This is a genomic window from Legionella quinlivanii (assembly GCF_900461555.1).
Lineage (GTDB): Bacteria > Pseudomonadota > Gammaproteobacteria > Legionellales > Legionellaceae > Legionella_C > Legionella_C quinlivanii.
Genome location: NZ_UGOX01000001.1, coordinates 1 through 57,671, shown reverse-complemented (window position 1 = coordinate 57,671; position 57,671 = coordinate 1). Strand labels below are relative to the sequence as shown.

Genomic DNA, 57,671 nt, shown 5'->3' with positions numbered 1-57,671 from the left:
GATGTATAGTGTAGCCATTACCAATACAACGCAAAGCTTTTTATTAAACCAAATGGGAGTTACTCCACCGCCACGCTCACTGATAGCGCTGGTGCTCGTCCTGGCGTTGATGGCCATCGTTCGCTTTGGTCAGCAAATGATCGTACGCTCGATGAGTCTATTGGTTTATCCTTTCGTCACCGTTCTCATTCTTTTGTCTCTTTATCTTATTCCGCACTGGAATAGTGCTATTTTTGCAGAGAGCAGCAGCTTAAGCGAGGTTGCCGCCAGCAGCAGCTTCTGGAAAACACTGTGGCTGGTGATTCCTGTGATGGTATTTTCTTTTAATCACACGCCGATCATCTCTTCATTCGCCGTTGCTCAGAAACAGCGCTACTCTACTGAAGCTGACCAAAAAAGCTCGTCCATTTTAAAATACAGTCATCTAATGATGGTGGCCACTGTCATGTTTTTTGTATTCAGCTGTGTACTTAGCCTTTCACCCCAGGATCTGATTCTCGCCAAACAACAAAATATTTCCATTTTGTCCTATTTAGCCAATCATTTTAAAACCCCAGTGATTGCCTACATCGCTCCTTTTATTGCCTTTATTGCGATTTCAAAATCCTTTCTCGGGCATTACCTTGGCGCCAGCGAAGGCTTGCAGGGATTAATTGTCAAGGGATTACAAAAACGAAACAGGGATATTGCCCATAATAAAATACAACTGGCCATTGAAGTGTTTATGATTATCACTTGCTGGCTGGTGGCGACCGTCAATCCCAGTATTCTGGGCATGATAGAAACCTTGGGAGGTCCAGTCATTGCAATCATACTATTCTTAATGCCTATGTATGCCATTGCCAAAATTCCTGTCTTGAAAAAGTATAAGCAACCTTTTATCAATACCTTTGTGATAACGATGGGGCTAATCGCTATTTCAGCCATTCTTTATAGTCTGATCTAAATAACTCCGCCTGTTGTGCCCTGCTCTTCAGGCGTCTTTTTTAACCCTTGAGCGAAACATCCATGCTTAGTTTTGATTTAATCACACTTGAACATGCTATTCTGAAGACAAAAAATCCCCTGGAATACCCGAATGCAGTGTCCCTGGATACATTATTATCTCATAGCGACTATCAATCGAATCTGCCAGAAGGTCAGCATTATGCGCTTCGCCTGGCCATCCGTGAGCAGGCCTATAAGGCAGTCGATAGTCTGCTTAGTCTCCCAAATATGAGCCAAAGCATTACCCCTTCCTTCAATCTGATCATTAGGGAAGCACTGGATTCAACTGACGACATGGTCTATTTACTTGCCCGGCAACCTGCCATCCAGGCAAATATAAATAGGTCAACAGATCAGTGGATAGGTCTTATAGAAAAGAAAGATATTACTGAAATACGCAGCCTCTTTAATCAAGTACTATCTCCGTCTAATGACAGCCTCATTAACCATACTGGCAAGCACAGATTTTTCCCGCAGGCTTCAAGCAAACCACAGACATTGGCAGAGACAGTATATGAAATGTTCACTTCCTGTATGCCTTCATTCAATGGCTTAAATGGTTTCAATGACTAGCAGCAAAAAAGCTCATAGAAATAATTATCACAAGTTAGCTGCTTGTTTTCCTCTGAGAGCTATTGATGTCTATCAGGCTAAAGAGCCTGCTTGAGAAACGAACTGGGTTGGTGATTTTGTTCAAATTATGCTAAGTTTAGGAAAAAACAGCAAGGAATTCAGGATGAAAACGTTTCTCGAGCAGGCTTATTTGTATCGCAAATACCATCAGGAAAAAACCACGCTTTACACTCATCTGGCGGGCGTTCCATTAATTATATTCAGCCTGATGATTTTTTTTGGCTACTTTCATGTAATTGTACCTGGAGTTTTTGATATCACGCTGGCAGAAATTTTGACCGTTGCCGTATTAATTTATTACTTCAAATTAAACTGGCGCCTGACCTTGCTTCTATTACCTGTGCTGGCGATTTTATTGTGGATTAGCGCGGTTCTAAGTGCTCCAGGGCCTACCGGACTCAACTTATGGATTTTCATACTCTGCTTTGTTATTGGCTGGATCCTGCAATTGGCAGGCCATTTCATGGAAGGCAGCAAACCTGCTTTCATGACCAATGTGCAGCAGGCTCTGGTGGCTCCTCTGTTCTTGGTTGCAGAGCTTTGTTTTATGGCAGGCTATCTGCCTAAATTGCGCGATGAACTGCATGGCACCGAACCTGTAGTAGTTGCAGAGCCGGCCCCAACCTCTGTTCACACTCAGGAAGAAGTCATTATAAAAGATACAAAAAATCCGCCGGAGATTTAACATCCAACTTCTACGTCTTCCGTTCATCCAACTTCTACGTCCTCCGCTTCATCCAACTTCTACGTCCTCCGCCTCATGCGGAGGATCCGGAAATCCCGATAGATCGACTCGATCCCTCATGAACAAGAAGCAGGCTGACAATAACTTCCAAAACACACGCCCTAGTATTTATAACCATAATCCTGCTCTTGCTCTGGCTCCGGATCGTCTTTCATCTCCGATAACCTTAACTTATAGTGACCAGAGCTATAGCCAGTTTCGGCAACATTTTCCTGAGCAATTAATTCTTTATTCTGCAAGACTTGCGCCTCTTCACTCAAATTACTGAGCTGCTCCCATAATCCATCCAGAGAGTCGGATATCTCCTGGCTGGTAATAGAGCCCTCCTGTAATGCAAGCCCGTTCTCATAAATGTAATTTTGCAGTTCAGCAAGCCTGGGTGATAAAGCTTCCTGCACATCGCTATCCAAAGCTTCAAATTGCTTTTGCATCATTTGCACATGATTATTCAGGAACATCAACTGATACGTGGCTTGCATCTCAGGTGAAGTCATCTCCAAAGCTTCTTCATGGACTTTCTGCAAATCAACAACCGGGCTGGCATGGAAATAATGCGTATCCCCTTCCTGTCGATACCCCTTCCATTGCATTTGGGTGGGAGGAATCAGAAACTCACGCTCATTGGGATACGCGGATAAAGGTGCAATGCATTTTCCCTTGACGTCAGTATAAGTGATTGCAATTTTATCGACGAATCGTTCTGCAGGCATTTCAGCGGAACTGATAAAATTGCGCTCAATACTGACTCCGCCTGTCTCCGCGAGTTCAATACGCTGCTTCAGTGCATCCTCGCTATACACACTTTCGTAACGAAAGGTTCCCGGAATAGTAACTTCCTGCGCTTTAGACAGGCCGCTGGCGCTCATTACCGCATGCAGGATAACATCTCGTATCCATTCGGGTCTGTCTTCAAACTCATAGGTACCGCGAGTCAGCGCATTGATATTTTTATAATAATCCTGAGAGGTATAAAGATTGAGGGCCATCATTTCGGCATAATTGAGTTCGCGAAGCGCGCCGGTTTTATCATTGGCTCGAAACAGTTCTTCACTTGGGAAAACATTCTCTATATCCGGTTTATATTGCGAATGATTATAAATATATTCTTCATATTTTTTAAAATCGGGCGGCTTGAATTCCAAATGCTCAAAATTGGCATGCGTCAGGATTTTGGTCAGTTCAAGCTGCGTCCCATCATCAAAAATAATCTGGAACTCCCCGTCACTATTTTTTATATAAAAATCTTCCAATGCCAGCAATTTCTGCGAGAGCAACTCGAGTTGATAGGTATAAGTATTTTTTGGCAATGGGCCCGCGACAGGTAGATAGTCTTCGGTCTGGTTACAAAGACTCTTGAGCGCGTCAACAACATCAGTCACTTTCGCTGCTTCAAAAGCAGGTTTAACAGCAGAGGGCGGGCTGTCCTTCGGATTTGCAGCCATTATCATTACTCAAACAGCTTGGTAATAACTATAGTGTAGTCAAAATCTGCAAATCATGCCTAATTTTTGCCCTCTGATCGTTGTGATTTACTCGCTTCGATGACTAATCATAAAGCACTGATGAATCCGCTTGTTACGCTTGAAATCCAGATCAATGGTTTCCGCGCTGATATCCTTCACCAGATAGCGCTCGCTAATCTCTGGAGCCAGTTTAAACTGGCGCAGATTAGTTGAGAAGTAAAGCACGCCTTGCTTATTTAGAAGGCGCATGGCTTCTTCCACTAAAAGGATTTGATCCCTTTGTATATCCAGTGTCGTTTTCATACGTTTGGAGTTGGAGAAACTGGGAGGATCGAGAAAAATCACATCATATTTATCTTTGGCTATTTTCAACCACTCCAGGCAATCAAAATGCACAAACTGATGGCGGGATAAGTCAATATGATTCAAGCGAAAGTTTTCTTCAGCCCAATTCAGATAGGTGTTCGACAAATCGACATTAGTGGTAAAGGCTCCTGCCAAAGCGGCATGAACGCTGGCACTGGCGGTATAACAGAAACAATTTAAGAACCGGGTTCCTGAAGGCAGTGCGGCAAAACGCAGACGCAAGGGACGATGATCAAGAAATAAACCGGTATCCAGATAATCATACAAATTCACTTTAAGACTGGCCCGGCCTTCCTCCACAATCATAGTATGCTGCGTTTGCTTCACTTTCTGGTACTGATCGCTTCCTTTTTGCTGCTTTCTGGTTTTGACAACCAGCTTATCCGGATCAATATGCAAGGCTATGGGCACAACCTGCATGACTTCCAGGCTTCGCTTTTCCGCTTTATGAGCAGCAATTGATGCGGGAGCAGCATATTCCTGAAGTACCGCGTAATCCTTATACACATCAATTGCATAGGCATATTCCGGTAAATCGGCGTCGTAAACCCGATAGCAGCTGATGTTGTTTTTCTTCACCCATTTCTGTAGATGCTGTGCATTCTTTTGCAGACGGTTTGCCAGCATTTGTGCCCCGGAAGAAAGCGACTCTCTATCATTATTCTTCAACTGATTGCAAGCACTTATGGTCAGACAGTAGAGCTTGCATTCCAGAGGACCATTGAACAGGGTATATTGCTTACTGGAACGAAGGCCTACCGCTTTGGCCAGCAAGGGGTTGGTAGTTAGAAAAGCAGCTTCCCAGCCCTGGAAGTATTTATGGCAGATCGCTCCCAATTGCTGATACAGTGGAATCAGTTGGGTAGCCTCTCCCATTCTCTCACCATAGGGCGGATTACACAGCAGCAAACCTTTTGCCGCCACCGGACGTGCATCCTGTAGAGCTTGCTGCTCAAACTCCACCAGGCGAGCCACACCGGCCTTTTCTGCATTGGCGAGGGCCATTCGAATCAGTTTGCCATTACTATCACTGCCTTTAATCCGGCAATGCGAGGGCCTGACCTGTTGCAGTGCCAGAGTTCGCAACTTTTCCCAGAGCGATTCATGATGCTGAACCCAATGAATAAGCGATTGATCATTGCGCAATAATCCAGGAGCAATATTGGCAGACATCATAGCCGCTTCGATCACCAAAGTACCTGAACCACAGAAAGGATCCTGGAAACTATATCCCTTCTCTGCCAGTTCCGGCCATTTGGCTCGAAGGAGCATGGCAGCTGCCAGAGTTTCTTTGAGGGGCGCATCACCCGCTTGCTGGCGGTAGCCTCGCTGATGCAGGCTGTAGCCGGTCATATCCAGACTTACAGTCACCACATCAAGTTTCAAATGCGCATGCAATCTTATCTGCGGTTTTTCGCGATCAATGGACGGCCTCTGTCCATGCAACTTCCTGAAATGGTCGACAATACCATCCTTAACCACCTGGGCGCCATACATAGAGTTACGAATATGGCTTGAAGAGCCATGAAACTCAATCGCCAGTGTTTTATCGGCTTTGAATACCGTTTGCCAGGGAAACTGATTACAAAGCTGATACAGGCTTTGTTCATTATGAGCCTGGCCGCTGAACAATATCAATTGAACCCGATTGGCCAGACGCGACCAGATGCAAATCTGGTAAATAACCTGTAAACCGGCCTCGCCATAAACACCTTGCGGGCTTACGCGTGTTACATGCAATCCCAAGACTTTAAGCTCAGCCTCGAGTAAATACTCCAATCCCTTGGCACAACTGACAAACAGGGAATAATTCATGCCTTCTCTTCAATATAAATAGTTAGCCCGTATTCTAGGCGAGCAATTATTTTTTGTCCAAAGTTACTGTTCCTCAACCGCCTCGCGGATCATGCGGAAAAGCGCCTTGTAGGCACCTAAGGATCGATTGGCTTTACGTTCATCAATTGCCTTTTTGATTAATTGACGTAATTGCTGCACATCTTGCGGCTGATAATCATTGATAAATTCAGTAAGCGCTTCATTTCCTTCACTCATTAATCGCTCCCGCCAGTCTTCCACCTCATGAAAACTGGCTGTTTGCGCGCTTTTTTCAGCCTGCAATAATTCATAGGCCTCCAGGATGGCCTCATGATCAGCGCCTCGCATTAACTTTCCAATCAACTGCGCCTGACGCCGGGTTGCACCATGGCTTTTGATCGTTTTCGCTGCATCAATCGCCTGGCGCAAGGTTTCAGTCAGGGGGAGCTCATCCAGAGTAGCAGCGGGTAGCTCGACCAATTTAACCCCTAATTTCTTTAAAGCGTCTGCATCACGCTTTTTTTGTGATTTGCTTATCTCTTCCATTACTAACCTTTTTGAGAGATTGATTCTGGCCAGCCTGGCTCAAGACCGGCTTCCTCAATCAGTTTACTAACTTGCTCCGCAATTAAGCGGTGCACAACCGTGGTGGGATGCACGTGATCCCAGAATAAATAACTTTCGCAGGAAAGCGGCTCTTCTTTGGCAGCCTCTGGTAATCGCGAATAAACATAGGCTGTTTCGGCAGCCTCATGCAATACCGGATTGGATTCAATAATGGACCATTGCGCATCAGTCATTGAGTGATTCTGTTGTTTTAAAAAATCATGCAAAGCAGCCCGCGAAGGGAGAAGTGCCGTAAGCCAGCCGCTGTAACTGCCCATATAGCAGGGATCTTCAATATTCGTTATATTATAATCCGCCGGATGAGTGCTCGACTCATTAAAAAAAGTATAGGCATCAAAATATAAAAACAGGACATCGGGATATTGGTTACGCAAAGTTTCAACCCGCTGCTGTAACTTTTGATTGTGGGCCAGAGTCAGGCGCGTCAATAGCGCGGGATCACTCATCTTTTTCGATTGCGGCAGTTTAGCCAAGTCAGGTAAATTAATGATCAGAAATTTATTGCCGCCCCGGCCAATCAGGCGTTCTGTCACATTCCCTATCGCATCGACAACGCCGTCAGTCAGAGGCTCCACGTTGGTAGGGCCATTGATATAATTATTAGCACCAATCCATATGGAATACAGGCTGGTTTCTTTGTGGCCGTAGGTATTCCAGTAAAGATAATCATCCAGCTCCACAGTTAAAGTAAAGGGCAGGTTTTCTTTATAGGATAATACCGCCCCGGCTCCCCCTACCGCGTAATTCTGAAAACCGATGGTATAATCAGAAGGAAAATAATTCTGATACACATATTCAGCCCATAAAGGCCCATTGGAAAAATGCCCTTCGTGATAGGGAGGGGAAACCGGTAGAAAATGGAGAAAATAACGATATAGATTACCATTGTCTGATAAACTGTCGCCAAAAATCACCATCGTGTCGAACACTGGGCTAAACCCATACGAAACAGCAGAGATCAGCAGCCCGCAAAATATTATTTGCAACTTCTTGATTAAATTCATAAATCCATCCTTGTGAAAATCAGACATCCAAGAGTATAAAAAACTTAATCACTAACAACCAGCCCGGAAAACCCAATGTTCTGACGGGGTGAGCGGCGAACTTTAAGATAGGTTCTGCTTATAGCATACAAATTGTAAATAATGATTAACAGAAGCAGTGTGTGCAGCCAGGTCACGGTCAAATGCGCAAACAGGGGCAAGGTGATTAAAACGCCCAGACAGCCGGAAAGGCTTAAGATCATGGTTTTCTTTAAGGGTATTTTATCCTGTTGCAAAAAAACCAGTGTGGTGAGCGGTTGTTGCATTGCTCCAGCGGTGGTCATGATAGGAAAGGCGACAATCGGTGAAACATTCATCAGAAACAGAACACCCTGGATCATTACAAACAATCCAATGCCTGCTGAAGTCAGAGCACCGCAGATAACCATTGCCAGAAAACCAATCACCAGTTTGGCTCCCTGCAGCTCAACCACATCACCGCCCACCGGCATTAATCGGAACTGATGGGCAAGCAGCAGGAGAATAATCCCCGCAAAACAACAGATCATCGTTAAACGGATTGCCTGCTTGCTCAGCCTGCTAACGATAGCTCCGCCAATCAAACCACCGACACAGGTTCCAATAACCAGCGTCAGCATGGTGGTTAAATCTACATCAACCAGCTGCATGAAAAAAAGCGACTCGATAGTTCCCGGAATCACCTGGGCGCCGTTATTGACCGCCGGCAATTCATCATCTGGGAAAGTACCCAGAAGCTTGGCCAGCGCGACATTAACGGCAAAACTGCCGACACCTAAAGTATCCGCAATAAAGGCAATTATACCGCTGATGCCCAGCTTTAAATAATCAGCAATCGCCAGGCGCGTTTTTTGCTGATGGTTCATTTGATAGAACATGGCGATCACACAGACCGTACTCAACATCAGGATGACATATATAATCAGGGTAATCGCCATAAACTCACCGAAAAGAAGCTGCAAATGCGACAAGCAAAAGGGAAATTATACAGCAATTAATTTGCACAGCAAATAACAATTGGGGCAATCAGGAATCTTTATGACTTATTTTTATGCATGCTGCTATAATAACGGTACAGAAAATAAAAATGACACAAGGATGTTCGATGACAATTACCATCAAAACCCCCTCTTCTCCCACTGAAGAAGAACGAAAGATCCTGGCTGCACTTTTCGCACAAACCAGTAATGCCGAAGGATGGATGCCGCGCTATGGATGGCGGACTGCAAAATCCTATGATGTCAGGCTTCGCAATCTCTATTACGACAACGTGTATTATAAAGACCAGATTGAAACAGTTGTACTGGGGGAGAAAATTATACGTTATAAAAGTAAAAAAACACCCGCCCACATCAAGCAGGACCGACTTGAGGATAACCGTTATGGGGTATTAGCCGAAAAACCTTTGGGTAAAGGATCCTTCGGTCAGGCAATTCCTGTAAAAGTCACTTATCGGCTCACTGATGGCAATACGGATTTAAGCTTCAAGGAAAAAAAACCGGGCGAACGACGCCTTGCCAAGCAAGTTGAGCACGATCCCTATACACCCCGCTCAAATTACGAGGGGTACCCCGGCTTAAAACGAGAATATACTATTGCAAGTAAAACACCCCATACCCATCCTAAACAACCAGTAATGTATGACGGAAAGGTCTATATGGTTGAGCGTCTGATGGAGGGGCGCTGTTTGGGCGATATTATTGATGATGACCGTGCCCTTGACTGGAGTAAAGCAGTTAAACCCCTGACCATGCATGAACGCTTCACTATCAGTATTAACTTACTGGAAGCCTGGAAGGAGCAGGTATTTAATCCTCAGATTATTCACCGTGATTTGAAACCTGAAAATGTTATCATCGATGATGATTTAAACGTGAAAACCATCGATTTTGGTTTAGCGAGATTTTTTGGCGAAAAAATGTCGGACGACGTGGGTTCTCCGATGTATGTCAGTCCTGAAGCCGTGCAAAATAAAACAGTCGATTATCGCGCCGATCTTTACTCTCTTGGCCGTCTGGTCGCCCTGGTTTGGAGAAACTCTGCTTTTTTATATAATGAAGCAGCTGCAGGTAGAGTGTTGCCCGTGGCAAGAGCCAACGATTACAGCCATATGTTTTATGGGCTTGATGTGAAACCTGAAGTAAAAGACCTTATTGTTACTACTCTAAAGGCAATGACATTTATAGACCCCAAGGACAGGATCTCTGTTGACGAGGCCATTAATAATTTTAAAAGGGCGAGGGATCTGCAGCTACCTCCGAAATTGGTCCCACAAAAACAAGATTCGCTGACATCAGCGGAGACCGATCTGGCAGCGCCAAACTCACCCCCTCATGAGAAAAAAGGCATTTTACGCAAAGCGGCTATGTTTTTTGGTATAAAGAGAGAAAAGAGCAAAAGACTCAGTATCAACAAAGGGGGAAAAGATGAATTGGCAGATAAAAGAGACAGCCATGATTCGTCTATTAACGGTTGATTAGTTCGCAGTCTGGACCCGTCATTGACTTATTTAGAACCGTGTCATTACCGCGCAGGCGGTAATCTATTTCATCACTGCTACTGTGGCAGCTCATTAATGGATTTCTGCTTGCACGGAAAGGCGTTGTTGCGCAAATGAAAATATTCATGCAAAAATTCGTCTTTGCGAGCGTCAGCGAAGCAATCCAGACCATAGGCCTGCTCAAAGATTGATCTGGATTGCTTCACTTCACTCGCAAAGACGACAGCCTGGTTTGCCTGCTTCTATCCACGCAACGAAGCTGCACGGAAATGACAGGCGCAGTATGTGCTGAAAATAGACATCCTCTAAATTCATGGCGATATGAAGAGCTCTAGTAGCAACCGGTTAACCGAACATACGCTTGGCAATTGATGCGACGTGCTTACCCTGGAAACGGGCAATCTGCCGCTCAATTTCTGAAGGCGTCCGCTTTCCGTCCGAGCCAGCAATAGTTCCAGCACCATAGGGAGAACTGCCGCGCATTTCGCTAAGATCGGTTAAACCTTTTTCGGAATAAGGCACTCCGACGATAATCATTCCGTGATGAATAAGGGTATTCCAGAATGAAATGATAGTGGATTCATTACCGCCTCCAGTTCCAGTTGATACAAACACGGAAGCGATTTTACCGACGAGACCGCCGTTTACCCACAGACCGCCGGTCTGATCAAGAAAATTACGCATTTGGGCCGCCATATTGCCGAAACGCGTTGGCGTACCAAAGATAATGGCGTCATAATTGGCAAGTTCCTGCGGACTGGCAACCGGCGCCTCCTGATTAAGTTTGACGCCTGCTTTTTTGGCAATGTCTTCCGGCATGGTTTCGGGAACCCGTTTGAGGGTAACTTCAACGCCGTCTACTTCCTTTGCTCCCTTACTAACCTCCTCGGCCATCGTTTCCACATGCCCATAACTTGAATAATACAACACTAAAACCTTCGCCATTTCCTTCTCCTTTAATTTATGGCCCCACAGTACTGATTAAAACTGGTTATTTCTGAAATCTTCAACTGCCTGAAATATTTCCTCTTGTGTATTCATGACAAAAGGCCCGAGACGAGCGATGGGTTCATTGAGTTTGCGCGCTGCAATCAAAATGCAATGACAGGCCTCTGTGCTCGTTTCCAAGTGTACTTCATCCCCGGAAGAAAGGATTGCCATTTCTTTACTGGCTATTCGCTGCGAATCAATAAGCAACTCTCCTTTCAAGACAAATACTAAACATTGATGGCTTTCCGCTACCTTCTGCAGAAACTCGCTTTCCGGGGGTAATTTTATATCAAAAAACAAGGGATCAGTCGCGATACCCTTCACTGGAGATGAGGCAGCCTCTCGTTCACCGGCAATTAGTTTAAGCTCACCCCCATTTGGCAACGCTTCATAAGCTAATTGCTCTGCAGTAAACTCCTGATAAGCGGGCTGAATCATTTTTTTGTCCGCAGGTAAATTTAGCCATAGTTGTAGACCTGTCAGTCGTGAAGACTCTTTAGGCATTTCTGAGTGAATAATCCCTCGGCCTGCGGTCATCCATTGCACATCACCAGGACCAATCACGCCTTTGTGACCATGGTTGTCCTGATGTTCTATCCGTCCCTCCAGCAGGTAAGTGATGGTTTCAAAACCGCGATGCGGATGGGAGGGAAATCCGGCGATGTAATCCAGCGGATTGCCGCTATCAAAAAAATCGAACAAGAGCATTGGCTCATAGGGATTATCGCGTTCCATCCCAATATAACGCTGAAGCTTGACGCCGCCGCCTTCGCGAACTAAATGACCGGTCAATAACTTTGCCACTTTACGTTGACTCATAAGAAGCTCCTGCTGCGTGACTGCCCCGTTGGTTAATTATACCTGAACATTGTTCTGTTTTTGTCAGCCTATGATAAACTAGCGGCTGTTTCAACCTCGAGGAGGACATTGTGACTGTTGCAAAATTGATTATAGCATTGCTATTCACTTCTGTTTTTTCCCTGGCTCAGGCGACTGTTCTCACTGATACGGAAGGCAAACAAATTGATCTGAGCAGCCTGAGAGGCAAATGGGTGTTAATTAATTACTGGGCAAGCTGGTGCCAGCCCTGTCTGAATGAGATCCATGAACTCAACAGTTTTTATAAGAATAATAAAGAAAAAATAGCTCTTTTTGCCGTCAATTATGATGAGCTGCCATTGCGTGAGCAACGGAGACTGATTAAACAACACGGAATCACTTACCCCTGCCTGGCAGTTGATCCGGGTCATTCATTGAATTTTGAGCAGCCTCGCGCGGTGCCTGCCACCTTCGTTCTTAATCCTCAGGGTAAACTGGTTAAGATACTTTACGGTGAGCAAACACGGGATTCTTTGAACGAGGCAATTGGTTAAGCCTGCCAAGTCTGAAAGACAGCTTCGATTTCTGTCATTTCCGCGCAGGCGGAAAACCATCGATGATTTGGCACAGTGCCTATGATGAAATAGATTCCCGCCTGCGCGGGAATGGCACGACTTGCGCATAATTTGAATGAAAAGTTTATGGGAATACCTCATTACCCTCACTTGACAGCTTCTCACAGATCCCTAAAAATGGCATATTAATCAATATTAAAGCCGATCTTCATTGGTTTTCAGGTTGAGATATGACCTCCAGCACTGACAAACCGCAGCATCCCTTACCAGAACACCATTATCTGTTTGCTCATCTCCTCAGAGGATTGGCCTCTGCCATCGTTTTTTTAGGAGCGCATCTGCTGGGTCATTTCTGGTTAAATCACCTGGCAGTCTGCCAGTTATTGGGTCTTCGAGTCTGTGAAGCGGCACCCTACCCGCCAGAACTGGTGTCTATTATCAATGATACGGGCTGGTTCAGGTACAGCCATTTTGGCGTCTCTTTGTTTTTTCTAATCAGCGGTTTTGTCATACCCTTTTCACTGGCCAAATATTCAAAGACCCAGTTTTTGATAACGCGTTTCTTTAGAATTTATCCCACTTATTGGGCCGCTTTCTTTTTCGCATTAGTAGCCCTTCTATTATTTCACCGTGGAAAACTATGGATAGGAACATTTGATATTCTGGCCCAGCTCAGCCTTACCCGGGATTTGTTTTGGGTTCCAAGTCTCGATGCAATCAGCTGGACATTACAAATTGAAATTAAATTCTATCTTCTTTGCGCGCTTTTCTCAGGGTTGCTGACCTCGGGAAAAAAAATGGACCTTATCGCTTTGGTAGTCTGCACAGGCCTTATCGGCTTAATTCTTTCTGAAACGCAGTTAGGCATGGATAATCGGGTTAATCAGTGGACGCTTAGCATTTCCTGGTATGGATTAGCTCATGCCTGCGGAAACTCGGCGGTCTACATTGTGTATATGCTAATAGGCACCTGTTTTAACTGGCATTGCCGCAATTTCCTGTCGACCCGGCAAATGACGACACTAGTCATTGCCTTTTTCCTGCTGTTCATGTTGCTTTGGTCGCGAAGCGATTATCAGTCACAATGGTATCCTGGGACTTTTAATTATGGCCTGGCATTGATTATTTTCGCAGTCGCGTATCGCTTCAGAGAACAGATTTCAGCCGCACCCCTGTTTATCTGGCTTGGCAACATAAGCTATCCTCTTTACGTGGTTCATTTATTGCCTAGTTATGTGTTGATTTACTGGCTGACTTATGTAAAAAAATTTCCGGCCATACTCGCCATTCTGCTAGCTGGAATTATCGCTATTTCACTGGCGTTGCTCCTGCATCGCTGGGTTGAATTGCCAACTAACGGCTTTGGCAAACGACTGGCAAAGCGAATGGAGCGCTGACTGTGGATAAATCCCCATTTTCTGACGCATTATGGTACACTTGATAAATCATTTTAAATATTAACCTTCCCTGCGTCATTGCAAATTCAGAGTGAATAATGATTAAACGGTGGCTGCTTTTCGGGCTGGGCGGCGGGCTTACAACCAGCTTTACTTATCTCATATATCTTAGCCTGAATCATCTTATCGACTATCAGTGGGCTTATTTCATCGGCTATTTTTTAGGCGTATTGCTGGCCTACTGGTTTAATACGGTAATTGTTTTTAAAGCGGAGTTGCACTGGAAAGGTTTATTTACCTATCCTTTGATTTACGTTCTGCAATATCTGATCTCGGCGGCCCTGCTAGGAACTTTAGTTGAACATTTTAACATTTCTCAGCAGCTCGCCCCATTGCTGGTGATCGCAGCGATGGTTCCTCTAACCTATTATCTGAACAAGCTGGTTATTGGCTTGCCTAATAAGCGAAAACCGGCTCAAAAGTAAGCTCCTCTAGGTTCGTTGGCAATTGCCTGAGACATCCTCATAAAAATTAGGCAGCTGTGTCATTTCCGCGCAGGCGGAAATCCATCCATGATTTGGCTAAGTGCCGGTGATGAGATGGATTCCTGCCTGAGCAGGAATGACACAATTTGTAAGGAAATGAGATGAAATATATACAGACCTTAATCTGGCAGAAATTATGGGTTAAGAGTTGTATTCTCCTTGAGAAGAAGGGAAAATACCCCGGTTGGGTTAATCCCCGAATTTTTGGATTTAACAGGATTAAGTATGAAAATTCTCGTAACTGGAGGTGCAGGATTTATTGGCTCAGCACTGGTTCGTCATTTGATAACCCATACCGATCACCAGGTGATTAATGTCGACTGCCTGACTTATGCAGGGAATCTCGAATCCCTCAGAAGCATCAGCGAAAGTCCCAATTATCTCTTCGAGCAGGTCGATATTTGTTCTGCGCAAAAAATCAGAGAACTTTTTAAAACCCATCGTCCTGAAGCCGTTATGCACCTGGCCGCTGAAACGCATGTCGATCGCTCAATTCAAGGCCCTGCCAGCTTTATTTATACCAATATTGTAGGTACTTTTAATTTACTTCAGGGAGCGCTTGAGTATTGGCAGCAATTACCCGCATCCCGGCAAAAAAGCTTTCGTTTTCATCATGTATCAACAGACGAAGTATATGGGGAGCTTGAGCATAATGACGAGCTTTTCACAGAAACCACCAGTTATGCGCCCAATTCACCTTATTCTGCCAGTAAAGCAAGCTCCGATCATCTGGTTCGCGCCTGGCATCGCACCTATGGTTTGCCCGTACTAATCAGTAATTGCTCTAATAATTACGGCCCCTTTCAATTTCCTGAAAAACTGATTCCCTTAATGATTTCAAACGCCCTGGCTGGCAAGCCTCTGCCAATTTATGGAGATGGCAAACAGGTCCGCGACTGGCTTTATGTTGATGATCATGTGCGCGCACTTTATCGCGTACTGACGGCCGGTATTGCCGGAGAAACCTATAACATAGGCGGACATAATGAAAAAAGAAATATTGAGGTGGTATTAACTCTCTGCGCACAACTTGAAGATATAGCGCCAGTGAAGCCCAGAGGAATCAACAATTATTCCGATCTCATTACCTATGTGACAGATAGACCGGGGCATGATCAACGTTATGCTATTGATGCGAGTAAAATGCAAAAAGAACTAGGCTGGACTCCGCAGGAAAACTTTGAGACGGGACTGCGCAAGACCATTCAGTGGTATGTTGAAAACCGCTCCTGGAGCAGTAAGCTTTTATCAAAACTACAGGTATTCAATCATCGTGAACATGGGGATGCATTAGTATGAGCCGTCAAGTGAACCCGTTTATCTTCAAACCCCAGCCCACCAATACAAAAGGCATCATTCTTTCAGGTGGGGCTGGCACCAGGCTCCATCCCATCACCAAAGGCGTTTCAAAGCAATTACTTCCTATTTACGATAAGCCGATGATTTACTATCCCTTATCGGTTCTCATGCTGGCAGGTATTCGCGACATTCTGATCATCACCACCCCCGAAGAGCAGGCTTCTTTTAAATATTTGCTGGGTAATGGCGAGCAGTTTGGCATCAAACTAAGCTACGAGGTCCAGCCAAAACCTGAAGGCTTAGCGCAGGCCTTTATTATAGGCGAAGAATTCATCGGCAAAGAAAAAGTCTGTTTGATTCTTGGAGATAACATTTATTACGGCCAGGGTCTTACTCCAAAACTACAAGAGGCATTGTCACGTGCATCAGGTGCAACTATTTTTGCTTACCGTGTAAAAGATCCCCACCGTTTCGGTGTGGTTGAATTTGATGAGCACCTGCGCGCGCTTTCTATTGAAGAAAAACCAATAAATCCTAAATCCAATTATGCTGTAACCGGGCTTTATTTTTATGATAATGAGGTGGTCGAAATAGCCAAACAGACTAAACCCTCCAAACGAGGTGAACTCGAGATTACAAGGGTCAACCAAGCCTATCTTGAGCGAAATAATCTGCATGTTGAATTGTTGGGCCGCGGCTTTGCATGGCTAGATGCTGGCACGCATGAAAGCCTTCTTGAGGCAGGTATGTTTGTACAGGCAATTGAAAATCGGCAAGGTCTTAAAATCGCTTGTCTGGAAGAAATTGCCTATCATAATGGCTGGTTAAGCACTGAAGAACTCTCTGCACTTGTTCATAGTATGAATAAAAACAGTTATGGCGCCTATTTGCAGTCATTACTTTATGAAGAACAAAAAAGCGCAGACAGCCTTGAACTAAACACCATATAAAGGTGATCTACATGATTCTATTTAATAAACCGCCCTACACCACTTCCGAAGATCATCATGTTTTAGCAGCTATGCGTAGTACTAAACTTTGTGGCGATGGACATTACACGCAGTTATGTCAGCAGTGGTTTGAGCAACAATTCCATTGTAAAAAAGCCTTATTGACCCCCTCCTGCACCGCAGCGCTTGAAATGGCAGCAATACTCCTTGATATTCAGCCTGGCGATGAAGTGATTATGCCGAGCTATACGTTCGTAAGTACTGCCAATGCCTTCGTGTTGAGAGGAGCGACTATCGTTTTTGTCGATATCCGTCCTGATACTATGAATATTGACGAAACAAAGATAGAAGCCGCGATTACAGATAAAACCAAAGCGATCGTCCCCGTTCATTATGCAGGGGTTGCCTGTGAAATGAATGTGATCATGGCACTTGCAGAAAAATATCAGCTCTATGTTGTGGAGGATGCGGCGCAAGCAGTCATGGCTTTCTATGAAGGACGCCCCTTGGGAACTATTGGGCATTTCGGCTGTTACAGCTTTCACGAAACCAAAAACTATACCTCGGGGGGTGAAGGCGGAGCACTGCTAATCAATGACGAACGCTTTATTGAAAGGGCAGAAGTAATCCGCCAGAAAGGAACCAACCGTACCCAATTCTTAAAAGGTCAGGTAGATAAATATACCTGGCGTGACCTGGGTTCAAGTTTTTTGCCAGGTGAACTTCAGGCCGCCTACCTGTATTCGCAACTGCTGGAAGCCAAGGCTATCAATGAGCAACGGCTAGGTATCTGGAATATTTATCATGACGCGTTGGCAGCATACGAGTTGAACGAATTAATTACCCGTCCCTTTATTCCTGAAAAATGCCAGCATAATGCACATATGTATTATCTTAAGCTGCCCAGCTTTGAAACAAGGTGCGATTTTATTGAGCTCATGAAAAGACGGGGGGTACAGACGGCTTTCCATTACGTTCCCCTACACTCAAGCCCGGCTGGTTTAAAATTTGGACACTTTCATGGAGAAGACGATTTTACAACTAATGAAAGCGAAAAACTGGTTCGATTGCCACTATGGTATAATTTAGAACCGTCTGAGGCTAATTTTATTATTGAGCAGGTAATTGACTATTTCAAACCTGGAAACTGTTAAAGTCCACCAACTATCTGCCAGGATTTACCGCAAAATTTGCGAATTGATGTGTCCCTACAGCTCTTCACAGACAGCCATACCAAATCCTGTTCTACCATAACCATTACCATTATAAAGCATATAATAATTATTTTTATGCTTAAATACAAAAGGATAGCAAATCATTTCACTGTCCCAGCCTGAATCAGAGACGTCTATACCAGAATCACTTTCATCCCTCAGCCAATGCTCTCCATCACAGCTGGAAGCATATCCAATCCTGTAAGGGCTACCGCTGCCTGAACGAAAGCTATACCACATATGATAGCCTCGATCATTTTTTATTACTGTTGGACGCGAAAAAGCCTGGGCTTTCCCAAGCTCATATGGAATGGCAAGACCTTTTTTTTCCCAGTGGCTACCGTCCAGCGAAGTGGCATATTTAATCACATGCAACATCTCTTTATTCCCAGCCTCCCAACATATAGTAGAGCCATACCACATTTTATAAAGCCGTTCTTCTTTGATAACCCAGGGATAGGAGAGACTAACAGGATCTTCTATGTCGCTAGACATCAAGGGGGTTACGGAGTTGATAGACAATTTGCTGTCTTTACTTAATTCTAATCGCCCTATGTCTCCGCGCCAGTGCTGGTTTGGGTTGTTTTGCCAACCCATAAATAATATATAACATCTTGACTCAACGGAAAAATAATTGCCTATGCTCACTCCGTGAGAGTAAAAAGAGTCCTCAGAACCATGTAAGAAGGCTGGTTCGGGGTGAATATAAACAACAGAACGTTTTTCTAAATCGATATCAACAAAGCCCACAGACGATCGATTTGCCTCGTCTCTGGCACTGAAAAATACTCTGTATAAATCCCCCCCTAGCGGCACAGCAAGAGGATTGGCAGCATGAGTTATCAACTTGGGATGGGTGGAGCTGGGAAGGTATATTTGCCCTAACTTACACCATTTCATATTTAGCTCCAAATATTATATTAACCTTGTCCCTTGCGATACAACCGCTTCTCTTCGGGCTGATAATACTCATCCAGACAGGTTACCACTCGGGTATAATAGCCTAATAATTGCTGAACACGAGGCTGTTGTTCAATTACCAGGTTTTCACCCAACACTCTCACATAGTCCAACTGTTGTTTGAAGTATGATCGAGTATACTGATGGTTTATTCCATACCAGTTTTTACCTGAGTAATTTGCCCCCCCGCAGTGCCAGAGCGTTGAGTCAAAAAATAGGACGGAACCTGCCTTGGCACTAATTGACATCTGATTTCTTTTGCAGAAATCATTATCAAATTTTTGCGCCTGTTGGTGTGTGCCAGGAACTACATAGAAAATCTCATCCTCAGAGTGAATGTCTGTCAAGGTAATTAACGCATTCAGGCTGGCAACGTAACCATTTAAATAGCGAGGAAAATCAGGATGGAACGTATATTGAAAATTCTCAAAGACATTGTCTCGTTCCTGGGAAGGAAAAATAAACCCGTTTTGCAGATGCAAAATAGAGGTGTCAGAAAGCATGGCATCAACTAAAGCCTGAATAAATTTGTTTTCGAGAAGCCGCATAAAATAGGGCGAATATTTCATTGGGGCTCTTAAAATCCCAACCTCTCCTGCTGCCTCTAGTCTTTCCAGACCGATTTCTTGTGTAATCAAAGGGTAAATTTTGTCCAGAGCTTGAGTACCTGCCTGACAATCTGCAAGGCTAAGAATATTCTCCACAATACAAAACCCTACTGTATCAAGCAGCTTTTTACAGTCGCTCAGCCAATGTGTATCACTTAATTGTTTGGTATACATAATAAATCCATATGTGTTTAAATTAATCCTGTGTTTGGCTTCCACCAGAAATGGTATCAATAATAAAAAGCGGCCTTTGTTTTATCTGTTCAAAAATTCTGCCAATATACAGCCCTATAACCCCAAGGCTTGTCAGGATGGTCCCGGTACTTAATAAAATCAAAACGACTAAAGTCGTCCAGCCATGCAGACTTCCATACAAAAGGTATTGCCATATGTAGTAAGCTGCCAGGATAACGCCAGAAAAAGCAAATAACAAACCCGTTTTGATTATCCATTTGAGCAACACAGTAGCCTGAAAAAACAAACCATCCAAAGCATGGCGGATTAGAAGTTTTAAAGGGTAACTGCTTTTACCCGCATAGCGGTCCGCATGCTCATAATTTATACTACTTGTCTTGTAGCCCAACCAGCGCAGAATAAAAAGATAATGCCTTTCTCTTTCCCCAAATCGCAAAAAACTCTCGACAACCTTACGTGATACGATGGAAAAAGAGCCGTCAGCACCATCGACATTCTTTTCCGTAAGCCGGTTTAACAGCTTGAAATAGTACTTGGATGCCCATTGGCGGAACCAGGAATGGGTTCGAGAGATACGCTTTGCAAAGACAATATCGTAGCCTTTCATGGCCTCATCAATTAATTGAGGAATGACTTCTGGAGGATCTTGTAAATCGCAGTCCATCACAATCACATAGTCACCCTTTGATTGGGCAAATCCGGCAGTAATTGCCAAGTGCTGGCCGAAATTACGGCTCAATTTAATTGCTTTGATATTTGGATAGCAGTTACAAAGCTCCATCAGAATTTCCCAGGAACGTTCGGTACTTCGATCATCCACAAGAATCATTTCATAGCTCTGATTGCGTTGTTTCAAGACCCGGTCAACTCTATCACAGAGCACGGCAATGCAGGCTTCGCAGCCATAAACTGGAACTACGATACTTAGTAAGCGCAGAGGTTCCAGGTTCGTTTCGCTCATGTACCTTCCCTTAGTGTGCAAATTGAAATATTTTAAAACGGATGACTACCTGATTACAACGAAGCCAATGCCTTGTACCAGAAGATGAATCATATCAAGCGATTGAGCTATTTGACAAATTGTTTAAAAAACTGGTTGTTGAGTTCTCAACGATAATTCAAAAGGGCAGGTTATTATCTGGCACACACCCCAGGATAGTTCGCAACAACACTATCCAACTATTCAATAGATTGACAATAGGCCACTAAAAATCTATCTTAGGGACGAAATACCCCCTCAAGTATTATCGGATGAATCAAAAAAAAATCGCTATTCTACAATCTAACTACATCCCCTGGAAGGGATACTTTGACCTCATAAGTAGTGTTGATGAGTTTATATTATATGATGATATGCAATACACCCGCCGAGATTGGCGCAATCGTAACCGGATTAAAACAGCAAATGGCATCCTTTGGTTGTCAATTCCTGTTCAGGTAAAAGGAAAATATTTTCAATCTATTCGGGACACAAAAGTCTCCACCTCCGACTGGAATAAAAAGCACTGGCAAACAATTGTCCACTCCTACTCTAAAGCCCCGTATTTCGCTGATTATAAAGAGTTTTTTGAAAATTTATATTTAAGTACAACTGAAGAGTATTTAAGTGAAATTAATACAAAATTTATTATAGCTATTAATAAGTTATTAAATATAAAAACGCCCATCCGCTCTTCCAGTGAGTTTGATTTGGCTGAAGGTAAAAGTGAGCGTCTGCTTGAACTTTGCAAAAAACTGAATGCTACTACTTATTTAAGCGGCCCAGCAGCCAGGGATTATTTGGATCAGGCATTGTTTGCTAATGAAAAAATTGATATTGAATGGATGGATTACAGCGGCTATTCCGAATATAAGCAATTATTCCCTCCTTTTGATCATGCTGTAAGTATTATTGATTTGCTTTTCAATTGCGGCCCACATGCTCCTGGCTTTATGAAACAGGCCATTCAAAATGAACCATCCCTTTTAGGCTAAACAATGGACACGACACCTATTTTGACCAACATAGCTGATTATTACTCCCTAAAACTGTCTGAACATGGCGCCACTCCCTTAGGAGTAGACTGGAATGGGGCAGATAGTCAAACTTTACGATTTAAACAGCTAAGCAAAATTATTACCACCAGGGATAAATTCTCACTGATAGATCTGGGCTGCGGTTACGGTGCGCTGTTTGATTTCTTAAAAAGTAATTATAATGAATTTACCTATACCGGTATTGATATTTCTGAATCCATGATCAAAACGGCCAAAGAACGCTTTAATTATGATCAGCAAGCAAACTTTGTCGTGTCTTTTGAGCCATCCGAAGCCGACTATATACTCGCCAGTGGAATTTTTAACGTTCGCCTGGGATATGATGATCATAGCTGGCGTCAGTACTTGTTATCCACATTAGACGCAATAAATTCCAAAAGCAAACTAGGCTTTGCATTTAACTGCCTCACCTCTTATTCTGACAATGAAAAAATGCGCGATTATTTATATTACGCAAATCCTTGCGACGTATTTGATATATGCAAACGGCATTATTCAAGACATGTTGCTTTGTTACATGATTATGGTCTATATGAATTTACTATTTTAGTAAGGAAACAATAATGAAAAAAGAGCTGGTTATTTTTGGAACGGGTGATATAGCCCAATTAGCACATTATTATTTTACCCATGATTCTAACTACACAGTGGCGGCATTCACTGTCGATTCAACTTTTATCACCGAGACCGAGTTTTGTGCTCTTCCAGTTATTCCTTTCCAAGAGATAGGCACCCTTTATCCGCCAAATCAATATGACATGTTTATCGCATTGAGTTATTCCAAGTTGAATGCCGTACGTAAAGAAAAATATCTGGCAGCGAAGGCATTAAACTATAGATTAGCAAGTTACATCAGTTCAAAAGCTACTTTGTTAAACGAACAAAATATAGGAGAAAATTGTTTTATACTGGAAGATAATACTATTCAACCCTATGTCCAGATTGGTAATAATGTGACTTTATGGAGTGGAAACCATATCGGCCATCACTCAATAATTCATGATCATTCATTTATTGCTTCGCATGTTGTAATTTCCGGTGGAGTAGAAATTTTTGAGTCATGCTTCATAGGAGTTAATGCCACACTGCGCGATCACATCAGTGTGGGAGAAAAATGTGTAATAGGAGCAGGTACATTATTATTATCTGATGCAGAGCCCGAAAGTGTGTACATTGGGCATGCAACGGAAAAGGCCAGGGTTTCAAGTACTCGATTACGAGCTATTTAGCTTTACCAATTATTGCTGCAGATTGATGCAGCAATACCCCCTGGAGGATGAGGCTGGCTGTAGACAGGATCAAAGGATATTAATATATTTATGGACTAATCTATAAAAACAAAATACTTCAAGGCAAAAAATAAAAAAATAGCTACCAATATAATTGCGCAGGCTTGTACCCACTGGTGAGGGAAAGCCAGTTGCTCAACAAAAATAGTAATAATAGCCATATTTATAAAATAACCTAGCAGGTAAGATAACAAATACCTGCCACCAAAGCGCCAGCTCAATTTATTTTTTGAAAAAGTAAAGCTGCGATGGCCTAAAAAATTGATTATCACCCCTATACAATACAATATCGATGCCGTAACTTTAGGGGTTAATCCCAAATAGGTTAGCAATAAATATAAAATAAACCCCACAAAATTACTCGCCATACCAATTAAGAAATAACGCGCAAATTGGATTATAGTGATCGATGAAATGGGCTTTTTTTGATTGGGTCTAATTTTCTCATAAACCATTAGAGGATTACATCACCCCCCTTGGATAGTGGCTTGCATTCGAGATAAGCAACCAGAGCATCGGGATGATTAGAAAATTTTTTTTGCAACCAATGAAAGGGAAACAGCACTTTTTCATTTAATATCAGTTTGAAGACTTTAGGGTAGGATGTTTTATATGGCACTTGTCTATTCCCGGAAAGTTTTGTTTTAATATCCATCGATAAACTCAATTTATTCTTTTCTGCTTTGCGTACAAGATATTCTGAAACAGGAAACAAAATATTTGAAAAGGGGTAAGTTAAACTGGAGTAATGTGAAACTTCCCAGCCTAATTTGTCCATCAATGCAGAGAGCGTTTCTTTTGAATAACGTTTGTAATGCCCTGCAATTTCGTCCTCTATACCCCAGTACTTCATGGATGAAGGAACCAGTAAAATACAGATGCCCGACTGAGCCAAAGCACTTTCACAACGCTTGAAATAAAGTGTCTCCTCACTCTCATTTAAATGCTCTATTACCATCGAGGAAACAATAAGATCAGCCTTCAAGTTATCCTGATTATAAAGCCAGTTTTGCTGCCTCACCTCGTATTGTCCACTGTCCACATAACATTTCATTGACTGGCTGGCTTTTTCTGCTGTGTCTTCATTAATTTCAAAGCCAATCCCCTTCCAGCCGAGCTGGCAGAGCAAACTGGATAAAGAGCCATCCCCAATCCCAATTTCAACAAAAAAGCCAGGCTTTAATAATGCTAACCTCTCCTTTAGATACATTCTCTGTAAAATTGTTCCTGGCGCCAGCAGCATAAAAATCCCCTATCCATCTTGTCAGCCAAGATTGTAGTGAACTATTACTATATTTTCTACAACAACTTGCTGTTTATTCATCATAAAGGTAACGTCAGAAAATGACTATCACCGCTCTGGTTTTGACGCGCCAGACTAGTGGTGGATAATAGGGGCTTCATCAATTTTATAATACGATCTGATCTTTCTTTGTTTGCTCCACAATTCAAGTGATATCCACATAGGAATATGAAAAGATTTCCTCATTACCCGCAACCTTGTCATAGTAGGCGAGGACCTCGCTGGGCGCTTTGACTCCCATTGTCTTTTTTTGAGCTTATTGAGCAAAAATTTGGAAAATCAGTCATTCACCTGGACTTCATGACTCACTGCCCTTGGATGCAATATGGATTAGCATTACGAAATATAAGATGAAAAACATCTATATTAGGGGAAGCTTGCAGCTTATTATCCGAGTTGCAAGAAACACACTGGTGCAGCATAGAGTTATACGATAATATCGCGGATGTTATTCTGGACATATAGGCATTTGTCTTTTGATTTTTGCTAAATTTATGTTTTCTTATTGAAATTTGATACGCGCATTGATAGAAATCATAGTTATAAGGAGTTTACATGCTTCAAGTTTATACTAACCTTAGCGATTATGTCATTCCATTCCTCGGATTAATTGCCGCTTCCTCGCTAATTTTCTATAAAGCTAATTTTGCTCCTGTATTTGGTAAAATATACCAGTTTGTTCAGAATAGAGGCTTGGCAGAAAATCAAAATTTAAACTCCGAGCTTGTAAAAATTAATTTACTACGTATTTTGCTGGGTCTGATTCTTTTCCATAGAACATTTTATATTGCCTATTATCAATTCTACCTTGATGCTACCTCATCCAGTTTTTATCTGTCTCTAACAGTATTACTATGTGCAGGTTGTGTAATTATAGGGTTTCTGACCCCCGTGGCAACGACTTTTCTCCTTCTTTTTAATATCCCTATTGATAATATGATGAAGACAGTCACGCTCGGAACTGATGTTTTGCAAATGATGATTATGGTCTTTTGTCTGCTCCCGGCAGGAACCCATTTGTCACTGGACTCACGCCTGCGGAAGAGGGCATATATAGGACCGGTAATAAGGTCGCTCTATCAATGTTTTGGCGTACCTACCCTGGAGAAGATAGCCATACTTAAACTGCTGCTTATCCTCACTTATGGCAGCTTGTGCATATATTCAGTTACAATGCATTTTGACGACATTGCCTGGCTCTCTGGGAATGCAAATCTATTGGTTGTTACCAGCAGCTATCTAGGCAAGCATTATCCTTTTTTCCGCGAATGGTCTCAGGCTTCTCCCGAAATCGCGGTTATCGCATCGAAGTTCTCAATTTACGGTATGATGGTTTGGGAGTTATTTTTAATCCCCTTACTCCTATGGAATAGGATTACTCGTAATGTTGCCATTTTCTGGGGCCTCGTGTTTTTTGTGGTATCGACCTTTATCTTGCAATTGGGTTGGCTGTCATATTATGAGTTTGTATTGTGGGGTCTATTATTCTGGCAATGTCATGGGCTAAACCCGAAAGCAAATACCTGCTTTAAACTTATATATGATGATAAATGCAATCTCTGTGACAAGACCTTGTATTTCATTCAAAAGGTGGATTTATTTGGAGTGATTAAAGAAACCCCTCTTTCAGTTAATCAAGAGATATTGTCCAAATATGGTATTTCCAGAGAAAACGCTTATCAGGATTTGTATGGAATAGATCCTCAGGGAAGAATATTCAAGGGCTACTCCTTGTATCTTGAATTAACAAAGCGAGTATTGCTCTTACATCCTTTATTTCCCATATTGTATCTAGGAAAATTCTACATTGGCCCCTTCCTTTACCGACTAATTGCAAACAATCGAATCAGAGTCTTTGGATCTTGTAGTGTTCCCTCAGTCAAAAGCACCTCCAACAACGAAGGAGATGGCTTAAGGGCAAAAGCAGAGATAAGAGATAATCAGTGGCTACTCAAGGCTTTCCTTCCGGTATTTCTTATCTGTATTCTTTCATATTTTGTTCGTATGCCTATTGTACAACAGCTAATCGGGTATAAGCCTGCAAATTACTCTGCACCCATCAGAAAAGCCATGAATGAATTTGGCATGAATGTGATAAATGTGTTTAATTATCATGATCTGCATTTAAATAATAGCTTTTTTACTGTTAGCCGCTACGATGGAAGCCACTGGAGTCTCTTACCTTTTACCGGAAAAGAAGGTGAACGTTTAAAATGGCACCAATCGGATCGTATGTACTTTGCCAACTCCTTACTATGGCGCCGTTCTAATTTGGATGGGCATAATTACTGTGATTTAACTGAACTTGATACTAACTCATTAAGTGAATTGATTAAGCTGGATACAAACTTAAACCATCTCGACAAGCAGAAGTTAAAGTACAGAGTAGACTATTATTACCAACCGTTACCCACTATCCACACTCAAAAAAATTACAGTGTAGAATTTCACAAAATTAACCATCACTGCACGATCTATGTTGAGCCTCAACGCCTGGCCGTTTTGAAGAAAACAGTGCACGCGTAAAACCTGTGCAACAAGGGTCTCCCAGGTTTCAATACGGGAGACTCTTGTTCATAAGACTTCGTTCAAAAATAGTAGTCCAATCTTTGCAAGATAATATAAAACATGCTCGTAAACTTGATGGGATTTGACATCAGACTTGTAATTTACCCAAGCATTTTATATTTACAGCGAACAACTCAACCCGATCTTCCCTCATTCGATTTTTCATTTTTTTTATGGTTATATCTACAATGCAGTATCCAGTGGTGATAAACTCCGGGGAAGACGGATTTTTTTTCCTCAAAGTAGTTATTGATTTAAATGAATCTTTATGAGGAAATCGAGTCATTCAATCTATTTAAATTGAGAACGGATATATGTTTAGTCAAAAAGTATTGATGATCACTGGAGGAACTGGCTCGTTTGGTAATGCGGTCCTTAAGCGGATGCTTAATACCAATCTGCGGGAAATACGTATTTTCAGCCGTGATGAAAAAAAGCAGGACGACATGCGTAAAGCCTACAATGATCCCCGGCTTAAATTCTACCTCGGTGATGTGCGTAACAAGCAAAGCGTTGCTGCGGCCATACGTGGAAGTGACTTCATTTTCCATGCGGCAGCCCTGAAACAGGTACCATCCTGTGAATTTCACCCGATGGAAGCATTTCGAACTAACGTTCTGGGCACGGAAAACGTTCTAACTGCAGCTATCGAAGCGAAGGTTCGTCGGGTTGTCTGCCTGAGCACGGACAAAGCAGTCTATCCCATCAATGCAATGGGTATTAGCAAAGCCATGATGGAAAAAGTGATGGTTGCCGCAAGCCGCAACCTTGATGCTGCACAAACGATAATCTGTGGCACACGCTATGGAAATGTAATGGGCTCACGCGGTTCGGTAATTCCCCTATTTACAGACCAGGTTCTCAATGGCAATAAAATTACTATTACCGATCCTCAAATGACGCGGTTCATGATGACACTGGCAGATTCGGTTGATCTTGTGCTATTCGCCTTTGAACACGGCAGGAATGGAGATATATTTGTACAGAAAGCCCCTGCTGCGACAGTAGAAACGCTCACTAAAGCCATTCTTGAATTAATGCACAAGGAAGATCATCCTGTATCGATCATTGGCTCACGTCATGGCGAAAAGCTTTATGAGTCCCTGCTCAGCAGAGAGGAGCGTGCATACGCAGAAGATCTTGGAGATTATTTCCGGGTTCCCCCTGATATCCGTGACCTCAACTATGGCAAATTTGTAGATAAAGGGGAACAAAGAATCACGCAGGCTCTCCATGAAGAAGAATACAATTCACACAACACCAGAAGACTAGATGTCGAGGGAATGAAAAAACTGTTGATGAAGCTTGAGTACATGCAGAAAATCGTAAGACGCGAAAGTACCATCACGGAGCTAATCTAGTGAAAGTATTAATCACAGGATCACAAGGATTTATTGCAAAAAATCTGAGGCAGCAGCTTTGCGAACGTAAAGATGTAGAGATAGTATGCTTCGACAGGACAAATGATATTAACGAGTTAAAGTCTAAACTCAAGGCCGTTGATCTGGTATTTCATCTCGCAGGCGTCAATCGCCCAGAGGATACGGAAGAATTCATCACCGGCAATCGAAATCTCACCGAAGCCTTATGCGATGCCGTCGGCTCTGTAAGCGCCGCTGAAAATCGCCCTGTCTCACTGGTATTTGCATCATCCATTCAGGCCGAGAGAGACAATGACTACGGCCGCAGCAAACTTGCCGCGGAGGATGCGGTTTTTACTGTTGCAAATGACAAAAATGTCTCGGCCTATGTTTTCAGACTGCCCAATGTGTTCGGTAAATGGTGTCGTCCGAACTACAATTCGGCGATCGCAACTTTCTGCCACAATATTGCCCGTGGGCTGCCTGTTCAGGTGCATGATAATTCCGCCCCATTGTCGCTGGTGTATGTCGATGATGTGGTTGACTGCTTCATAAGTATTATGGATGGAACAAAACCAGCCATTAACAGCAATGGCTTTGCAAGCGTAGCTCCCCAGTATTCAACCACCGTTGGAGAGGTCGTCGATCTGATTCACCGTTTCAGAGAGAGCCGGCAGTCCCTGACGACCGAACGCGTTGGCACTGGTTTAATGCGAGCCTTATATTCAACTTATGTCAGCTATCTGCCTGTCGAGTCATTTCACTACTCATTACAGCAGCACTGCGATGCAAGAGGCTCATTTGTTGAAATGCTTAAGACCCAGGATAGCGGTCAATTTTCCTATTTTACCGCTCATCCGGGAGTAACCCGTGGCGGACACTATCATCATAGCAAAACAGAGAAGTTTCTTGTGATTAAAGGCAAGGCACGGTTTAAGTTTCGTCACATACAAACAGGCGAGACCCATGAAATTGTCACTGACGGTAAATCAGCCGAGATTGTGGAAACAGTTCCAGGATGGACGCATGATATTACCAATATCGGCGATGATGAAATGATCGTGATGCTATGGGCCAATGAAATTTTTGATCGTTTGCGCCCCGATACCTATGCCTGCCCGGTTTGAGAGTAAAAATGAAAAAATTGAAAGTAATGACCGTCATTGGTACGCGTCCCGAAATTATCAGACTGTCACGCGTATTGTCAGCACTGGATGAACACTGTGATCACATACTGGTACATACAGGCCAGAATTATGATTATGAATTGAATCAGATCTTCTTTGATGATCTGGGCATTCGCAAACCCGATGTTTTTCTTGATAGTGCTTCGGGCAGTACAGGTGCAGCACATACGATTGGAAATTTGATCATCGCAGTTGATCGCGTTCTGGCAGAGTACAGGCCTGAAGCAGTGCTGGTTCTGGGTGATACAAACAGTTGTCTGTCGGTCATACCTGCAAAACGTCGTCAGATTCCCATTTTTCATATGGAAGCGGGCAATCGTTGTTTTGATCAGCGGGTACCCGAAGAAACCAACCGCCGCATAGTTGACCACACAGCGGACATCAATCTGACCTACAGCACGATTGCAAGAGACTATTTACTCAGAGAGGGGCTACCCCCGGACCAGGTTATCAAAACAGGCAGCCCGATGTATGAGGTTCTTCATCACTATTTACCGAAAATCCAGGCTTCCGAGGTGCTGGAAAGATTGGGATTATACAAAGAGCAATACTTTGTGGTAAGTGCCCACCGTGAAGAAAATATCGAATCAGACAAATCGTTTCACAAGCTGGTCTCGGCTCTAAACGCTGTAGCCGAGAAGTATGAGTTACCTGTTATTTTGTCAACCCATCCGCGTACGCAGAAGCGACTGGATACGACTGGAGTACGCCTGCACGAGTTAATACGACCGCTGAAGCCGCTTGGCTTTCTTGATTATGTGAAGCTGCAAATGTCAGCAAAGGCTGTCTTGTCTGACAGCGGGACAATCAATGAGGAATCCTCTATTCTCAACTTTCCTGCGCTTAATCTGCGCGAGGCGCATGAGAGACCAGAAGGCATGGAGGAAACTAGTGCAATGATGGTTGGCCTTGAAGCTGAGCGAATTCTTCAGGGACTCGACATTCTCGAATCCCAATCACGTGGTGAGAAACGGCAGCTGCGCCTTGTAAGCGACTACAGCATGCCCAATGTCTCCGACAAAGTATTACGGATAATCCACAGCTATGTGGACTATGTGAATCGTGTAGTATGGAAAAAATATTAATATTAAACCATAGGGCATCTGGGATCAGTATACTTTCCATATTTTGATTCCTCTTGCTGAAAGCTGCCTTTCTGAGTAGTGTTTCAGGAAGGTTTCTTTAATGACTTGGGTATTAGTTTACGGATAATCCAGTTACGCTATTGCCTGCAATCTAGGATGATCAAAGCCATGACTTTATACAATCTAATAAAAAAAGTTACACCTCCAAAGGCTAAACGATATATTAAAGCCGCTCTTTACGATAATAAATATATTAATTTTGCAAGAGTAACACTCGGCATCAGGCGTAATCGTTCGGAAAGTTTAATCAGGCTTTGGCAGTTTGCGGAGCAGAACCGTAGCGGCAAAGCCGAAAAGATTTATCAAAGACTATCCAGACTGGAACGAACCAACCTCACGAATTACACTCTATCAGCTTTAGCCACATTGCGGCTAAAAAATGCCGAAGGTGCTTGCGAAATATTTGAGCAGGGCATGCGGATTTATCCTGAAGATAATTGGTTAAGAATATACTATCTCCAGACTTGTGCTCATCATAATTACGTCCAACGTTATTTCAGGTTTATGCAGCTAATTTCAGGCGCAGAACTTACTAATACTTCGGCAGCGGATTTCTATAAAGAGGTGATTAATGCGGGCATACCATTAAGCTTCTTGATTAATTATCATACAATTAAACAAGCTTGTACCCCTGATGAATTCAAATCACTGCAACAATACTTTATTTCACATATTTCAAAAAACCACTTCGATTTCCAAACTGCAAAAAGCGCCATTTACCTGGGAAAACACCTGGATATTGAAACTGAATTTTTCCAGAATATGTATGAAACTGCATGCAAATCATTTCATTCAAAAAAGGATTCCCAAAAAATACTCCATAATTTAAAAGTGATTGCCTCATTGTCTCTGCCCTTTATCCCCTCTGAAGAAGCAATCACGGAATTTATCGAATCATGTAAACAATTGGCCTCCGAATCAATAACCCTTAATTCGCCATCCAAAGATTTGTTATTCGAATGGGGTTCCTGGCAATGCATATTCACATCTCCTGATGCCGGCGCCAGGCAATACCATCATGCAATGCGCGCACTGGAACGATTTTCGTTTTCTACATGGCCGGAACTTAATTATACAGCGTCACATGTCGTGGGGCAGCCGCCGACTTCGCGTAATCCCGCCAAAAAGATTAGAATTGGGTTTATCGTTTACGATTTCATGCCCATGATGTCTGGCTTGTTGCGCCGCCTGGATAAGAACTTATTTGAAACCGTTTACCTGCGTCCAGGTAACGAGAGCAACTCTAACATTGCGAAAGGCTGGCTGGCCAGTACTGATAACATAGTTGAATTCCCTGCTGATGATACCAAACCCGCCATTAAAATTATTGCAGCTCAAAAGCTCGACATCATCGTTTCGGGGCCCAGCACCCTTTCAATGTTTTTCCCACTGATGGCCAGGCTTGCTCACCTCCAAATGATTTTACTTGAACCAAACTGGACCAATGGGTTGACCAACTCAGATTATTATATTTCATGGCGGCCAGCAGAACCGGTTAAGCCAGATGAATTCTATCAGACTGCCGTGTCATATCTCGAGCACCCGCCTTATTGGATCGAAAGACCTGCACATACGGCCAGTACAACCCTCTCGGAAACGGAGCGAGACGAAATCCGCAAAAGACTGTTGAATTGCGGCCCTGAGCAGCATATTTATTTGTGCGCTAACACCCCTCCCAAGGTTCATCCACTAATGGATGAAATGTTCCATGACTTATTGAAGGCTGATCCTGATGCAAGAATTGCTATCCTCCGAAGCGATATCCCCTCCGGTACAATTCTTAAAGCAAGGCTTACGAAGAAGCTGGGGCAGGATATTAATCGATGCATTTTCCTGACTACCTTAACCAAACAGGATGCTCATTCTCTGTTAATGAGCGTTGATTGTTGTTTAGACTCGTTTCCTCTTTGCGGCATGTCTTCCAGTTTTGATGCGATGATGCTGGGCGTACCTGTAGTTACACTTCCCTTTGACATCCCTTTTGGTAAGTGGACAGCCTCAATATATAACTATATCGGTGTTTCCGGGCTTGTTGCCAGTAATCAAAGAGAATATATTGAGTTGGCGATGCGTGTGGCCGCAGATAAGCTATGGCGAGAGCAAAAAATTCAGGAAATCAAGGAAAAATCTTCCCTGTATGTAGAAAGCGTAACGGCGTTTGAAGAGTTACAAAACTTCCTCATCAAGGCCTGGGAAAGGAAGCTGGCAGGTTTGCCACACGCCAACTGGATAAACGGGGAGTGGCAGGGCCAATAAGTCATAGGCGCTTTGTGTTATGCAGCATTAGTAATCTTACTGCTAGCTGCTGCAGGTGAAACAAAGCGTCCGGCTTAAACATTAACTATCAACTTTTGATAATTGCTGCAGATTAATGCAGCAATAACCGTTTTTCTCAGAGCGAGGCAATTCTCCCAATTGCGGAGGCAAATAAGAACATCGGATAATAAGCCCTGGACTATCTATTTTAGATAAAAAGGGCTTGAGCCGACCGTTAGTCAAATCCTGACCGTACACGGATTCTGAAACATAAAGAACATGAATAGGATTCGGTACATTCTTAAATGCGAAATATGTCATGTGATCCACAACAAGATTTTTCACATTCTCAGAAGGCAGTTTACATTCCTTAGCGAGCTCGTTTAAGGTTTTGATGTGTTGGCTGGCACCAAATACAGGAATAGATAAATATTGTCCGGATATGTCTGCTGTCGTTGATTTGGAATTGAGGATCAAAACCGGTAAATAATTGCTGACGAGAATAGCCATTGAAAGCGATGCAAAAAGTATTAGTATTATTGAAACTGAATTGAAACGAGATACAAATCGCTTCTGAAGAGCAGCTAGCGGCAAGCTTAAAATGAGCATCAACGATAGGGGTAGCAGTTGACTTGCCCCATAGAAGTTCCAAATCCTGGTAAAAAACCAACTTCCAAGCGAGCCTAAAGCCAGCACTCCTCCTAACAAGATTGGCATGGTCACGAGACGTTTCAGCAAACAATAAATGAATAGGCCCAGCGCCCCTAAATGACTGCCGATAATAAGCAGATAAAGTAAGGTTTTGATGCCCAAATTAAGCCCTTGCGCTGCAACTCCTGACACTTCTGCACTGGGAAGCCAGGACGATTGGTAGTAGGGTTGAAAGACCAGATGATTAACTATTTTGGAAGGCACATCCTTCAAATTTAACAAACCCTCCTGAAAAAACGCGAGAGGAGACTCCCAAAGCAATGCTGGGGAGAGGGTATTAGACCCTAATATAGAATTCAACAAAGGAGTTTCTTCGCAATTTGCCATCAGATTAGCGATTTGGAAAGTTTTATACGCTAAAACCACAGGAATCAACACTAGAAGTACTTGCAGCGCGCGCGGCCCTTTGTCGCTGATATAATAGGCAACAGTCATCATAAACGGTAAGAAGAATATCGATTTAGGATGAATATAGAAAAAGCATGATGCGAGCACGACAAAAATAAGACCTGCCAGACATTGCATTCTTGCTGAGAAACTGTTTTTCCAGAAAAGGCAATATAGAAAACAAAGTAGAATTATAAATATCAGCGGTTGCTCAGATCGGGCCATTATGAAGTTGTAAGGCATAACACCCAGAGCCAGGCTCGCAGCAATCAGGGCGGCCAGGAAATAAGCTGCATTCAGTCGTGGTTTAATGGATTTAAAACACCAGTAGGCTATTCCCGACAACCACAAAAAGCCGATGACAAGACCACTGATGCGCAGACCCAAAGGTAGCAATTGTTTATACATTATTGAATAAACCAGTGCTGCGGGATAAAACACCCAGGATATTGCTACACCTGTCGACTTCTGACATTGAGAGAAAAGTGAAAGCGTTTTTCCTGATTCCTCAAAAAAGCGAGCTGTCGTCCATTTAGTAACCACTTCATCAGGGTATAATGGCAAAAAAATACCGGAGATGAGGACCAAGCAAAACAAACCAAGAAAGAAATAGGGTAATTTTGCTAGAATGGTTTTATAAAAATGCGATAAATAAAGCGGTTGAAATCGATTGTTATTAATTATTTGGGACAATTTTCAGCCTTTTGAGGTTAGAGCCGAAGCACTAAAAAATGCGTTTTATCTTACAGAATAAGATTTGATATTACAACTTGAGGGTTTATAAACTATCCACCGGGATTGCAAGATATCGCCGGTGGAAGGTTTTTGAAAATTAACAGTAATTTTGTCAGTCCACTAATTCCACCAAAATTTCTGTCAGAGCAGATTCCTGCTCTGTTGATGACTTAGGTAATTGCTGTCCAGAAGAAATGTGCTCCAAAACTTTAATATGTTCATTAACCACATGAGTCCAGTTCCGGTGTCGTAATTGCTCAAAGGTTTTTGACTGGATTTCGAGTAGTTGTTGACGGTGTTGTATTGCCCATTCCATTTTATTGGCCATATCTTCCCAGCTATAGGGATCAAAAAAACTGAACTTTTGTAATAGGGGATCAGTTAACACTTCCTCAGCAACTGAAATTCTTGACATCACGACAGGCGTTCCTACCGATAAGGCTTCTGTAAATGTAAATGGACACCCCCCCTCGCTCAAGCTTGGATTGACAATCAAATCAGCAGATTTGTAAAAAGCAGCCAACTCCTCTACAGATAAGCCATGAAGGCAAAACACTTCTTTTTGCAGGGAGTGTTTAATAATAAACTCCTGTACGCCTTTGAACGCTTTAGTATCACCGGTGAGAATCAGCTTATGAGGCCTTAGATTCTTCCTGAGAAGATGCACATAAGCCCTTAGCAGGGTAATTATATTTTTATTCGGTCTGAATTGGCTGGCGTAAAACAAAAACTTGAACTCGACATTCCTGAAATTTCTAATGTAGCTGTTTTTACTTCGCGATAATGCTTGCCCTATTAAATTATGACAATAGGCCCTGGATAAACTATCTGCTCTTTTTCCCTGCTCATGCATGGGTAACACGAAGGATTCCAGTGTGGAGGGTGCATGCTCAATAACGGCAATATTATCTGGGTCGATTCCATAGCGATCAACCAAAACCTTCCACTTGATAGTCTCACTATATACAGCGAAATATTTTCCAGCGTAAATAGCAGATTCCAACGCTTTAAAATTGTCCAGGAACCGATTGCCGCCAATATCACAAAACCCAATAGGAAACTCTGATAATACAACATCTGGAACACACATCAGCTTTGGACCCTGTATTCGATTGAAAGAGGGCCAGAATGCGGTGGGCGCATACCATGCACGAACCTGGGGTTGCTGGTCAATTAACTGATGCAGCTGCTGTATTTCAATTTCCTCCATTAATTTGAAAAGTCTTACAAGCACCCGGCTATCTTTTGGAGTATCCAGCCTTGAAACCGCCTGCTCTGTACGTCTTTCAAACGATTTGAACAGAGCGAGCTTCTTAAATTTCTTACCATCAAATGTCTTGTAGAGGTACACACCCAGAGCACATACAAAGGCGATGGCCACCAACACAGGAAAGCACAATCCTAAAAGGATCAACACTAAAACACCTGGATCGAAAAGCAATTGCAGCAAAGAGGAAAAGGTACGTGCCTGAACTAATTTTTTTGTACTGCGGCGAACAATCTTTAGGAACCTGGGCTTGATTTCATTTTTAAAAAAACGGCTCAGCCGCCCCTTTTTCTGCTTTCTTTTTCTTAAAGAGGAATAAAACTCATAACAGCGTAAAATGTAGGGTATTGAAGCGGGCGATATAATTTTAAAATTGTTTTCTGGTACATTTTCACTTTTAAACAATTCTATAAGCGACTGCCGCGACCAGCTCGGGCAGGCGAGGATAAAACAGACGTCCTGACGATCGGCTGCACCCTTTAAAAAAGATGCCAGATAACGGCCCAGACCCTCGTGCTTTAGATTAACAGTGGGAGGATAAGCTAAATATATTCCATAATATTTTACAGACATTCGCGTACCACCCTCCAATACTCATTAGCTAGTTTCTCAACCTGCCGCTCAGCTAATTTCGCGTCTGCTGGCAACAATTTCTTCATTGGCTGATAATTGTTCTCCATTTCCTTCAACCGGGCAGCCATTAATCCAGGATTATCAGGATTCATCCAGGTCAAATTTAAACCGAAAGTCTCATTCATTTCACGCATTGCCGGATAATCACTGCTTAGCGAGGGAACGTTTAAACTGGCGGCTTCCACAACACTTCCTGTTCCATTGTCAATCCTGCATGGATGCCAAAGGAATTTAGCGCCTGCCAATTTTTTCTGATACTCAAGTTCAGATAACTCACCCCAGAATATAATTTTTTCCTGTAAATTTGTAAGCGCTGAAATATTTTGACGAGTTTGAGTAGAAACTGTTTCTAAAATATCCTGGGCGTTTACCCCGGTTACATGACAGGCAAATTTTCCATCCAGGCGGGTGTAATAGATATATAATGCTGTGAGCGCATTCTCAAGGTTCTTGTGAAGCGCCTTATTGGTTGTCCACAGAAAATAAGGTTCTTCCGGGATAGGCCAGGATTCCTCTTTCTTGAATAGGTCCATCAGCATAGGAACCTGTTTCACTTTTTCAGGCTCTATTCCAAAATACTGGTGGGCATCCTCTTTCGTAAATTGAGTGGTTACCAGCACCCCATTTGCCTGGCGTACCGCCTCTATGCAACCAATGTCATCAGAAGGCAGGATGGCAGGAATATAGCGCTGAATACAGTCATAAATAATGTACAGATTGGGTCGTATCGGCAGGAGAGGCAAGTTCATTCTGTCAGAAACTACAATCCAAAGATCACAGTCGAGCGAGTCATTGATCCCATCATCCGGCACACAATAGCTTCGGCTGGTAGGTTCCCAGTCGTCATAACCGGCATAGCGCATAGCACGTCTGGCTTCAGGGGACGATAGTATTTTCCACTGATAGCTGCGCCGCTGCACGCCGGGAAATAATGTATCCCAGTCTTCTTCAGAATAGATACCTGGCTCATCAAGATGGAAAAAAACAACCTCAGCCGGCTCCTGCCACTCCCTGCTGCCCTGATATAATGCTTGTGTAATCAATTTGGCTGCTTTAAGAGTTCCGCCTCGGTACCCGATAGGAAGTATGACTGCAATTTTTTTGCGAGGAGCCAGTGTAAAAGCGGGTCTTTGCTGTTGCGGCTTACTTAACTCTTTTAAAACCTGGGTAAATGAATTGCGCCAGGCGGATTCACAATGTTTCCAACTAACCTGTTCGAGAATACTGAGCTGGGTTTTGCGAATCTCATTGATAAAGTCCCAATCATCATTCAGGATTCGTTTTATTTTTTCCTGAGCGTCGCTAATGTTCAGGCATCTTCCAGGGAGGTTAGAACCTCCGAGCTGGTCAAGCACCCCGCCAGCCATAAAGATCAATGGCATACCTGACTGGATTGCTTCCAGAGGATATTTGTGAAGGTATCTTTGCTCCTCGTTATAATAGAACATGACCCGCATTTCACGTAAATTTACCTCGTGTTCTGCTTTGGGCTGGAATCTTAGAATATTATTTGCATTTTTTGGCATAAATTGCTGTTCCCCGGCTATCACATAAGGGAAACCAGCAAAATCCTTGCTAAATTTTTCCTGGGTTTTCTTATTATAACTATTACGAGCCAGATCAGGACAAACAAAAAATATCGACCTGTCACTACCTTCCCATGACTCTGCCATCGCAGGTTCAGTTAAACCAACTGGCAGGTAGATTGCTCGTTTTTTAATATACTCGGGCTCATTAGCTTTGATATTTTCAAATGCTTCTCCGAACCAGAATCGGGAGCCGAGAGACCTTACCAGTCTTGGATTGCTGCAGCTGTTCAGCAAATGAAGATTTATAATACTGGAATAGGCAAGTTCATTCGGGATTCCGTAGGCGCGTAAAATCAGGGTCCCTTTGAATTGATTAACAAATCGGGATATCCCGGCCCCCCCCCAATGAATGAAAGCAATATCAAAATAGTCGTTTGCAATCGCAATCGCTTCGTCATCAGGAGTTGAATACCAGTCTGTGTGATTTAACAGGCTTATTTTTTCCTCAGGTATGTTTAAACCAGCATCTTCAGAATAATCAATAGCATCAGGAATGTGCGTGCAGGAAACAGGTGAGATTTTAGGTAAGTAAATTTCATGGATGCCTAGTGTTTTTAACATGGCAATCTCAAACTTTTTGACGTCGGCGTCATGAATCAGCCACATCACTCTCACTGGTTTGTGATTCTCAGGTTGATGCTGGCTCGTTACACAATTTATTTGCATTTTACCTATCACTCATAATCATTCAATTTACGACAGCTGGCTTCCCGGGAGCTCCTGCGATGAGCGTATTTTTTTTGCCGGCGACCCTGCATACACACCGGGTTCGTGGATGTCTTTGATCACTGTGCTGCCAGCTCCAATAATCACATTATCGGAGATACTCACCCGATCACGGATAATTGCACCCGCACCGACAAATACAAATTTACCCACTGACACATATCCGGCTAAAACCGTATTAACCGAGATGTGACTAAAATCGCCCACTGAGCAATCGTGCTCGACGATTGCGCCTGTATTAATAATACATCCTCGTCCAATTGTGGCCTGTGGTCCGATGCTTGCCAAATGGCCCACAAAACTACCGCTACCGATCGAGGCTCCCAGAGACAGATTACTTTTTGGTGAGATTATCGAAGCAATCTGCCATTGTTTTTTAATTGCCTGATTCATTTGTTGCTCGCGTCGGCTGTTATCTCCTGAAGCTAAGCAGCAATCCTGAGTTTGATCAGGATAAGTATTGAATACCGGGAAATTGATAAACTGCTCTTGAGGCCGGGCGTTTGAGTCAACAAATACCAATTGCCTGTAACCAGCAGAAAACGCCACATCAGCAACGCTTCTGGCATGTCCGCCATATCCCATGACCACAAGCAGGATGTTAGATTTATCCATACTTAGGCAACGCTAAGCTCATTTATTTGGTGGTAGAAGGCAATAGCCTTGGTTATTTCACCATCAAAAACAAGCTCGCCATGATGGAAAACAAGCCCTCTCTCACATAGATTTTTTAAAGCGGAAAAATCATGGGACGCTAAAACAAGAATTTCTGCCCTTTCAATCAGACTGTGTATACGGTCTTTCGCTTTGAGCATAAAATTTGCATCACCGGCACCAATGACCTCATCCAGCAATAAGATATCGCCGCCTACCGTTGTCGAAATCGCGAATGCCAGGCGAACCTGCATCCCTGCTGAATAGGTTTTGATAGGATAGTCTATAAACTCGCCCAGTCCGGAAAACTGAACGATTTCCGCTTCTTTTTCTTTCATGAATCGTGGCGTCAAGCCTAGCAGCAGACCACGATAGAGAATATTTTCGCGGCCTGTCGCATCAGGCTCAAACCCTAAACTTAAATCGAAAAGTGAGCGAATCTGACCGCAGACATCCAGCTTTCCAGATGAAATGGGGTAAAGTCCGGCTACAGTTTTTAAAAAGGTGCTCTTGCCAGCACCATTATGGCCAAGTAAGCCAACACGCTCACCCTGCTCGATAGTCAGGCTCACATTTTTCAATGCATGAATATCTGACATCAAATGTTTATTTTGTTTTGGTCTGCCGAGTTTACTCAGTAAGGACTTGAGCGAACGCTCCTGATAGGCGACAGAGGAATACACCAGGTTCACATTTTCCAGTTTGATATAATTTTTTCTCATAAATAAAATATCACTCGACGTTCTGATTTTCGACCGACCAGCACCGCTAGGCAAAAGAAAATAAGTGCTGCGCACAGACAAGCCAGATAGTTAGTAAGCGTTGGCCACTTGCCTTCCAGCACAGGAGCACGGATTATTTGCAGCAGATGGTATACCGGATTGTAATCAACCAGCCCTCCAAGCCCGCCGCTACGAAACATTTTTTCTTCAAAATAGACAGGAGAGATAAACCAGATCATCTGTAAAATTAATCCCATTGCATGTGGAATATCTCTGAATCTTGGCCCCAGATAAGCCAGCAGGCTCGCTAATGGCCAGACAATTAATGCGAGTATTGGAAAAAATGTGAAAATTGCCAGCCAACTGAAGCCAAAATTTTCAGGCATCACTACAACAGCCCAAACCCAGAGTACTGTACTGGCTAGCGCCAACACAATGATGTTGCATAAAAGCAGGCGCAGGGTGTATATGGCCAGTGGATGCCTGCATTGCTTAATATAGGCATCAGCCTGTACAAAGGCGAGGGAGCCGCCAGTTAAGGTGGAACCAATAAACTCCCAGACAATCAAGCCAGACAGGATATATGGCGCATAGCGTGTAATATCGATATGAAATAGTCTGCTGAATACCAATGACAAAAGTATAGTCATCCCCAACGGTTGAATAATTGACCACAAAATACCCATTGATGAGCGACGCCACCGTGATCTTAAATCAGAAAGAGCAAGATGTGACCAAAAATACCGGGATGACCAAATGCCTTTTAAATAATTATTCATAAACAATCTTTTTTAACCAGTTTTTATCAAAACTGACTGCAGAGCAGTTCAATAAATTGATGTAAATGACTAGTGCAGAATAATACGCTAGTTATGGTGATAAATAAAGCAATTCATTATGACCAGTTATTATACAAGTCCCTGCTTATATCAAAAAAAAAGACCTTATGATTTCACAGATATAAGCCACATCCTTATACTCAAGCATCGGGGAGCTAGGCAAATTTATCCCGCGTTCAGACAGCGATTGAGCGACCGGAAACTCTCCTTTTGCAGCACAGTGCGGTAGCTGATGCGATGGATGGAAGAATGGCCGTGTTTCTATGCCTTTGGATTTCATGAAATCACGAAGAGGCTGGCGTTGGTTTGCATTATCAACGACAATTGAACACATCCAGAAAGAATGTCGCATATTTTCCATTTCTTCATGTGAGTATAAAGGCAAATCGGCTAATCCTTCTTTATACCAGGCAGCAATTTCGCGTTTTTTAGCAAGAATTGCATCCGCTTGTTCCAATTGCGCCAAACCGATTGCCGCACATATATTTGTCATTCGGTAATTGTAGGCCACAATATTATGCCAATATTCGCGTTCTGGAGAAACGCCCTGATTCTTCAGATGGCAGGCACGCTCATACAAGGCTTTTGATTTGCAAAGAACCATACCGCCTTCGCCGGTGGTAATTGTCTTGTTTCCAAAAAAACTGAAGGTCGCCGCATCGCCAAAGGTACCCACATGCTGACCTTTATAGTGCGTGCCAAAGGCTTCTGCACAATCCTCAATTAAATACAGCTGATGCTCTTTGCAGATAGCAGTCAGTTGATCCATATCGCAGGGCAGACCATAGAGATGGACGGCCATCACGGCTTTGGTCCGCGGTGTAATTTTACGAATCACATCCGCTGGATCAATTTGCAGGCTTGGCTCTAATGAATCGACATAAACAGGAGTGGCGCCAGTCTGGATAATGGTATTCACAGAGGCGACATAAGTGAGCGTGGGCACAATCACTTCGTCACCTTCACCCAGGCCGAGTGCTTCCAAAGCCAGATGAATGGCTACGGTGCCATTGGAAACAGTCGTTGCATAGGGCGAGCCGGTATATTCTGCAAAAGCCTTCTCAAATCTGGAAATGAATTCGCCCTTGGATGAAATCCAGGTGGAATCCAGACATTGATTAACATATTCTTTCTCACGACCACTAAAATACGGTTGATAGACTGGGATCATTCTGTGTTCACCTGCTAAGCATTATTCATTGAAATTGGTGTATTTAAAACCGTGCTGGCGCATCAAATCATCGCGTTGCGCTTCTTTCAAGTCTTCACTCATCATCTCGGTAACCAATTCTTCAAATGTCGTTTTAGGTTCCCAACCTAACTTCTCTTTTGCCTTAGTGGCATCACCCAGCAGGGTCTCTACTTCAGCGGGCCGGAAATAGCGTGGGTCCACCTCAACGATACAGCGGCCCGTTTTGGCGTCGTATCCTTTTTCCTGCTCGTTCTCACCTTCCCATTGAATATCAATCTCTATCTTTCTGGCTGCGATTTCAACGAATTCCCGTACAGAATGCTGCTTTCCAGTGGCAATCACGAAGTCTTCCGCTTGATTTTGTTGCAGCATCAACCACTGCATTTCCACGTAATCACGGGCATGTCCCCAGTCACGCAAGGCGTTTAAATTACCCAGGTAGAGCTTATCCTGGAAACCCAGTTTTATTCTTGCCAGAGCGCGGGTAATTTTACGAGTAACAAAAGTCTCACCGCGGATAGGGGATTCGTGATTGAACAGGATCCCGTTACAAGCATAGATCCCATAGGCTTCGCGGTAGTTTACAGTCATCCAGTAAGCATAGAGTTTGGCAACTGCATAAGGGCTTCGTGGATAGAAGGGCGTGGTTTCACGCTGCGGAACTTCCTGCACTAATCCGTACAGCTCAGAGGTGCTCGCCTGATAAAAGCGGGTTTTTTTCTCAAGGCCGGTAATTCGTATTGCTTCAAGCAGTCTTAATGCGCCTAAAGCATCTGAATTGGCGGTGTACTCAGGCTCTTCAAATGAGACAGCCACATGGCTTTGCGCTGCCAGGTTATAAATTTCATCCGGCTGTACTTGCTGCACAATACGGACAAGGCTTGAGGAGTCCGTTAAGTCACCATGATGCAAGGTTAAATCATAACCTTTGCAATGAGGATCATGGTACAGATGGTCGATACGCGCTGTGTTAAACAAAGAAGATCGACGTTTGATACCATGAACTTCATAGCCTTTTGCCAATAGTAATTCAGCAAGATAAGCTCCATCTTGTCCAGTGATACCAGTAATTAATGCGACTTTCTTTTGCATGCTATTTCCTCAACCACCATTTCGTATTTGTTGCTAATTAAAAACGTGAGCTAGTCTGCGTGGATTAATGACTCCACTTCACGTACCCGTTCGTTAACCAGAGAATGACAACCACGCGATTCGATATTAAGACGTAATAAAGGCTCAGTATTGGAGGCACGAATATTCATACGCCACTGACTGAACTCAAGACTTAAGCCATCGGTTCTATCGACATGAGGAGTTTCTTCTCCGGTCTTTGCATTTAAGTAATAATTTAACACCCTTTCAAGAACCGGTTTCACATCGGTAACCTTGTAATTTAATTCGCCGCTGCAGGGATAAAGCGACATTCTTTCCTTGACCAGTTGCGATAGGGTTTTACCTGTTCTTGATAATAACTCAAGAACTAGCAGCCAGGGGATCATTCCGCTATCGCAATAGGCAAAATCCCGGAAATAATGATGGGCACTCATCTCGCCGCCGTAAATGGCATTCTCCTGCCGCATTCTTTCCTTGATAAATGCGTGACCTGTTTTACTTTGGATCGCCAGACCACCGGCGTTGCTCACCACGTCGATGGTATTCCAGGTGAGTCTGGGATCATAAATGATTTTTTCAGCGGGATATTGTTTAAGAAAGGCAGCGGCCAATAAACCCACAATGTAATACCCCTCAATAAACTGGCCTTCTTCGTCAAAAAGAAAACAGCGGTCAAAATCGCCATCCCAGGCAATACCCATTGCCGCCTGATGTTGCTTTACCGCATCAGCGGTTGAGGAACGATTTTCCGGCAGCAAGGGATTCGGAATACCATTAGGAAAATGTCCATCGGGCTCATGATTAATCTTGATAAACTGAATGGGAATACTGCGTTGCTTAAAACGCTTTTCCAATTCGTCTATTACATGACCCGCTGCGCCATTTCCGGCATTCACCACCAATTGACAAGGGGTTATTGCCTGAAGGTCAATATATTCAAGCAAATGGTCGCAATAGGCCTGCAATATACTTTGCTGTATGCAGCTTCCTGTTCTGGAAGGAGTAGTAAACTCACTCTGTTCAGCAAGGCGCTGAATTTCTTTAAGCCCGCTATCGCCGCTGATTGGCAGCGCCCTGGGACCGACCATTTTCATGCCATTATAATTCATAGGATTATGGCTGGCCGTCACCTCGATGCCGCCATCGACATCCCAATGAAATGATGCGAAATAGACTTCTTCAGTGCCGGTCAAGCCCAGATCAATAACATCCGCACCGGCGTCATTAATTCCACGGATGAGTGCCGCCTTTAAAGATTCGGTTGACAGGCGGATATCGCCGCCAACCACCAGACGTTTGGCATTCAGAAACTGTGCAAAGGCCCGGCCAATGCGATAAGCAATTGACTCATCAAGGTCGATACCCAGTTGTCCGCGTATATCATAGGCTTTAAAGCAGGTTAGAGCTGTCATTACACTCGCCCATAATTATCTTCGAAGCGGATAATATCATCTTCTCCCAGATATTCACCACTTTGTACCTCGATCATGACCAGATTGAGCACGCCAGGATTCTCCAGGCGATGCCGATGTCCTGCCGGAATGTAGGTGGACTGATTGGTTCCCACCAGCATTTCCTGATCGCCATTAACGACTTTTGCCATACCGCTGACCACAATCCAGTGCTCGCTGCGATGATGGTGCATTTGTAAACTTAAACTGGCACCCGGTTTAACTTCAATACGCTTGATTTTGAAATTGGGTCCTTCTTCCAATACGGTGTAAGTACCCCAGGGCCGATGAACTGTACGGTGCAGCTTATGTGTTTCATGACCTCGTGCCTTTAACTCGGCATAAACATGCTTTACATCCTGTGCCCGCTGATTATTGGCGACCAGCAGAGCGTCCGGCGTATCAATGATAATTAAGTCATCTACACCCACAGCCCCCACTAAACGATCATTGCTCTGAATGTAGCAATTACTGCTTTCATGAATTAACGCATGGCCTTCGACGCGGTTTCCTGCTTCATCAGGCGTCGATAAATCGCCGATTGCCCGCCAGGAACCGATATCGCTCCAGCCAATATTGCAAGGGACTACTGCGACTTTTGAATTATGCGATGCTGGCTCCATAACCGCATAGTCTATGGAATTGTCCGGTACTTCAGCAAACAGAGCAGAATCAAGATGAACTTGCTCTGAGCTCTCACTGACATCATGCCTTGAGGCTGAAATGCAGCTGGCCGTTGCCTGTAATATCTCAGGACAGAATTGTTCCAGTGCTTCCAGTATCCGGCCAGCTGTGAAGCAAAACATGCCGGAATTCCACAAATAATTACCAGAATCGATGAATGCCTGGGCATTTTCTTTTGATGGTTTTTCAACGAAACGGCTTACTGAATAGCCCTCTGGTTTGCCTTCCTGCGTCTTAAGATTAATTGGTGCCGTAATATTGGCTTCAATGTAGCCATAGCCCGTTTCCGGATGATTGGGCTCAATACCAAACGTAACCAGATGACCGGCCGCTGCCAGCATGCTTGCCTGGGCAACTGCTGTCTGAAAGGCATCCTGATTCTCAATCAGATGATCTGCTGCCAAAACCAGCATAACGGCATCATCCCCGTATTTTTTAGCAATCGTCAGTGCAGAAGAGGCAATCGCTGCAGTGGTATTTTTACCAAAAGGCTCAAGGATAAATGAGGTATAAAGCGACTCACTGTTGACTTCGCGATAAACATCCTGAATTTTGAAAAATAACTCACGATTGGTAACCGTCATTATTTCTTTAACACCAGGAATCAGAGCGCCGCGTATAAACGCTTTTTGTAATAAACTTTGGCCGTCACTGAGTTGAATAAAAGGCTTGGGATGTAATTCACGCGAAACTGGCCATAAGCGGGAACCAGCTCCTCCGCATAAAATTGTTGGTATTATTTGCATTAAATCCTCACTGAAATCCTGAAAACTTCGGGGCGAATAGTCTGTTGGCATGCCTTTGTAAAAACGCTGCATATAAAGATTTTCTCGGAGTTTACCCTAGTCCTTGGCAGAATGGAACCTTAACCCTTTGGTTAAATGATGAGCTCTCGATAGATATTGGCATAATCAGCAGCCATTTTATCTGCTGTGAAATGCGTAAGATAGCGGCTTCGCGCATTTTCTCCCATGGCAGCCGCTCTTTCCGGGTTATTCCACAAATCCGTTAAAGCTTCTTTTAACTTCAAGGGATTTTCCGGCGGAATAACCAGGCCAGTTTCCTGATGCTGATTAATATAACTGGTTCCTGAACCAATTTCACAGGAAATTAATGGTTTGCCAGCCATCGCCGCTTCGAGAAGGGAAATTCCAAAGGCTTCTGAGCGTAAATGGGAGGGAAATACGAAAGCGTAAGAAAGCTTAAGCAAAGCCATTTTATCTTCTTCTTCCAAGGGACCTGCAAAATAAAGCTGTTTTAAACCCAGCGATTCTGCCTGCTGTTTCAATGCGGCTTCTTCAGGCCCGCTTCCTACAATGACGACCGGATAATCCAAATCTTTCAATGCCGTCAGCAAGCTATGAAGCCCTTTATAATAACGAAGCATTCCTACAAACAGAAAAAAACGCGGTCCTAAACGTTGCCGCCAAACATCCAGTTTCTCCTTAGCAGGAAGAGGATACATCGCCTCATCGAGTCCGATAGGGATAATGCTTGTTTTTTCTTTATAGCGATTAAGCACCTCACTGGTTGCCAGATAATTGGGCGAGGTGGCCACTATTCTATCGACTCGACCTAAAAAAGCATGCATTAAAGGCTGATACAGTTTTAACAGATTTTTTTGCCGGACAATATCTGAATGGTAGGTGACCACTGTTGGCTTTTTTACCCGTGACGCAAAATGCACCACATCCATGAACGGCCAGGGAAAGTGATAATGGATAACATCGGCTGCATTGGCTAACAGCCGGAAACGCTGGATAGCTGAAAATGAAAACCCGGTCGAAGCCAATTGAAAATTTAGCGGGGCACGATGAACCGTATGGCCTGCAAACTCTGTAGTGCCCGCCGTCTTGTCTTTGCTTAATGATAATACTTCACTGGAAACGCCTTGGGAGCTCACGCTATTAATAAGCTGATAGATAAATTGCTCCACCCCACCCTTACTGTCAGTAATATAGGTCTTGTAAAAATGAAGGACGCGCATTCCAACCTGCTTTACCTGAAAATAATCCCGAATTGTAAAAGGCTAAGCCGTTTCTGTAAAGCTAACAGCTTCTTATGCGGTCATTGCGAGGGGTGTTACGTAAATGAAGATAAGCACAAAAAATCGTCTTTGCGAGCGTTAGCGAAGCAATCCCGATCCTAACTTCGTTCAAGGTTCGATCTGGATTGCTTCACATTCGTTCGCAAAGACAAAAGCTTAGTTGCTTCAGTATACAGAGTAGTAACCATCTGATATGTATCCATGAGAATATGGAAGCGATACAGGCATCACAGTTTTTCCAACCAGCATTTAAGGACATCAAAGGTATGCGTGAATATCAACCCGCTATATATATCATGGCAAATAAACGTAATGGTACTATTTACACTGGTGTTACCAGCGATTTGCTAAAAAGAGTTTATGAACATAAGTTTGCGGAAGTCGAAGGGTTCACAAAAAGATATAGTTGTAAAAGTCTCGTGTACTATGAGCTAGCGGAAGATATCACTAGTGCCATATCACTAGAAAAGCAACTCAAAGGTGGATCAAGACAAAAAAAGATAAAACTTATTGAGAAAATGAATCCTTTATGGGAGCATCTGTACCCCAAATTAGTTTAGAAAGAAGTACGCGAACAGTCTTTGCGAACGAAGTGAAGCAATCCAGATCGAACCTTGAGCAAAGTTAGGATCTGGATTGCTTCGCTAACGCTCGCAAAGACACAGGTCATAAGTCAATTATTGCTTATTAAAAAGAGCAGCTCTCTGTGCTTTGGTCAATCGCACATTAAGCTCCCAGCTGCCGTCCTCATTGATGCTTTCTGATTTAACCGCATTTAACTGATATAAACTGGCTCGAAGTTTGGCCTGATCAGGTGCAAGACGAAGCATTTCATCAGTGACCTGGCCATGCAAATGAATTGCGATCGCCTCGCGCAATCCATCAAGTCCAATCCCGGTTTTAGCGGATAACCATACTTTGCTGCCTTCCGCTTGCTGGTCGACTCTGGGTGTCCAACCCTCTTGCTGATCAATTTTGTTAAAAACCTGAATTATAGGAATATCATCAACCTCTATCTCAGCCAAAACCTGTTCTACAGCCGCGACATTTTCCCGCCAGATAGGATCAGCGATGTCAACTACATGCAGTAAAAGATCTGCTTCCTGTGTTTCCTCCAGCGTGGCGCGAAAAGCCTCCACTAGCTGATGCGGCAGATCGCGAATGAAACCCACGGTGTCTGCGAGAATAATGGAGCCTGAGCCAGGCAGATCGACCTTTCGCATTGTTGGATCAAGCGTTGCAAACAGCTGATTGGCTGCATAGATTTGCTCGCCAGTTAAGGCATTGAATAATGTTGATTTTCCGGCATTGGTATAACCGACCAGCGAGACAGTGGGCATTTCTGCTTTTTGCCTGGCACGGCGGTTTTGATCGCGGCTTCGCCTTACTTTTTCGAGACGTTTGTTGATATAGCGGATTCGTTCGCGCAATAGTCGTCGGTCTGTTTCAAGCTGGGTTTCCCCTGGGCCTCTTAAACCAATTCCCCCTTTCTGACGCTCCAGATGGGTCCATCCGCGTACCAGCCGGGTCGATAAATGCTGCAATTGGGCTAGTTCAACCTGCAACTTCCCCTCAAATGTTCTAGCACGCTGGGCGAAAATATCGAGAATCAAACCACTGCGATCAACTACTCTGCATTGCAGCAAGCGCTCAAGGTTTCGTTCCTGAGAAGGAGAAAGCTCATGATTAACCAGCACCAGTTCTGCCTTGTGCTCTTCGACTTGTTGCTGAATCTCTTCGGCCTTACCCAGACCGACATAATATTTGGCTTCTGGAACTGCTCTGCTGCCAGTAATAACTGCAACCACCTCAGCTTTCGCTGAAGTGGCCAGCTCTTTAAATTCCTGTAGCGCTCTTTCTGCATTTAATCCAGGAAGAGCCAATTGCACGAGAATGGCGCGCTCGCCAGCTTTAGGTCGTTCAAACACTCAGTACTACCATTAATCAAAGTCTTTATATTTTATCAGTCTGCCATATTTTCATCTTCCTCACCAGCAGGAATTTTAATCATCCGGGCAGGAACAACGGTTGATATGGCATGCTTATAAACCATTTGCGTCACCGAATTCTTCAACATCACAACATATTGATCGAATGAATCCACAAGGCCGTGCAGTTTAATCCCATTAACCAGAAACACTGACACCGGCACTTTTTCTTTGCGTAATTCATTTAGAAATGGATCTTGCAGTAAGGAATTTTTAGACATTGCCCTCTCCTTATTATTATTATTGAGGCCAACAACACTCAATATTAGTGTCGACCCATCAAAAAAAAACTTTAATTTTTTTCATTACATCTGTTGTTGATTAAGTTACTATTTATTCGCCCGTCAGAATGACAGTACGAACAAATCGGGGCAGTACCCAACTATAGAAGGAGTTTTACATGTTTTCAAAAGAACAATTGGCTGGCTTGGCCGATAAATCGCAAAATGCATACGCTGCACTTTTTAGTGATGGTTCCATCGATCAACCGCAAACCCAGGAGGTAATGGATAGTTTGGAACCTGAAACACTCCGTTTAATCGCAATCAATGTGGTTCGCACCTGCCCGAAAGAGCAGCTGAGCAGCCTAATCCCACAAACTCAACATCTGCTACGAACACCAGCCAGTTCCTTTACACAAAAACTGCAGGATGCTCACCACGTACATAATCGTATCAGTATAATTATGGAGAAGCCTCAGCTTGCTCATAAAGCCTGGAAACAAAACTTTAAGCCCGAGGCATTTCATGGGAATGCTGATTTTGCCCATGAATTGTTGGGAAATGATGCTGATCAAAAGGAAAAGGCTCACTCTCTGGCTGAAAATACGCCTGCTTGCGATTTAGTGGCTGTAATGCAAAATGTAAAAACTGCATTTCCTGATACCCCGTCACAAGATGACTTCAAGTTTAAAAAACATTGCTTTACTCAGCATGTTAAGCGTGCATTGCAGGCGGCTGTCCACATTGACTCTTTAGCCACTTGTAAGGATGACAGTGAATTAGTTCAGCATTTAGCGAAACTGACTAAACATTTTGCGGATTACCCCAATATTAGTAAGCGGCACACTATTACCAGTCATCTTGAAGAGGTGGCAAAGCGCATCGCCAATATGGACCACGCAAATCGAACAGCAGCCTGTAATCATTTGAATACTCTTTGCCCAAAAGCAGGTTCCAATATATTTGTACATATTCAAGACTGGGTTAAGGATAATATTCCTGCTGAGCAGACGCATGCTTCTTCACAACTCTCTGCAGCACCCGACTCCCCCAAATCGGTGAATCCTGGAAGAGTGAAATGCGGTATATTTGGAGGTTGCTCAACGTCTAAAGCCGAAGACAATGGTGCCTATTATTCGGACAGCGATACCGAAGAAGAGAAAAAAGGATCTTGCTGGAGCTGGGGCAGTAGCCATTAATCGGGTTCTTTGCTGACACTGTTTTGAGATATTTCTTACAGCAGCGTCATCATATAACCTTAGGAGTAAAAACAAAATTTAAGTATACTTAAATTAAAGGGATGACAAGGATTGTCTGACAGGAGGTCAGCGAAGGGACCAGCACATGGAATGTGCTTCGCCGCAAGGATGTGGCTTTTTCTTTTGTATCACACTGAAATATTTTCTTTCTAAAATTATCTATTATTGATTATTCAATTTACTTTTATTTAACTATAAAGAACACCTAAAATTTCATTGTAGGCATACAGCATTCAACTTAAGAGTAGCACTCAAAATATTTATCACTCAGAGGTAAGAGGAAGGGTAAAGATCAGCCTTCACCCTAGCCCTCTCCCAACTTGGGAGAGGGGATTTCTCGTAGATTTACGTTTATATGTGCAGGATTTGGAAATAAATGTGTAGATAAATCAACTTGGGAAGTGGAGCTTAAAGTCCTCTCTCCCTTAGGGAGAGAGTTAGAGAGAGGGTTCAAATCAACCTACTCATATTCATCAAACATCAATATTTTCAGCTTCCAAGGCATTGGATTCAATAAAGTCACGTCGTGGCTCTACCTGATCTCCCATCAGACATGTGAATATTTCATCCGCCGCTACCGCATCTTCGATACTTACTTGCAGCATACGCCGGACTTCCGGATCCATTGTGGTTTCCCACAATTGCTCTGGGTTCATTTCGCCCAAGCCTTTATACCGCTGTATAGTTTGACCACGCTTGGCTTCTTCTAATATCCATGCCAGAGCTTGCTCAAAGCTTTCTACAGCCAGAGATTTTTCGCCTCGCTTAATCTCAGCACCTTCTTCAATTAAATTTGCCAGTTTAGACCCTAACTGAATGATTTCACGATAATCCTTGGAGAAGAAGAACTCGGCGTTAAGAATAATATGAGAATCCATACCGTGCTGAGTAACAGTAACACGAGGCAAATGATGATCACTTTCTGTATTATGAATAACATCGACAGAATAGTGATGAGTTTTCGCGCCAATTTGCTGCAAACTCTGATGCAACTGATTAGCCCAGTTATTGATTACTTCGTGATTGTTAAAATCATCAGCGTGCAGGGTCGGCAAATAGGCAATCCGTTTAAGGATGTCGGCACTGTAACGTCTTGAATGGCGTTTGATAATTTTTTCAACACGTCTAAATTGCATCACCAGATCTTCTAATGCTTTGGATGTAATCGCTGGCGCATCTGTGCCTGGAGAAAAAGAAGCCCCCTCAAGAGCACTTTGAGTTAAATAGTCGTTAAGCGCTTCATCATCTTTTACATATTGCTCCTGTTTGCCGCGTTTAACCTTGTATAGAGGCGGCTGGGCAATATAAATATAGCCTCTTTCAATCAACTCTGGTGTTTGTCGATAAAAAAATGTCAAAAGCAGCGTTCGGATATGAGACCCATCGACGTCGGCATCAGTCATGATGATGATACGGTGATAACGTATTTTGTCGGGATCATATTCATCCGGGCCAATTCCACAGCCTAAGGCTGTAATCAGAGTAGCGACTTCCTGAGAGGAAAGCATTTTATCAAAACGTGCTTTTTCCACATTGAGAATCTTTCCTTTCAATGGCAGGATTGCCTGGAATTTTCGATCTCTTCCCTGTTTTGCAGAGCCGCCCGCAGAATCTCCCTCAACGATATATAATTCGGAATGTGCTGGATCTTTTTCCTGACAATCAGCCAGTTTTCCAGGAAGCCCGGCAATGTCCAAGGCCCCTTTTCGACGCGTCATTTCACGTGCTCGTCGCGCAGCTTCTCTTGCTCTGGCAGCATCAATGATTTTGCCCACAATGGACTTGGCAATTGCGGGATTCTCTAATAAAAAGTCATTCAACTTTTCGGCAACCAGTGATTCCACAGCCGCTTTGACTTCTGAGGAAACCAGCTTGTCCTTCGTCTGCGAAGAAAACTTGGGATCAGGAACTTTAACTGACAATACTGCAGTTAATCCTTCTCGCGCATCATCCCCAGTAGTGGTAATTTTAGCTTTTTTGGCAAAACCTTCATTTTCTATGTAGTTATTCAAAGTTCTGGTTAATGCAGCACGAAACCCTGCTAAATGAGTACCACCATCTCGCTGCGGTATATTATTTGTAAAGCAAAAAATAGTTTCCTGGAATGAATCATTCCACTGCATGGCCAATTCAATTTGAATATTGTCTTTTTCTCCAGTCAGAGAAAATACGATTGGCATAATCGGGGTTTTGTTGCGATTTAAATGTTCAACGAAGGCTTTTATACCGCCTTCATAGCGGAATGTATCCTGTTTTTGTGTCCGTTCATCAAAAAGATGAATACAAACGCCAGAGTTCAAAAAAGACAGCTCTCGCAGACGTTTAGCTAAAATATCATAATGGAATTCAATATTGGAAAATGTATTTGCACTCGGTTTAAACCACACTTGAGTTCCTGTTGAACTCGCTTCACCCGTTGCGGTAAGCGGCGCATCAGGAACGCCATTACGATAGTGCTGTTCATGTACTTTGCCATGACGTCGTATCAGCAGATGAAGCTCTTCGGATAATGCGTTAACCACCGAAACACCCACACCATGAAGACCGCCTGACACCTTGTAAGAGTTATCATCGAATTTACCCCCGGCATGAAGTACAGTCATAATGACTTCGGCGGCAGATCGTCCTTCCTCTTTGTGAATATCCACGGGAATCCCTCGCCCATCATCTTTTACAGTGATCGACTCGTCTGCATGGATGCGCACATGGATTTCTTTGCAATGCCCAGCCAAGGCTTCGTCAATTGAATTGTCAACCACCTCGAAAACCATGTGATGCAGTCCCGTTCCATCATCGGTGTCACCGATGTACATACCTGGACGTTTTCTGACTGCATCTAATCCCTTCAAAACTTTAATATTCGATGAGTCATAACTAGCATCAACACTCATAAAAGATTCCTCTACATGCCGTTGTCGCAAAAATGAAATTATAGCATTAAATCGTTCTTCTTTACATGCCTGGATTTGAATGTTCCGGATATTATTGATATTTAAGTCTATCGTCTATGTTTCACGTGAAACATTAGACAAGGTTCCTAGTTTAGAATGATTTCTTTACTGTCTAGTTGCTTCCACTGCTCAGACGGAAGATCATCGGGCTTAGCTGTAATAAAAAACTGATTTGGGGAGCGACTAATATATTGCAATATATTATCGAGATGAAAGCGGTCCAATTCAGAGCTTAGATCGTCCATAAGAAGTATGCAGGATTTATCCAACAAATCAATTTGAGCAAATTTAAGTGCCAATAAAAGTATCTTCTGCTGGCCGCGTGAGAAATAAGTTTTGGCTTTGAGACTGGTATCGTCAGAATGAATGATAAGGTCTGCATTATGAACTCCATACTGTGTAAATTGACGATAGAGATCACTGCTATAGTTAGCATCCAATATTGACGCTAAAGAGCGCCCTTCAGCCTTCTTATCCCAACCTTTGTAATAGGATAGAGATGCATTGATTTCAGTCAACTCTTCAAGCCGCGAATTGAAGTGTAGACGTAGTCGATCGAAATAACGCAGGCGATGCTGATTAATTAATTCGGCTAAATCACTCATTATCTTATTCCAGGGATAAAGCAATTCTGGCTTGGCTGACTGTTTAAGTAAGGCATTACGTTGTTTTAAAGCCTGATGATAATCCTTCCAAATTTGAAAATAGGTATGTTCCACGTGAAACACACCCCAATCAAGCAGCTCACGACGATAAGAAGGGCCCGCATCAATAATTTGAAAAATGGATTGATAGAAAATCTGGCTAGCGAGGAAACTCGCTAATTGACTGGCAGAAAAACAGGGCTGGTGATTGATTCGGGCAGTACTGGTGCCACGGACAACCTTCTTGATACTAACTGTTTGTTCATCTGAAGTTTTAGCAAAAATTACGGTTTCCGCCTGACCCAAGGTGACCAGACTAGCTGTTTCGCGTGTCCTGAATGAATGACCGGTTGATAACAAGTGAATGGCTTCAAGAAAGCTCGTTTTACCGCTGCCATTCACACCGCGAATAATATTGATATGAGGATGAAGGTTAAAATGTGAGGAATCGAAATTGCGCAAGTGATGAATTGATAGTTCGGCGAGCTTCATAGCTTCATAGGCATAATAATGTATTGATAATATTCGTCAGTCAGTGATTCAACCAAAATACTTCTATCAGTATTAGACATAGATAAACGAACATGACTATCTGAAATGAAATTTAAAACATCCAGTAAGTAACTGGCATTAATCCCGATTTTTAATTCACTGCCATCAACTTGAGCTTCCAATTGCTCACGCGCTTCTTCCTGTTCCTGATTATTAGCAATCAGGGTTATACCGGCACCAGGTTGAATATGCATCAAAACCGCACGTGACTTTTCATGTGCAAGAATTACTATGCGCGACAAAGCTCGCTTCAAGGGATCTTTTTCTATAAGCACGAATTTATCATTATCTACAGGAATCGCTTTCATGTAGGGAGGGTAACGTGCTTCAATCAATTTTGAAGTAAAGGAATAAACAGAGGTGTTCAGCCGAAAATGTGACTTGCCCGCCATTACAGTAACAGTCTCGTCTTCAATTGAATTCAGCAGGCGCAGCATCTCCTGAATCCCTTTTCTTGGAAGTAAAAAACGTTGATCAGTAATACCTGTATCACATTCATACTTGCAAATAGCCATTCGATGACCATCGGTAGCAACGCTGGTAATTAATGAAGGATCGACGTTGAATAAAAGACCATTCAGAAAAATCCGCACATCTTGTTGAGACATTGCAAAATGAGTCGATTGGAACAGATGGATTAAAGCTGTGCGTGCAATAGAAAACTGAAATTCTGATTGCTCTTGATTGCAGGCAGGAAATTGCTCGGCAGGCAAAGTAGCCAGCTTGAACTGGCTGCGCCCCGACTTAATTAACAGAGTATTGGTCTGAAGGCTGATAGTAGGCCTGGCATCGTCGTCAAGAGACCGAATTATATCGATAAACTTTTTTGCGGGAACGGTCAGCTTGCCGCCAGGAACTTCTGAAGTGCAGTCAAGAGTAGAGGCAATTTCCATTTCAAGATCAGTTGCAGTCAGAGTCAACTGATTATTGTCAAGGCCTAGTAAAAAATTAGACAAAATAGCAAGGCTTTGTCGCTTATCAACAGCCCCGGAAACCACTAATAAACGTGGTAATAAATCAGTTTTTGCAACACTAAAACTTAGCACCTTTATTCCTTAAGAAGACAATATACGCATAAGGTTTTTATAATCTTCTGCAAAACTGCTTTCATCTTGTAAAAGTTCTTTCACTTTTCGGCATGCATGCAGTACGGTTGTATGATCACGACCGCCAAAATGATCCCCAATTTCAGGTAAGCTATGATTGGTCAATTCTTTCGCTAATGCCATCGCCATTTGCCGAGGTCGTGCAATAGAGCGGCTTCGACGCTTGGAAAGCAGATCCGCTACTTTTACTTTGTAGTACTCAGCGACTGTTTTTTGGATATTCTCGATAGTTACAAGCTTATCCTGCAAGGCTAGCAGATCACGCAAGGCTTCATGAACAAAATCAATGGTAATCGGTTTGCCTGTAAAATGGGCATTAGCGATAACTCGCCGCAAGGCCCCTTCTAACTCCCTGACATTAGAGCGGATACGCTTGGCGATAAAAAAAGCCACCTCATAGGGAAGCTCAATACTGGACTGCTCTGCTTTGCTCATTAAAATAGCGACCCGTGTCTCCAGTTCCGGAGGTTCAACAGCCACAGTCAATCCCCATCCAAAACGAGATTTTAAACGCTCCTCCATGCCCTCGATTTCCTTGGGATAGCGATCACTGGTAAGGATAATTTGCTGCTGCCCTTCCAGTAATGCATTGAATGTATGAAAAAACTCTTCCTGGGAACGGTCTTTACCTGCAAAAAACTGGATATCATCGATCAGCAATGCATTTAAGGAACGATAAAATCGTTTGAACTCATTAATGGAATTAGTCTGCAAGGCTTTAACCATATCAGCCACAAAGCGTTCGGAATGCAGATAAAGCACCTTGGCTTCAGGGTTATTTTTTAGAATCATATTACCAATGGCATGCATTAAATGCGTTTTACCCAAACCAACGCCGCCATAGATAAACAGCGGATTATAAGCGTCACCCGGACGCTCGGCGACCTGCAATGAAGCCGCTCTTGCCAATTGGTTGGAATTACCTTCAACAAAGCTTCCAAAATGAAACTTTTTATTCAAATAGCTGTTCTTATAATCAGCCGTTTTTTTAGAAGCAGTTTTTATATACACCTGCTTATTATCTTCATTGCTGTTGGGGGAAGTAATATTGGAGTCAATCCCTGTCGCGGCAGGAGCTGTTGCGGGAGTAATAACAGGCTCGCTGCTTCCAATAGCAATAGTCACAGAAGAAACCTGATCGCCAGCCAACTGCATAACCAGTTCACGAATACGAGTAAAAAAATTCTGTTTAATCCATTCAACGATAAATTTGTTAGGGGCTAGCAAAACTAAATGGTTGTCCTGATATTTAGCTTGTAACGGACGTAGCCATGTATTGAATAGCAGCGGCGGATACTCTTCTTCTAAAAGCTTAGCGCATCTCTGCCAAAGTGATACGGACAC

Annotated in this window: 49 protein-coding genes (1 of these 49 running past the window's edge); 20 read left to right on the top strand and 29 right to left on the bottom strand. The window is 43.2% G+C overall.

Annotation, left to right across the window (positions count from 1 at the left end):
• The 3 genes from DYH61_RS00245 to DYH61_RS00235 form a co-directional block, all read left to right on the top strand.
• Nucleotides 1-946: the 3' portion of a serine/threonine transporter gene (locus DYH61_RS00245; RefSeq protein WP_058506876.1), read on the top strand. Its footprint begins 347 nt before the window's first position; only the last 946 of its 1,293 coding nucleotides appear in the window; the start codon falls outside the window, past its left edge; its stop codon occupies nucleotides 944-946.
• A gap of 62 nt (nucleotides 947-1,008) precedes the next feature.
• Complete coding sequence (locus DYH61_RS00240) at nucleotides 1,009-1,560, top strand: hypothetical protein (RefSeq protein ID WP_058506877.1); 552 nt, start codon at nucleotides 1,009-1,011, stop codon at nucleotides 1,558-1,560.
• 163 nt (nucleotides 1,561-1,723) lie between these two features.
• Nucleotides 1,724-2,305, top strand: a complete 582-nt coding sequence (locus DYH61_RS00235; protein ID WP_058506878.1) for an Mpo1 family 2-hydroxy fatty acid dioxygenase — start codon at nucleotides 1,724-1,726, stop codon at nucleotides 2,303-2,305.
• 161 nt (nucleotides 2,306-2,466) lie between these two features.
• On the opposite strand, the gene DYH61_RS00230 is transcribed toward DYH61_RS00235, so the two are convergent.
• The 5 genes from DYH61_RS00230 to DYH61_RS00210 all read right to left on the bottom strand — a co-directional run bounded on the left by DYH61_RS00230 (nucleotide 2,467) and on the right by DYH61_RS00210 (nucleotide 8,596).
• On the bottom strand, nucleotides 2,467-3,807 hold the full coding sequence (locus DYH61_RS00230; RefSeq protein ID WP_058506879.1) for an ADP-ribosyltransferase family protein: 1,341 nt from the start codon (nucleotides 3,805-3,807) through the stop codon (nucleotides 2,467-2,469).
• A gap of 87 nt (nucleotides 3,808-3,894) precedes the next feature.
• Nucleotides 3,895-6,009 carry a bifunctional 23S rRNA (guanine(2069)-N(7))-methyltransferase RlmK/23S rRNA (guanine(2445)-N(2))-methyltransferase RlmL gene (rlmKL, locus tag DYH61_RS00225; RefSeq protein ID WP_058506880.1) on the bottom strand — a complete coding sequence of 705 codons (2,115 nt, stop codon included), beginning with the start codon at nucleotides 6,007-6,009 and terminating at the stop codon, nucleotides 3,895-3,897.
• Between the two features lie 63 nt (nucleotides 6,010-6,072).
• Entirely contained in the window at nucleotides 6,073-6,555 is a 483-nt protein-coding gene (gene yjgA, locus DYH61_RS00220) for a ribosome biogenesis factor YjgA (RefSeq protein WP_058506881.1), read from the bottom strand.
• Between the two features lie 2 nt (nucleotides 6,556-6,557).
• Nucleotides 6,558-7,640 carry an SGNH/GDSL hydrolase family protein gene (locus DYH61_RS00215; RefSeq protein WP_058506882.1) on the bottom strand — a complete coding sequence of 361 codons (1,083 nt, stop codon included), beginning with the start codon at nucleotides 7,638-7,640 and terminating at the stop codon, nucleotides 6,558-6,560.
• A 44-nt stretch (nucleotides 7,641-7,684) separates the two neighbouring features.
• On the bottom strand, nucleotides 7,685-8,596 hold the full coding sequence (locus DYH61_RS00210; RefSeq protein ID WP_058506883.1) for a TSUP family transporter: 912 nt from the start codon (nucleotides 8,594-8,596) through the stop codon (nucleotides 7,685-7,687).
• Between the two features lie 167 nt (nucleotides 8,597-8,763).
• Here DYH61_RS00210 and DYH61_RS00205 point away from each other — a divergent pair, with 167 nt between their 5' ends.
• Nucleotides 8,764-10,134, top strand: coding sequence for a protein kinase domain-containing protein (locus DYH61_RS00205; RefSeq protein WP_058506884.1), 1,371 nt, complete (start codon nucleotides 8,764-8,766; stop codon nucleotides 10,132-10,134).
• 369 nt (nucleotides 10,135-10,503) lie between these two features.
• On the opposite strand, the gene wrbA is transcribed toward DYH61_RS00205, so the two are convergent.
• Both wrbA and DYH61_RS00195 read right to left on the bottom strand, forming a co-directional pair.
• Nucleotides 10,504-11,103, bottom strand: coding sequence for an NAD(P)H:quinone oxidoreductase (wrbA, locus tag DYH61_RS00200; RefSeq protein ID WP_058506885.1), 600 nt, complete (start codon nucleotides 11,101-11,103; stop codon nucleotides 10,504-10,506).
• A 36-nt stretch (nucleotides 11,104-11,139) separates the two neighbouring features.
• Nucleotides 11,140-11,967, bottom strand: coding sequence for a pirin family protein (locus tag DYH61_RS00195; protein WP_058506886.1), 828 nt, complete (start codon nucleotides 11,965-11,967; stop codon nucleotides 11,140-11,142).
• A 110-nt stretch (nucleotides 11,968-12,077) separates the two neighbouring features.
• Between DYH61_RS00195 and DYH61_RS00190 the strand changes: the two genes are divergently transcribed.
• From DYH61_RS00190 to rffA, 6 genes are all read left to right on the top strand, one after another.
• Complete coding sequence (locus tag DYH61_RS00190; protein ID WP_233013825.1) at nucleotides 12,078-12,521, top strand: TlpA disulfide reductase family protein; 444 nt, start codon at nucleotides 12,078-12,080, stop codon at nucleotides 12,519-12,521.
• Between the two features lie 251 nt (nucleotides 12,522-12,772).
• Nucleotides 12,773-13,939 (top strand): acyltransferase family protein, encoded by a 1,167-nt coding sequence (locus DYH61_RS00185; RefSeq protein WP_058506888.1) that lies wholly within the window; start codon nucleotides 12,773-12,775, stop codon nucleotides 13,937-13,939.
• 98 nt (nucleotides 13,940-14,037) lie between these two features.
• A complete protein-coding gene (locus DYH61_RS00180; RefSeq protein WP_065236120.1) occupies nucleotides 14,038-14,424 on the top strand; it encodes a GtrA family protein in 387 nt (128 codons plus the stop codon).
• A 285-nt stretch (nucleotides 14,425-14,709) separates the two neighbouring features.
• The gene (gene rfbB, locus DYH61_RS00175) at nucleotides 14,710-15,783 is read left to right on the top strand and encodes a dTDP-glucose 4,6-dehydratase (protein WP_058506889.1); all 1,074 of its coding nucleotides are present in this window, start codon (nucleotides 14,710-14,712) and stop codon (nucleotides 15,781-15,783) included.
• Nucleotides 15,780-16,733, top strand: coding sequence for a glucose-1-phosphate thymidylyltransferase RfbA (rfbA, locus tag DYH61_RS00170; RefSeq protein ID WP_058506890.1), 954 nt, complete (start codon nucleotides 15,780-15,782; stop codon nucleotides 16,731-16,733). Before rfbB ends, rfbA begins: the two co-directional genes overlap by 4 nt.
• Nucleotides 16,734-16,744: 11 nt before the next feature.
• A complete protein-coding gene (gene rffA / locus DYH61_RS00165; RefSeq protein WP_058506891.1) occupies nucleotides 16,745-17,887 on the top strand; it encodes a dTDP-4-amino-4,6-dideoxygalactose transaminase in 1,143 nt (380 codons plus the stop codon).
• Between the two features lie 54 nt (nucleotides 17,888-17,941).
• Here the strand turns inward: rffA and DYH61_RS00160 are convergent, their stop codons facing one another.
• From DYH61_RS00160 to DYH61_RS00150, 3 genes are read right to left on the bottom strand one after another with little or no spacing between them, the layout of a single operon-like run.
• On the bottom strand, nucleotides 17,942-18,847 hold the full coding sequence (locus DYH61_RS00160; RefSeq protein WP_058506892.1) for a glycoside hydrolase family protein: 906 nt from the start codon (nucleotides 18,845-18,847) through the stop codon (nucleotides 17,942-17,944).
• Between the two features lie 20 nt (nucleotides 18,848-18,867).
• Nucleotides 18,868-19,689 carry a phytanoyl-CoA dioxygenase family protein gene (locus tag DYH61_RS00155; RefSeq protein WP_058506893.1) on the bottom strand — a complete coding sequence of 274 codons (822 nt, stop codon included), beginning with the start codon at nucleotides 19,687-19,689 and terminating at the stop codon, nucleotides 18,868-18,870.
• Between the two features lie 22 nt (nucleotides 19,690-19,711).
• A complete protein-coding gene (locus tag DYH61_RS00150; protein WP_058506894.1) occupies nucleotides 19,712-20,671 on the bottom strand; it encodes a glycosyltransferase family 2 protein in 960 nt (319 codons plus the stop codon).
• Nucleotides 20,672-20,961: 290 nt separating this feature from the next.
• Here DYH61_RS00150 and DYH61_RS00145 point away from each other — a divergent pair, with 290 nt between their 5' ends.
• From DYH61_RS00145 to DYH61_RS00135, 3 genes are read left to right on the top strand one after another with little or no spacing between them, the layout of a single operon-like run.
• Nucleotides 20,962-21,684 carry a WbqC family protein gene (locus tag DYH61_RS00145; RefSeq protein WP_058506895.1) on the top strand — a complete coding sequence of 241 codons (723 nt, stop codon included), beginning with the start codon at nucleotides 20,962-20,964 and terminating at the stop codon, nucleotides 21,682-21,684.
• A gap of 3 nt (nucleotides 21,685-21,687) precedes the next feature.
• The gene (locus tag DYH61_RS00140) at nucleotides 21,688-22,311 is read left to right on the top strand and encodes a class I SAM-dependent methyltransferase (protein ID WP_058506896.1); all 624 of its coding nucleotides are present in this window, start codon (nucleotides 21,688-21,690) and stop codon (nucleotides 22,309-22,311) included.
• Complete coding sequence (locus DYH61_RS00135; protein WP_058506897.1) at nucleotides 22,311-22,976, top strand: acetyltransferase; 666 nt, start codon at nucleotides 22,311-22,313, stop codon at nucleotides 22,974-22,976. Before DYH61_RS00140 ends, DYH61_RS00135 begins: the two co-directional genes overlap by 1 nt.
• 95 nt (nucleotides 22,977-23,071) lie before the next feature.
• Here the strand turns inward: DYH61_RS00135 and DYH61_RS00130 are convergent, their stop codons facing one another.
• Both DYH61_RS00130 and DYH61_RS00125 read right to left on the bottom strand, forming a co-directional pair.
• A complete protein-coding gene (locus DYH61_RS00130; protein ID WP_058506898.1) occupies nucleotides 23,072-23,491 on the bottom strand; it encodes a GtrA family protein in 420 nt (139 codons plus the stop codon).
• On the bottom strand, nucleotides 23,491-24,279 hold the full coding sequence (locus tag DYH61_RS00125; RefSeq protein ID WP_058506899.1) for a class I SAM-dependent methyltransferase: 789 nt from the start codon (nucleotides 24,277-24,279) through the stop codon (nucleotides 23,491-23,493). The genes DYH61_RS00130 and DYH61_RS00125 overlap by 1 nt, the downstream gene beginning before the upstream one ends.
• A gap of 615 nt (nucleotides 24,280-24,894) precedes the next feature.
• On the opposite strand from DYH61_RS00125, the gene DYH61_RS00120 reads away from it, so the two are divergent.
• The 5 genes from DYH61_RS00120 to DYH61_RS00100 all read left to right on the top strand — a co-directional run bounded on the left by DYH61_RS00120 (nucleotide 24,895) and on the right by DYH61_RS00100 (nucleotide 32,856).
• The gene (locus tag DYH61_RS00120; protein ID WP_058506900.1) at nucleotides 24,895-26,865 is read left to right on the top strand and encodes a thiol-disulfide oxidoreductase DCC family protein; all 1,971 of its coding nucleotides are present in this window, start codon (nucleotides 24,895-24,897) and stop codon (nucleotides 26,863-26,865) included.
• Nucleotides 26,866-27,221: 356 nt separating this feature from the next.
• Entirely contained in the window at nucleotides 27,222-28,268 is a 1,047-nt protein-coding gene (locus tag DYH61_RS00115; protein WP_058506901.1) for a polysaccharide biosynthesis protein, read from the top strand.
• The gene (gene wbjC, locus DYH61_RS00110; protein WP_058506902.1) at nucleotides 28,268-29,395 is read left to right on the top strand and encodes a UDP-2-acetamido-2,6-beta-L-arabino-hexul-4-ose reductase; all 1,128 of its coding nucleotides are present in this window, start codon (nucleotides 28,268-28,270) and stop codon (nucleotides 29,393-29,395) included. The genes DYH61_RS00115 and wbjC overlap by 1 nt, the downstream gene beginning before the upstream one ends.
• Before the next feature lie 8 nt (nucleotides 29,396-29,403).
• Entirely contained in the window at nucleotides 29,404-30,540 is a 1,137-nt protein-coding gene (gene wecB, locus DYH61_RS00105) for a non-hydrolyzing UDP-N-acetylglucosamine 2-epimerase (protein WP_058506903.1), read from the top strand.
• A gap of 168 nt (nucleotides 30,541-30,708) precedes the next feature.
• The gene (locus DYH61_RS00100; RefSeq protein ID WP_160037275.1) at nucleotides 30,709-32,856 is read left to right on the top strand and encodes a tetratricopeptide repeat protein; all 2,148 of its coding nucleotides are present in this window, start codon (nucleotides 30,709-30,711) and stop codon (nucleotides 32,854-32,856) included.
• 81 nt (nucleotides 32,857-32,937) lie between these two features.
• On the opposite strand, the gene DYH61_RS00095 is transcribed toward DYH61_RS00100, so the two are convergent.
• From DYH61_RS00095 to DYH61_RS00045, 11 genes are all read right to left on the bottom strand, one after another.
• On the bottom strand, nucleotides 32,938-34,647 hold the full coding sequence (locus tag DYH61_RS00095; protein WP_058506905.1) for a hypothetical protein: 1,710 nt from the start codon (nucleotides 34,645-34,647) through the stop codon (nucleotides 32,938-32,940).
• 154 nt (nucleotides 34,648-34,801) lie between these two features.
• Entirely contained in the window at nucleotides 34,802-36,529 is a 1,728-nt protein-coding gene (locus tag DYH61_RS00090; protein ID WP_058506906.1) for a glycosyltransferase, read from the bottom strand.
• Entirely contained in the window at nucleotides 36,520-38,844 is a 2,325-nt protein-coding gene (locus DYH61_RS00085) for a glycosyltransferase (RefSeq protein WP_065236121.1), read from the bottom strand. The genes DYH61_RS00090 and DYH61_RS00085 overlap by 10 nt, the downstream gene beginning before the upstream one ends.
• Before the next feature lie 27 nt (nucleotides 38,845-38,871).
• A complete protein-coding gene (locus tag DYH61_RS00080) occupies nucleotides 38,872-39,519 on the bottom strand; it encodes an acetyltransferase (RefSeq protein WP_058506908.1) in 648 nt (215 codons plus the stop codon).
• 2 nt (nucleotides 39,520-39,521) lie between these two features.
• Nucleotides 39,522-40,280: an ABC transporter ATP-binding protein gene (locus DYH61_RS00075; protein WP_058506909.1), complete on the bottom strand. Its 759-nt coding sequence runs from the start codon at nucleotides 40,278-40,280 to the stop codon at nucleotides 39,522-39,524.
• Entirely contained in the window at nucleotides 40,277-41,059 is a 783-nt protein-coding gene (locus DYH61_RS00070; RefSeq protein ID WP_058506910.1) for an ABC transporter permease, read from the bottom strand. The genes DYH61_RS00075 and DYH61_RS00070 overlap by 4 nt, the downstream gene beginning before the upstream one ends.
• 145 nt (nucleotides 41,060-41,204) lie before the next feature.
• Nucleotides 41,205-42,290: a DegT/DnrJ/EryC1/StrS family aminotransferase gene (locus DYH61_RS00065; RefSeq protein WP_058506911.1), complete on the bottom strand. Its 1,086-nt coding sequence runs from the start codon at nucleotides 42,288-42,290 to the stop codon at nucleotides 41,205-41,207.
• A 21-nt stretch (nucleotides 42,291-42,311) separates the two neighbouring features.
• Nucleotides 42,312-43,403 (bottom strand): GDP-mannose 4,6-dehydratase, encoded by a 1,092-nt coding sequence (gene gmd / locus DYH61_RS00060; protein ID WP_058506912.1) that lies wholly within the window; start codon nucleotides 43,401-43,403, stop codon nucleotides 42,312-42,314.
• A 50-nt stretch (nucleotides 43,404-43,453) separates the two neighbouring features.
• Complete coding sequence (locus DYH61_RS00055; protein ID WP_058506913.1) at nucleotides 43,454-44,836, bottom strand: phosphohexomutase domain-containing protein; 1,383 nt, start codon at nucleotides 44,834-44,836, stop codon at nucleotides 43,454-43,456.
• Nucleotides 44,836-46,377 carry a mannose-1-phosphate guanylyltransferase/mannose-6-phosphate isomerase gene (locus tag DYH61_RS00050; protein WP_237758785.1) on the bottom strand — a complete coding sequence of 514 codons (1,542 nt, stop codon included), beginning with the start codon at nucleotides 46,375-46,377 and terminating at the stop codon, nucleotides 44,836-44,838. Before DYH61_RS00050 ends, DYH61_RS00055 begins: the two co-directional genes overlap by 1 nt.
• A gap of 59 nt (nucleotides 46,378-46,436) precedes the next feature.
• Entirely contained in the window at nucleotides 46,437-47,546 is a 1,110-nt protein-coding gene (locus tag DYH61_RS00045; RefSeq protein ID WP_058506914.1) for a glycosyltransferase family 4 protein, read from the bottom strand.
• 326 nt (nucleotides 47,547-47,872) lie between these two features.
• Here DYH61_RS00045 and DYH61_RS00040 point away from each other — a divergent pair, with 326 nt between their 5' ends.
• The gene (locus tag DYH61_RS00040) at nucleotides 47,873-48,166 is read left to right on the top strand and encodes a GIY-YIG nuclease family protein (protein ID WP_058507306.1); all 294 of its coding nucleotides are present in this window, start codon (nucleotides 47,873-47,875) and stop codon (nucleotides 48,164-48,166) included.
• A gap of 117 nt (nucleotides 48,167-48,283) precedes the next feature.
• Here the strand turns inward: DYH61_RS00040 and hflX are convergent, their stop codons facing one another.
• Together hflX and hfq are read right to left on the bottom strand one after the other, a co-directional pair.
• Entirely contained in the window at nucleotides 48,284-49,534 is a 1,251-nt protein-coding gene (gene hflX / locus DYH61_RS00035) for a ribosome rescue GTPase HflX (RefSeq protein ID WP_058506915.1), read from the bottom strand.
• A 35-nt stretch (nucleotides 49,535-49,569) separates the two neighbouring features.
• Nucleotides 49,570-49,815: an RNA chaperone Hfq gene (gene hfq / locus DYH61_RS00030; RefSeq protein WP_058506916.1), complete on the bottom strand. Its 246-nt coding sequence runs from the start codon at nucleotides 49,813-49,815 to the stop codon at nucleotides 49,570-49,572.
• 179 nt (nucleotides 49,816-49,994) lie between these two features.
• Here hfq and DYH61_RS00025 point away from each other — a divergent pair, with 179 nt between their 5' ends.
• Nucleotides 49,995-51,014: a hypothetical protein gene (locus tag DYH61_RS00025; protein WP_058506917.1), complete on the top strand. Its 1,020-nt coding sequence runs from the start codon at nucleotides 49,995-49,997 to the stop codon at nucleotides 51,012-51,014.
• A gap of 533 nt (nucleotides 51,015-51,547) precedes the next feature.
• On the opposite strand, the gene gyrB is transcribed toward DYH61_RS00025, so the two are convergent.
• The 4 genes from gyrB to dnaA all read right to left on the bottom strand — a co-directional run bounded on the left by gyrB (nucleotide 51,548) and on the right by dnaA (nucleotide 57,671).
• Complete coding sequence (gyrB, locus tag DYH61_RS00020; protein ID WP_058506918.1) at nucleotides 51,548-53,965, bottom strand: DNA topoisomerase (ATP-hydrolyzing) subunit B; 2,418 nt, start codon at nucleotides 53,963-53,965, stop codon at nucleotides 51,548-51,550.
• A 146-nt stretch (nucleotides 53,966-54,111) separates the two neighbouring features.
• The gene (gene recF, locus DYH61_RS00015) at nucleotides 54,112-55,161 is read right to left on the bottom strand and encodes a DNA replication/repair protein RecF (RefSeq protein ID WP_058506919.1); all 1,050 of its coding nucleotides are present in this window, start codon (nucleotides 55,159-55,161) and stop codon (nucleotides 54,112-54,114) included.
• Nucleotides 55,158-56,267 carry a DNA polymerase III subunit beta gene (dnaN, locus tag DYH61_RS00010; protein WP_058506920.1) on the bottom strand — a complete coding sequence of 370 codons (1,110 nt, stop codon included), beginning with the start codon at nucleotides 56,265-56,267 and terminating at the stop codon, nucleotides 55,158-55,160. The genes recF and dnaN overlap by 4 nt, the downstream gene beginning before the upstream one ends.
• 9 nt (nucleotides 56,268-56,276) lie before the next feature.
• Nucleotides 56,277-57,671: a chromosomal replication initiator protein DnaA gene (dnaA, locus tag DYH61_RS00005; RefSeq protein WP_058506921.1), complete on the bottom strand. Its 1,395-nt coding sequence runs from the start codon at nucleotides 57,669-57,671 to the stop codon at nucleotides 56,277-56,279.

What these genes read in the sequence shown, in the direction of transcription:
- DYH61_RS00240 (WP_058506877.1), top strand. Translation starts at nt 1,009, where the DNA reads ATGCTTAGTTTTGATTTAATCACACTTGAACATGCTATTCTGAAGACA.
- DYH61_RS00235 (WP_058506878.1), top strand. Translation starts at nt 1,724, where the DNA reads ATGAAAACGTTTCTCGAGCAGGCTTATTTGTATCGCAAATACCATCAG.
- DYH61_RS00230 (WP_058506879.1), bottom strand. Translation starts at nt 3,807, where the DNA reads ATGGCTGCAAATCCGAAGGACAGCCCGCCCTCTGCTGTTAAACCTGCT.
- rlmKL (WP_058506880.1), bottom strand. Translation starts at nt 6,009, where the DNA reads ATGAATTATTCCCTGTTTGTCAGTTGTGCCAAGGGATTGGAGTATTTA.
- yjgA (WP_058506881.1), bottom strand. Translation starts at nt 6,555, where the DNA reads ATGGAAGAGATAAGCAAATCACAAAAAAAGCGTGATGCAGACGCTTTA.
- DYH61_RS00215 (WP_058506882.1), bottom strand. Translation starts at nt 7,640, where the DNA reads ATGAATTTAATCAAGAAGTTGCAAATAATATTTTGCGGGCTGCTGATC.
- DYH61_RS00210 (WP_058506883.1), bottom strand. Translation starts at nt 8,596, where the DNA reads ATGGCGATTACCCTGATTATATATGTCATCCTGATGTTGAGTACGGTC.
- DYH61_RS00205 (WP_058506884.1), top strand. Translation starts at nt 8,764, where the DNA reads ATGACAATTACCATCAAAACCCCCTCTTCTCCCACTGAAGAAGAACGA.
- wrbA (WP_058506885.1), bottom strand. Translation starts at nt 11,103, where the DNA reads ATGGCGAAGGTTTTAGTGTTGTATTATTCAAGTTATGGGCATGTGGAA.
- DYH61_RS00195 (WP_058506886.1), bottom strand. Translation starts at nt 11,967, where the DNA reads ATGAGTCAACGTAAAGTGGCAAAGTTATTGACCGGTCATTTAGTTCGC.
- DYH61_RS00185 (WP_058506888.1), top strand. Translation starts at nt 12,773, where the DNA reads ATGACCTCCAGCACTGACAAACCGCAGCATCCCTTACCAGAACACCAT.
- DYH61_RS00180 (WP_065236120.1), top strand. Translation starts at nt 14,038, where the DNA reads ATGATTAAACGGTGGCTGCTTTTCGGGCTGGGCGGCGGGCTTACAACC.
- rfbB (WP_058506889.1), top strand. Translation starts at nt 14,710, where the DNA reads ATGAAAATTCTCGTAACTGGAGGTGCAGGATTTATTGGCTCAGCACTG.
- rfbA (WP_058506890.1), top strand. Translation starts at nt 15,780, where the DNA reads ATGAGCCGTCAAGTGAACCCGTTTATCTTCAAACCCCAGCCCACCAAT.
- rffA (WP_058506891.1), top strand. Translation starts at nt 16,745, where the DNA reads ATGATTCTATTTAATAAACCGCCCTACACCACTTCCGAAGATCATCAT.
- DYH61_RS00160 (WP_058506892.1), bottom strand. Translation starts at nt 18,847, where the DNA reads ATGAAATGGTGTAAGTTAGGGCAAATATACCTTCCCAGCTCCACCCAT.
- DYH61_RS00155 (WP_058506893.1), bottom strand. Translation starts at nt 19,689, where the DNA reads ATGTATACCAAACAATTAAGTGATACACATTGGCTGAGCGACTGTAAA.
- DYH61_RS00150 (WP_058506894.1), bottom strand. Translation starts at nt 20,671, where the DNA reads ATGAGCGAAACGAACCTGGAACCTCTGCGCTTACTAAGTATCGTAGTT.
- DYH61_RS00145 (WP_058506895.1), top strand. Translation starts at nt 20,962, where the DNA reads ATGAATCAAAAAAAAATCGCTATTCTACAATCTAACTACATCCCCTGG.
- DYH61_RS00140 (WP_058506896.1), top strand. Translation starts at nt 21,688, where the DNA reads ATGGACACGACACCTATTTTGACCAACATAGCTGATTATTACTCCCTA.
- DYH61_RS00135 (WP_058506897.1), top strand. Translation starts at nt 22,311, where the DNA reads ATGAAAAAAGAGCTGGTTATTTTTGGAACGGGTGATATAGCCCAATTA.
- DYH61_RS00130 (WP_058506898.1), bottom strand. Translation starts at nt 23,491, where the DNA reads ATGGTTTATGAGAAAATTAGACCCAATCAAAAAAAGCCCATTTCATCG.
- DYH61_RS00125 (WP_058506899.1), bottom strand. Translation starts at nt 24,279, where the DNA reads ATGCTGCTGGCGCCAGGAACAATTTTACAGAGAATGTATCTAAAGGAG.
- DYH61_RS00120 (WP_058506900.1), top strand. Translation starts at nt 24,895, where the DNA reads ATGCTTCAAGTTTATACTAACCTTAGCGATTATGTCATTCCATTCCTC.
- DYH61_RS00115 (WP_058506901.1), top strand. Translation starts at nt 27,222, where the DNA reads ATGTTTAGTCAAAAAGTATTGATGATCACTGGAGGAACTGGCTCGTTT.
- wecB (WP_058506903.1), top strand. Translation starts at nt 29,404, where the DNA reads ATGAAAAAATTGAAAGTAATGACCGTCATTGGTACGCGTCCCGAAATT.
- DYH61_RS00100 (WP_160037275.1), top strand. Translation starts at nt 30,709, where the DNA reads ATGACTTTATACAATCTAATAAAAAAAGTTACACCTCCAAAGGCTAAA.
- DYH61_RS00090 (WP_058506906.1), bottom strand. Translation starts at nt 36,529, where the DNA reads ATGTCTGTAAAATATTATGGAATATATTTAGCTTATCCTCCCACTGTT.
- DYH61_RS00085 (WP_065236121.1), bottom strand. Translation starts at nt 38,844, where the DNA reads ATGCAAATAAATTGTGTAACGAGCCAGCATCAACCTGAGAATCACAAA.
- DYH61_RS00080 (WP_058506908.1), bottom strand. Translation starts at nt 39,519, where the DNA reads ATGGATAAATCTAACATCCTGCTTGTGGTCATGGGATATGGCGGACAT.
- DYH61_RS00075 (WP_058506909.1), bottom strand. Translation starts at nt 40,280, where the DNA reads ATGAGAAAAAATTATATCAAACTGGAAAATGTGAACCTGGTGTATTCC.
- DYH61_RS00070 (WP_058506910.1), bottom strand. Translation starts at nt 41,059, where the DNA reads ATGAATAATTATTTAAAAGGCATTTGGTCATCCCGGTATTTTTGGTCA.
- DYH61_RS00065 (WP_058506911.1), bottom strand. Translation starts at nt 42,290, where the DNA reads ATGATCCCAGTCTATCAACCGTATTTTAGTGGTCGTGAGAAAGAATAT.
- gmd (WP_058506912.1), bottom strand. Translation starts at nt 43,403, where the DNA reads ATGCAAAAGAAAGTCGCATTAATTACTGGTATCACTGGACAAGATGGA.
- DYH61_RS00055 (WP_058506913.1), bottom strand. Translation starts at nt 44,836, where the DNA reads ATGACAGCTCTAACCTGCTTTAAAGCCTATGATATACGCGGACAACTG.
- DYH61_RS00050 (WP_237758785.1), bottom strand. Translation starts at nt 46,377, where the DNA reads ATGCAGCGTTTTTACAAAGGCATGCCAACAGACTATTCGCCCCGAAGT.
- DYH61_RS00045 (WP_058506914.1), bottom strand. Translation starts at nt 47,546, where the DNA reads ATGCGCGTCCTTCATTTTTACAAGACCTATATTACTGACAGTAAGGGT.
- DYH61_RS00040 (WP_058507306.1), top strand. Translation starts at nt 47,873, where the DNA reads ATGCGTGAATATCAACCCGCTATATATATCATGGCAAATAAACGTAAT.
- hfq (WP_058506916.1), bottom strand. Translation starts at nt 49,815, where the DNA reads ATGTCTAAAAATTCCTTACTGCAAGATCCATTTCTAAATGAATTACGC.
- DYH61_RS00025 (WP_058506917.1), top strand. Translation starts at nt 49,995, where the DNA reads ATGTTTTCAAAAGAACAATTGGCTGGCTTGGCCGATAAATCGCAAAAT.
- gyrB (WP_058506918.1), bottom strand. Translation starts at nt 53,965, where the DNA reads ATGAGTGTTGATGCTAGTTATGACTCATCGAATATTAAAGTTTTGAAG.
- recF (WP_058506919.1), bottom strand. Translation starts at nt 55,161, where the DNA reads ATGAAGCTCGCCGAACTATCAATTCATCACTTGCGCAATTTCGATTCC.